General features: G+C 66.2%; 45 protein-coding genes, 1 tRNA gene and 1 pseudogene. 16 read left to right on the forward strand and 31 right to left on the reverse strand.

Annotated elements, in window-relative coordinates; translation table 11 throughout:
- Nucleotides 1-171 precede the first annotated feature (171 nt).
- Complete coding sequence (locus RZR99_RS23605) at nucleotides 172-1083, reverse strand: LysR family transcriptional regulator (RefSeq protein WP_323122192.1); 912 nt, start codon at nucleotides 1081-1083, stop codon at nucleotides 172-174.
- A 140-nt stretch (nucleotides 1084-1223) separates the two neighbouring features.
- Here RZR99_RS23605 and gstA point away from each other — a divergent pair, with 140 nt between their 5' ends.
- Nucleotides 1224-1835, forward strand: a complete 612-nt coding sequence (gene gstA / locus RZR99_RS23610) for a glutathione transferase GstA (protein ID WP_323122193.1) — start codon at nucleotides 1224-1226, stop codon at nucleotides 1833-1835.
- A gap of 21 nt (nucleotides 1836-1856) precedes the next feature.
- Here the strand turns inward: gstA and astE are convergent, their stop codons facing one another.
- The 11 genes and pseudogenes from astE to RZR99_RS23665 all read right to left on the reverse strand — a co-directional run bounded on the left by astE (nucleotide 1857) and on the right by RZR99_RS23665 (nucleotide 13243).
- Nucleotides 1857-2900, reverse strand: a complete 1044-nt coding sequence (astE, locus tag RZR99_RS23615; RefSeq protein ID WP_323122194.1) for a succinylglutamate desuccinylase — start codon at nucleotides 2898-2900, stop codon at nucleotides 1857-1859.
- The gene (gene astB / locus RZR99_RS23620; protein WP_323122195.1) at nucleotides 2884-4224 is read right to left on the reverse strand and encodes an N-succinylarginine dihydrolase; all 1341 of its coding nucleotides are present in this window, start codon (nucleotides 4222-4224) and stop codon (nucleotides 2884-2886) included. The genes astE and astB overlap by 17 nt, the downstream gene beginning before the upstream one ends.
- 13 nt (nucleotides 4225-4237) lie before the next feature.
- Nucleotides 4238-5701: a succinylglutamate-semialdehyde dehydrogenase gene (gene astD / locus RZR99_RS23625; protein WP_323122196.1), complete on the reverse strand. Its 1464-nt coding sequence runs from the start codon at nucleotides 5699-5701 to the stop codon at nucleotides 4238-4240.
- Nucleotides 5702-5704: 3 nt separating this feature from the next.
- On the reverse strand, nucleotides 5705-6736 hold the full coding sequence (gene astA, locus RZR99_RS23630) for an arginine N-succinyltransferase (RefSeq protein ID WP_323122197.1): 1032 nt from the start codon (nucleotides 6734-6736) through the stop codon (nucleotides 5705-5707).
- Nucleotides 6733-7794 (reverse strand): arginine/ornithine succinyltransferase subunit alpha, encoded by a 1062-nt coding sequence (gene aruF / locus RZR99_RS23635; protein WP_323122198.1) that lies wholly within the window; start codon nucleotides 7792-7794, stop codon nucleotides 6733-6735. The genes astA and aruF overlap by 4 nt, the downstream gene beginning before the upstream one ends.
- Nucleotides 7795-7822: 28 nt before the next feature.
- Nucleotides 7823-9058 carry an aspartate aminotransferase family protein gene (locus RZR99_RS23640; protein ID WP_323122199.1) on the reverse strand — a complete coding sequence of 412 codons (1236 nt, stop codon included), beginning with the start codon at nucleotides 9056-9058 and terminating at the stop codon, nucleotides 7823-7825.
- A 744-nt stretch (nucleotides 9059-9802) separates the two neighbouring features.
- A pseudogene (locus RZR99_RS33365) lies at nucleotides 9803-9880 on the reverse strand (ion transporter); the annotation flags it as partial.
- 79 nt (nucleotides 9881-9959) lie between these two features.
- On the reverse strand, nucleotides 9960-11009 hold the full coding sequence (locus tag RZR99_RS23650) for a GlxA family transcriptional regulator (RefSeq protein WP_323122200.1): 1050 nt from the start codon (nucleotides 11007-11009) through the stop codon (nucleotides 9960-9962).
- 18 nt (nucleotides 11010-11027) lie between these two features.
- Nucleotides 11028-11822 (reverse strand): ABC transporter ATP-binding protein, encoded by a 795-nt coding sequence (locus tag RZR99_RS23655; RefSeq protein ID WP_323122201.1) that lies wholly within the window; start codon nucleotides 11820-11822, stop codon nucleotides 11028-11030.
- 21 nt (nucleotides 11823-11843) lie between these two features.
- Complete coding sequence (locus tag RZR99_RS23660) at nucleotides 11844-12557, reverse strand: ABC transporter permease (protein ID WP_323122202.1); 714 nt, start codon at nucleotides 12555-12557, stop codon at nucleotides 11844-11846.
- Nucleotides 12554-13243 carry an ABC transporter permease gene (locus RZR99_RS23665; RefSeq protein ID WP_323122203.1) on the reverse strand — a complete coding sequence of 230 codons (690 nt, stop codon included), beginning with the start codon at nucleotides 13241-13243 and terminating at the stop codon, nucleotides 12554-12556. Before RZR99_RS23665 ends, RZR99_RS23660 begins: the two co-directional genes overlap by 4 nt.
- 425 nt (nucleotides 13244-13668) lie before the next feature.
- On the opposite strand from RZR99_RS23665, the gene RZR99_RS23670 reads away from it, so the two are divergent.
- Both RZR99_RS23670 and RZR99_RS23675 read left to right on the forward strand, forming a co-directional pair.
- Nucleotides 13669-13965 (forward strand): BrnT family toxin, encoded by a 297-nt coding sequence (locus RZR99_RS23670; protein WP_323122204.1) that lies wholly within the window; start codon nucleotides 13669-13671, stop codon nucleotides 13963-13965.
- Nucleotides 13949-14245, forward strand: coding sequence for a BrnA antitoxin family protein (locus RZR99_RS23675; RefSeq protein ID WP_323122205.1), 297 nt, complete (start codon nucleotides 13949-13951; stop codon nucleotides 14243-14245). Before RZR99_RS23670 ends, RZR99_RS23675 begins: the two co-directional genes overlap by 17 nt.
- A 56-nt stretch (nucleotides 14246-14301) precedes the next feature.
- Here RZR99_RS23675 and RZR99_RS23680 read toward each other — a convergent pair whose 3' ends face one another.
- The 5 genes from RZR99_RS23680 to hpnI all read right to left on the reverse strand — a co-directional run bounded on the left by RZR99_RS23680 (nucleotide 14302) and on the right by hpnI (nucleotide 19590).
- Nucleotides 14302-14862: a hypothetical protein gene (locus RZR99_RS23680; RefSeq protein WP_323122206.1), complete on the reverse strand. Its 561-nt coding sequence runs from the start codon at nucleotides 14860-14862 to the stop codon at nucleotides 14302-14304.
- Nucleotides 14863-14949: 87 nt separating this feature from the next.
- A complete protein-coding gene (locus tag RZR99_RS23685; RefSeq protein WP_323122207.1) occupies nucleotides 14950-15990 on the reverse strand; it encodes a lysylphosphatidylglycerol synthase domain-containing protein in 1041 nt (346 codons plus the stop codon).
- Nucleotides 15987-16871 (reverse strand): hopanoid biosynthesis-associated protein HpnK, encoded by an 885-nt coding sequence (hpnK, locus tag RZR99_RS23690; RefSeq protein WP_323122208.1) that lies wholly within the window; start codon nucleotides 16869-16871, stop codon nucleotides 15987-15989. Before hpnK ends, RZR99_RS23685 begins: the two co-directional genes overlap by 4 nt.
- Nucleotides 16872-16874: 3 nt before the next feature.
- A complete protein-coding gene (gene hpnJ, locus RZR99_RS23695) occupies nucleotides 16875-18317 on the reverse strand; it encodes a hopanoid biosynthesis associated radical SAM protein HpnJ (protein WP_323122209.1) in 1443 nt (480 codons plus the stop codon).
- Nucleotides 18318-18414: 97 nt separating this feature from the next.
- Nucleotides 18415-19590 (reverse strand): bacteriohopanetetrol glucosamine biosynthesis glycosyltransferase HpnI, encoded by a 1176-nt coding sequence (hpnI, locus tag RZR99_RS23700; protein ID WP_323122210.1) that lies wholly within the window; start codon nucleotides 19588-19590, stop codon nucleotides 18415-18417.
- A gap of 651 nt (nucleotides 19591-20241) precedes the next feature.
- On the opposite strand from hpnI, the gene RZR99_RS23705 reads away from it, so the two are divergent.
- A complete protein-coding gene (locus tag RZR99_RS23705; protein WP_323122211.1) occupies nucleotides 20242-21243 on the forward strand; it encodes an LLM class flavin-dependent oxidoreductase in 1002 nt (333 codons plus the stop codon).
- 162 nt (nucleotides 21244-21405) lie between these two features.
- Here RZR99_RS23705 and RZR99_RS23710 read toward each other — a convergent pair whose 3' ends face one another.
- Nucleotides 21406-22509: an alpha/beta fold hydrolase gene (locus RZR99_RS23710; protein ID WP_323122212.1), complete on the reverse strand. Its 1104-nt coding sequence runs from the start codon at nucleotides 22507-22509 to the stop codon at nucleotides 21406-21408.
- 177 nt (nucleotides 22510-22686) lie between these two features.
- Between RZR99_RS23710 and pdxY the strand changes: the two genes are divergently transcribed.
- From pdxY to RZR99_RS23735, 5 genes are all read left to right on the forward strand, one after another.
- Entirely contained in the window at nucleotides 22687-23550 is an 864-nt protein-coding gene (gene pdxY, locus RZR99_RS23715) for a pyridoxal kinase PdxY (RefSeq protein ID WP_323122213.1), read from the forward strand.
- Nucleotides 23551-24160: 610 nt separating this feature from the next.
- On the forward strand, nucleotides 24161-26257 hold the full coding sequence (locus tag RZR99_RS23720) for a phosphocholine-specific phospholipase C (RefSeq protein ID WP_323122214.1): 2097 nt from the start codon (nucleotides 24161-24163) through the stop codon (nucleotides 26255-26257).
- 347 nt (nucleotides 26258-26604) lie between these two features.
- Nucleotides 26605-27753, forward strand: coding sequence for a branched-chain amino acid ABC transporter substrate-binding protein (locus tag RZR99_RS23725; protein ID WP_323122215.1), 1149 nt, complete (start codon nucleotides 26605-26607; stop codon nucleotides 27751-27753).
- 108 nt (nucleotides 27754-27861) lie between these two features.
- On the forward strand, nucleotides 27862-29034 hold the full coding sequence (locus tag RZR99_RS23730) for an NAD(P)/FAD-dependent oxidoreductase (RefSeq protein ID WP_323122216.1): 1173 nt from the start codon (nucleotides 27862-27864) through the stop codon (nucleotides 29032-29034).
- 312 nt (nucleotides 29035-29346) lie between these two features.
- Entirely contained in the window at nucleotides 29347-31002 is a 1656-nt protein-coding gene (locus tag RZR99_RS23735) for a methyl-accepting chemotaxis protein (protein WP_323122217.1), read from the forward strand.
- Nucleotides 31003-31020: 18 nt separating this feature from the next.
- Here the strand turns inward: RZR99_RS23735 and RZR99_RS23740 are convergent, their stop codons facing one another.
- On the reverse strand, nucleotides 31021-31875 hold the full coding sequence (locus RZR99_RS23740; RefSeq protein ID WP_407655493.1) for an NAD-dependent epimerase/dehydratase family protein: 855 nt from the start codon (nucleotides 31873-31875) through the stop codon (nucleotides 31021-31023).
- 123 nt (nucleotides 31876-31998) lie between these two features.
- On the reverse strand, nucleotides 31999-32760 hold the full coding sequence (locus tag RZR99_RS23745; protein ID WP_323122218.1) for a FadR/GntR family transcriptional regulator: 762 nt from the start codon (nucleotides 32758-32760) through the stop codon (nucleotides 31999-32001).
- Between the two features lie 267 nt (nucleotides 32761-33027).
- Between RZR99_RS23745 and gudD the strand changes: the two genes are divergently transcribed.
- Nucleotides 33028-34380, forward strand: a complete 1353-nt coding sequence (gene gudD / locus RZR99_RS23750; protein WP_323122219.1) for a glucarate dehydratase — start codon at nucleotides 33028-33030, stop codon at nucleotides 34378-34380.
- Nucleotides 34381-34429: 49 nt separating this feature from the next.
- On the opposite strand, the gene RZR99_RS23755 is transcribed toward gudD, so the two are convergent.
- The 3 genes from RZR99_RS23755 to RZR99_RS23765 form a co-directional block, all read right to left on the reverse strand.
- Nucleotides 34430-34894: a DUF2214 family protein gene (locus RZR99_RS23755; protein WP_323122220.1), complete on the reverse strand. Its 465-nt coding sequence runs from the start codon at nucleotides 34892-34894 to the stop codon at nucleotides 34430-34432.
- A 79-nt stretch (nucleotides 34895-34973) separates the two neighbouring features.
- On the reverse strand, nucleotides 34974-35780 hold the full coding sequence (locus tag RZR99_RS23760) for a hypothetical protein (RefSeq protein ID WP_323122221.1): 807 nt from the start codon (nucleotides 35778-35780) through the stop codon (nucleotides 34974-34976).
- Nucleotides 35781-36014: 234 nt separating this feature from the next.
- Nucleotides 36015-37079 (reverse strand): glycosyltransferase family 4 protein, encoded by a 1065-nt coding sequence (locus RZR99_RS23765; RefSeq protein ID WP_323122222.1) that lies wholly within the window; start codon nucleotides 37077-37079, stop codon nucleotides 36015-36017.
- A 563-nt stretch (nucleotides 37080-37642) separates the two neighbouring features.
- Here RZR99_RS23765 and RZR99_RS23770 point away from each other — a divergent pair.
- A complete protein-coding gene (locus RZR99_RS23770; protein ID WP_323122223.1) occupies nucleotides 37643-39475 on the forward strand; it encodes an ABC transporter ATP-binding protein in 1833 nt (610 codons plus the stop codon).
- 90 nt (nucleotides 39476-39565) lie between these two features.
- Here the strand turns inward: RZR99_RS23770 and otsA are convergent, their stop codons facing one another.
- Nucleotides 39566-40945, reverse strand: coding sequence for an alpha,alpha-trehalose-phosphate synthase (UDP-forming) (gene otsA, locus RZR99_RS23775; protein ID WP_323122224.1), 1380 nt, complete (start codon nucleotides 40943-40945; stop codon nucleotides 39566-39568).
- Nucleotides 40942-41694, reverse strand: coding sequence for a trehalose-phosphatase (gene otsB, locus RZR99_RS23780; protein ID WP_323122225.1), 753 nt, complete (start codon nucleotides 41692-41694; stop codon nucleotides 40942-40944). Before otsB ends, otsA begins: the two co-directional genes overlap by 4 nt.
- Before the next feature lie 280 nt (nucleotides 41695-41974).
- Between otsB and RZR99_RS23785 the strand changes: the two genes are divergently transcribed.
- The 3 genes from RZR99_RS23785 to RZR99_RS23795 are packed head-to-tail and all read left to right on the forward strand — an operon-like array spanning nucleotide 41975 to nucleotide 43980.
- Complete coding sequence (locus RZR99_RS23785) at nucleotides 41975-42640, forward strand: SCO family protein (RefSeq protein WP_323122226.1); 666 nt, start codon at nucleotides 41975-41977, stop codon at nucleotides 42638-42640.
- 25 nt (nucleotides 42641-42665) lie between these two features.
- Entirely contained in the window at nucleotides 42666-43112 is a 447-nt protein-coding gene (locus tag RZR99_RS23790) for a copper chaperone PCu(A)C (RefSeq protein ID WP_323122227.1), read from the forward strand.
- 10 nt (nucleotides 43113-43122) lie between these two features.
- Nucleotides 43123-43980 carry a cytochrome c oxidase assembly protein gene (locus tag RZR99_RS23795; RefSeq protein WP_323122228.1) on the forward strand — a complete coding sequence of 286 codons (858 nt, stop codon included), beginning with the start codon at nucleotides 43123-43125 and terminating at the stop codon, nucleotides 43978-43980.
- 48 nt (nucleotides 43981-44028) lie between these two features.
- Here the strand turns inward: RZR99_RS23795 and RZR99_RS23800 are convergent, their stop codons facing one another.
- On the reverse strand, nucleotides 44029-44529 hold the full coding sequence (locus RZR99_RS23800; RefSeq protein ID WP_323122229.1) for a GNAT family N-acetyltransferase: 501 nt from the start codon (nucleotides 44527-44529) through the stop codon (nucleotides 44029-44031).
- 106 nt (nucleotides 44530-44635) lie between these two features.
- The gene (locus RZR99_RS23805) at nucleotides 44636-45502 is read right to left on the reverse strand and encodes a pirin family protein (protein ID WP_323122230.1); all 867 of its coding nucleotides are present in this window, start codon (nucleotides 45500-45502) and stop codon (nucleotides 44636-44638) included.
- Nucleotides 45503-45631: 129 nt separating this feature from the next.
- Here RZR99_RS23805 and RZR99_RS23810 point away from each other — a divergent pair, with 129 nt between their 5' ends.
- Nucleotides 45632-46537 (forward strand): LysR family transcriptional regulator, encoded by a 906-nt coding sequence (locus RZR99_RS23810; protein ID WP_323122231.1) that lies wholly within the window; start codon nucleotides 45632-45634, stop codon nucleotides 46535-46537.
- Nucleotides 46538-46661: 124 nt separating this feature from the next.
- Nucleotides 46662-47171: a GAF domain-containing protein gene (locus tag RZR99_RS23815; protein WP_323122232.1), complete on the forward strand. Its 510-nt coding sequence runs from the start codon at nucleotides 46662-46664 to the stop codon at nucleotides 47169-47171.
- A gap of 375 nt (nucleotides 47172-47546) precedes the next feature.
- Here RZR99_RS23815 and RZR99_RS23820 read toward each other — a convergent pair.
- The 4 genes from RZR99_RS23820 to RZR99_RS23835 form a co-directional block, all read right to left on the reverse strand.
- A tRNA-Cys gene (locus RZR99_RS23820) sits at nucleotides 47547-47620 on the reverse strand.
- 425 nt (nucleotides 47621-48045) lie between these two features.
- A complete protein-coding gene (locus tag RZR99_RS23825) occupies nucleotides 48046-48855 on the reverse strand; it encodes a helix-turn-helix domain-containing protein (RefSeq protein ID WP_323122233.1) in 810 nt (269 codons plus the stop codon).
- A 60-nt stretch (nucleotides 48856-48915) separates the two neighbouring features.
- On the reverse strand, nucleotides 48916-50676 hold the full coding sequence (locus RZR99_RS23830; protein ID WP_323122234.1) for an AMP-binding protein: 1761 nt from the start codon (nucleotides 50674-50676) through the stop codon (nucleotides 48916-48918).
- Between the two features lie 102 nt (nucleotides 50677-50778).
- Nucleotides 50779-52080 (reverse strand): tannase/feruloyl esterase family alpha/beta hydrolase, encoded by a 1302-nt coding sequence (locus RZR99_RS23835; protein WP_323122235.1) that lies wholly within the window; start codon nucleotides 52078-52080, stop codon nucleotides 50779-50781.
- Between the last annotated feature and the right edge of the window lie 48 nt (nucleotides 52081-52128).

A 52128-nucleotide genomic window follows, 5' to 3' on the forward strand; every position in this document is an offset into this window, starting at 1 on the left:
AGCCGCAAGGCCGCGATTGTACCGCCCCGCGCGCACCTGCACGGTCGAGCGCGGATCCGGGCCGGTTGTTGCGGCGCATGCAACTGTTGCACCGACACACGAGCGGAAACCGCAAGACGATGTCGCAATCCCGCAAGCCGCGAGCCCGCCGCTCTCTCGTTCGGCACGCGCCTAAGCGCCGCCGACATCGTCCGCCAGCGCGCAGGACAACCGCTCGGCCAGCCGCGCGTACACGGCGGACACGTGCGGCAGATGGCGTGCCTCGGGATGCGCCAGCACCCATAGCAGCGATTCGCTCTCGTCGAGCGGCGGCGTGATCTGGCGGATTTCCGGGCGCTCCCGCGCGAGAAACACCGGCAGGATGCCGATCGCAAGACCTGCCGCGACCAGTTCGTACACCGACATCACGCTGTTGACCCGATAGCGCGGCTCGATTTCCGGGTAATGGCGGCGGCGCCACAGCACCGACGGGTGATTCGACAGCGCGATATCCGGCGCGGCCCAGTCGCTACCGCCGAGCGCCGCGCGATCATCCGCCCGCAGCCCGCTCGACGCGGACGCGAACACCGCGATCCGCATCGGCCCGAGCACGCGGCCGATCAGGTGCTCGGGCGGGCGCTTCGTGACGCGCACCGCGATATCCGCATCGCGACGGGTCAGGCTCGCGAGACCGTTGCTCGTATCGAGATCGAAACGCAGCGCCGGATGCCGCTGAGCAAGATCGGCCAGCACCGGCAGCAGCAGGCCCGACAGCACGCTGTCCGTCGTCGTGACATGCACGGCCCCCGCCAGCGACGGCACGCCGCCGTCCCCCGCGGCCGCGCGCGCCGCGTCCAGCTCCGTCTCGATCCGCTCGCCGTGCTGCGCAAGCTGGCGGCCCAGTTCGGTCGGCCGATAGCCGTTGCGCGAGCGCTCGAACAGCCGCTGGCCGAGACCGCGCTCGATACGCTGCACCGCACGGAAAATCGTCGACGCGTCGAGACCGAGGCGGCGGGCCGCCTCCGCCAGCGAACCGGCCCGCACCAGCACCAGCACCGTCTGGGTATCCGCCGCCGTCAGTTCGTATTGCATTTCCGCACGCATCGTTTGGCGCCCTGCCAATTTTCGTCAGAACAAACGGGAGCTATTTTAGCGACGTTGCCTCGCGGCTGCCCGATCCGCCGCCGCGACGCGAACACCCGGGCCATTCGGCCCCGAACCCGAACCCAGGACAACGACACACCATGAAGCTCTATTTCTCTCCCGGCGCCTGTTCGCTCGCGGTACGCATCGCGTTGACGGAAGGCGGCATTCCGTTCGAAGGCGTCAAGGTCGATCTCTCCAGACACCAGCTCACGGCCAGCGGCGACGATTACTACGCGGTGTCGCCGAACGGCTACGTGCCGCTGCTCGAACTCGACGACGGCACACGTCACACCGAATCCGGCGCGCTGCTGCAACGGGTCGGCGACCTCGCTCCCGCGAACGCGCTGATCCCGCCGCACGGTACGGCCGAACGCTATCGGGTGATCGAATGGCTGACCTTCATCGGCACCGAGCTGCATAAGACCTACAGCCCGTGGCTGTGGCACGCGGACGCCGCCGGTTCGACGCGCGAAGCGTGCCTACAGAAGCTCGACAAGCGCTTGCGCGCCGTCGATGCGCATCTCGCGCAGCAGGATTATCTGATGGGCCGCTTCACGGTAGCCGACGCGTATCTGTTCACGGTCGCGAACTGGTCGAACATGCTGAAGCTCCCTCTGTCGCCGTATCCGAATCTGCAGGCGTTCATGCAGCGGGTGGCCGGGCGGCCCAAGGTACGCGAAGCGCTGGCGGCGGAAGGACGGGTTCGCTGAGCCCCGCCGCGCCGGATCGCATCACGCGAGCGCGGCCAGCGTCTCGCGTGTCGTTTCGACGACCATCAGGCCCGCGCGCAGGCCGGGCTTGACGGCCGGATTCGGGAACACGATGCGCTCCTCGTCGTGCCGCACTTCATAGCGGTACGCGCCGTCCCGCGCAAGCAGCGTGCCGCGCGCGAACGGCGTGAAGTTCGGCACGTCCTTCGCGACGAACAGCTCGAGCGCCTCGCTTTGCTTCGTGATCTGGCCGATCACGGTAAACACGCGCGGCGGCACCGCGTCGGCGACAGCCGGCGCACCCGCCACCCGATGCCGCACCGCCCGGTCCGCGCCCGCGAAGCGCGCGAGATCGTTCTCGCCGAACGGCATCACCTTGCCCAGCTCCAGCGTACAGGCCTGCGCGCCGCAGGCCGCCGCGGTGAAATGCGTGAACGTGTGGCCCTTCTCCGTATGCAGCAGCACCGCCGCGATACGCGCGTCGCCGAGCCAGTCGAACATCGCGCGAGAAGGCGCCGCGCCCGTGTGCGGCAGCAGCGCGAATTGCTCGAATACCGACGCGCGGATCGCGGTATGCATGTCGATGTGCCAGCACGCCGGGGCGCCGGCAAAGAATTGTGCCGCGGCCGCTTCAAGCCGCGCGGCGCGCGGCGCTTCGCGGCTTGCGGCCAGTTGCGCGTGACGGCCGCTGAACAGCCGGTTCAGGTCGTCGTCCAAATAGCGTCTGCCCGCGCGCATCGCAGCCGGATTGCCGAACGCAACCAGCAGGCGACACGCCAGCGGCAGCGCGCCGCGCGCAAGATCGCGCACCAGCAGGGACAGCAGTTCGATCGGCGCGGTCTCGTCGCCGTGAATACCCGCCGACACCAGCACGCTCGGCGCCGGCGCGGCGCGCGCGACGGGCTCGAACTGCAACAAGCCTTCGTCGAGCCACGTCCAGCGCACCGCGCCCTGCGCGCACACGCCGGCGCGGGGCTCGGGCACATCGCCGCGCAAGGTCAGCGCGAGCGCATCGTCGAGCCATGCGGCTTCGACGCGGCCGTCCCGGTCAGCGCTGGAAGTCATACAGCGAGCCGAGACCGAGGATCTGCGTCAGTGCGTCGAGCGCGGTGCGCGACTCGAGCAACAGCGCCGGATCGGCAAGATCCGACGGCGCCAGCCGATCGCGGTAGTGCCGGTCGATCCAGCCGTCGAGCGATGCGAACAGCGTGTCGTCGATCCATACGTTCGGCGTCACCGCCGCACGTTCCGCGTCGTTCAGCACGACACGCAGACGCAGACACGCGGGGCCGCCGCCGTTCTTCATGCTCTCGCGCAGATCGAACACCAGCACGTCGCCGATCGGTCCGTTGCCGGCCGCGAGATGGTCGAGGTACGCGGCCACCCGCTCGTTCTCGCGGCACTCCTGCGGCACGACCAGCACCTGCGTGCCGTCGGTGCGGGTCAGCAGCTGGCTGTTGAACAGGTACGACGTGACGGCGTCGGACACGTTCACCGCGTGGTCCGGCACTTCGATGACGTTCAGTTGCGCGCCCAGCGCGCCGAGCGACGCGCTCAGCGTGTCGTAGATCGCCTGCCGGTCGACGAACGCGTGCTCGTGGCAGAACAGCGTATCGCGGTTGCCGACGGCGATCACGTCGTTATGGAACACCCCCGCGTCGATCACGTCGGGATTCTGCTGCGCGTAGACGGTTGCTTCTTCACGCAGGCCGTGACGCTGCGCGACCGCGCGGCTCGCCTCGAAGGTCTGGCGCGCCGGGAAGCGCTTCGGCTCGGGCCCGCGGCGGTATTCGGCGCGGCCGTAGACGAAGAATTCGATACCGGGCTTGCCGTACTCCGCGCAGAAGCGCGTATGGTTCGCCGCGCCTTCGTCGCCGAGCGCGGGCGTGCCCGGCAGCGCCTCGTGCACCGCGAAGCGCGCTTCGTCGGCGAAGATCGCCGACAACGTGCGGCGCGTTGCCTCGTGCTCGATCGCGCGATGCAGCTTGCTGCACAGATTGGCGGGCGTGAAGTGCACGCGGCCGTCGCCGGTATCGGCGGACGGACTCACGGTGGCCGCGTTCGCGGTCCACATCGCGGACGCCGAACTGGCCGCGGCGAGCAGTTCGGGCGCCTGCCGCGCCGCCTTCGCGATCACGTCGGCGTCCTTGCCCGAGAATCCCAGCTCGCGCAGCAGGCGCAGCGACGGCCGCTCCTGCGGCGGCAGCACGCCCTGCACGAAACCGAGATCGGCGAGCTGCTTCATCTTGCGCAGGCCCTGCTTCGCGGCGGCCTTCGGATTCGCGGCCGACTTCTCGTTGTTGAGCGACGCGACATTGCCGAACGACAACCCCGCGTAGTTGTGGGTCGGGCCGACGAGTCCGTCGAAATTGGCTTCTCTTGCGTTCATCGTCGCCTCCTGGTCAGAAATGAAGGCCCGGCGACACGCTCGCGGGCATCTGCAATTGCGCGCTCTCGACCGAGGCCATCGGATACGCGCAGTAATCGGCGGCGTAGTACGCGCTCGGCCGATGGTTGCCCGAGCGCCCCGCGCCGCCGAACGGCGCGGCCGACGATGCGCCGTTGGTCGGCCGGTTCCAGTTGACGATGCCCGCGCGGATGGCGCGCTGGAAATGCGCCCACGCCTCGGCGTCGTCGGCCAGCAGCCCGGCGGACAGTCCGTAGGCGGTGTCGTTCGCGCGCTCGATCGCTTCATCGAAGCTCGCATAGCGGACGATCTGCGCGAGCGGGCCGAAATGCTCCTCGTCGGGCAGGTCGCGCGCCTCCGTCACGTCGAGGATCGCCGCGTTCACGAACCCCAGCTGCGGATCGCGCTGCGCCATCTCGACGATCGGCGTCGCGCCGCGTTCGAGCAGTTGCGCTTGCGCGGCGACGAGCCGCGCGGCCGCGCGCGCCGAGATCACCGCGCCCATGAACGGCTGCGGGTCGGCGTCGTAGACGCCGGCTTCGATCTTCGAGGTCACGTCGGCGAGACGCGCGACGAAACGGTCGCCGTAGGCGCCCCGCGGGACGAGGATCCGGCGCGCGCAGGTGCAGCGCTGCCCGGCCGACAGGAATGCCGACTGGATCGTGTGATGCACGGCGGCGTCGAGATCCTCGACCTCGCCGATCACGAGCGGATTGTTGCCGCCCATCTCGAGCGCGAGCACGATTTCCGGGCGGCCGCCGAACTGCTTGTGCAGCAGCGTGCCGGTGTCGGAGCTGCCGGTGAAGAAGAGGCCATCGATCTGACGATGATTGGCGAGCGCGATACCCGTGTCCTTCTCGCCCTGCACGAGATTCAGCACGCCGTCGGGCAAGCCCGCGTCCCGCCACGTTTCGACCGTCGCGCGCGCGACCGCGGGCGCCAGTTCGGACGGCTTGAACACCACCGCGTTGCCGGCGATCAGCGCCGGCACGATATGGCCGTTCGGCAGATGGCCGGGGAAGTTGTACGGGCCGAACACCGCGACGACGCCGTGCGGTCGGTGCCGCAGCACCGCCACGCCGTCCGCCATCGGCGCGCGCTTCTCGCCGGTGCGCTCGTGATAGGCCTGGATCGAGATGTCGACCTTCGCGGCCATCGACGCGACTTCCGTGCGGGCTTCCCACAGCGGCTTGCCGGTTTCGCGGCCGATGATCGTCGCGATCGCTTCCTTGCGTTCGCCGAGCAGCGCGGCAAAGCGCTTGACGATCGCGCAGCGCGCGTCGAGATCGAGCGCCGACCAGGCGCCGAATGCGCGCCGGGCGCTCGCGACCGCGCGCCCGACGTCGTCCGCCGACGCGCTCGCGCCTTCCCATACGGTTTCGCCGGTGCCCGGATTGCGCGATGCGAACGCGGGACCCGAGCCTGCGATCCAGGCGCCGTCGATAAAGAGTTCTGTCATGACTTATCCCTGTTTGGCTTTGAGCGGCAGCACGCGTACCGGATCGCCTGCCGCGACGTTGAGGGCGGCCGCGTCGGCGGCGCTCAGCGTGAACGTGCCCTGCGCGACGACACCCGTCGCGGTCCCGACGCGGAAATCGGCCAGCAACGTATTCGATACGAGCGATCGCGGGGCGTCGTCGCGCGGATCGGGCATGCCGATGGTTACCGGCACCACCACGCTTTCGCGCACCGTGCGCAGATCGGCGATGTGGCATTCGAGCACCGGGCCTGCGTCGAAGATGTCGACGTGGTTCTGATAGCGGAGCCCTTCCGATTCGAGCATCTTGCGGGCCGGCAGCGTATCGCGATGCGTAAGGCCGACGCAGTCCTGCGCCTCCTGAGGCAGCAGGTCGACGTACACGGGGAAACGCGGCATCAGTTCGGCGAGAAACGACTTGCGGCCGTGCGAACTGAGGTAGTCGGCGGCGTTGAAGTCGATCTGGTAGAAATGCGAGCCGAGCGCGCGCCAGAACGGCGACGTGCCGCTGTCGTCGAAGTGCCCGCGCAGCTCCGCGCAGATGCGTTCCGGGAAGCGTTCGCGGAACTGCGCGATGAACATGAAGCGCGAGCGCGACAGCAAGCCGCCGACGCCGCCCGTCCGGTAGCGCGGGCTCAGGAACAGCGAGCACACTTCCGCGTAGCCCGTCAGGTCGTGCGAGATGTTCAGCAGCGACATCCGGGTCCACAGCCCGAGATCCTGGCTCGCGTGCACGACCGTGCTCACGCGGTAGTTGTAGAACGGCTGCTCGAGACCGACTTCCGTTTCGATGCCGCACACGCCCGCGATGTCGCCGGTGGCGGAATCTTCCATGACGAAGAAGTAGCCCGCTTCGGCGGGCGAGGCGCGCCCTTCCAGCGTGCGGCGGCTGCGTTCGATGCGCGCCGCGAGCGCGTCGCGATCGGGCTTGAAGGTGGTGAGGCCCGGCCCGGTTTCCTGGGCGAGCGAGACGAGCGCATCCACGTCGCCCGTTTTTACGACCCGAACGACGATCATTGCGTGCCTCCCTGAATGGCTGCCGGCTGTCCGCCGGGCTGGTGCAGCGGCACGCAGCGCACCGGATCGCCCGCGACGACGCCGAGCGCGGCACGCACCGCGTCGGACAGCGGCGCGGTGCCGTCATGCGCGGCGGGCAGATCCGCGAGCACGCAGCGGAACGCGTCACCGCGGCCGCTCGACAGCAGGTAGGTATCGGCGCCCTGCTGCTGCTCGGCTTCCCGCACCGTGCGCAGCGTGGTTCGGGTGACGCACGCGGTGCGGTCGACCTGGGCGGTCAGCACCGGGCCGGCGTCGAAGATGTCGACATAGCGGTCCGGCTCGAAGCCTTCCTCGAGATGAATGTCGTAGGCAAGCAGCGCATGCCGGTTCGGTTCGCCGAGCACGCGTTGCGCGGCTTCCGGCAGCAGCGGCACGTACAGCGGATAACGTGGCATCACTTCGGCGATGAAGGTGCGGCTTCTGCCGCCGGATTCGATCTCGACGTCGGCGAAATCGCGGCGGAAGAACTTGCGGCCGACGGCTTCCCAGAACGGCGATGCGCCATCGTCGTCGGTCACGCCGAGCAGCAGCGAGAACACCTCGGGCGTGAAGCGCGCCCGGTTCGCCGCGATGTACATCAGGCGGGCGCGCGAGATCAGGTGCGCGGCGGCATCGCCGCGCAGCGACGGATCGACGTAGAAGCCGGCCAGGCGGCTCTTGCCGGTGAGTTCGTGCGACATCGTGAGCGCGTGGATCTTGCGGTTCACGTGCAGCTCGCGCGACGCGTGGATCAGCGCGTCGTTGCGGAACGCGTAGAACGGCTCGGAATAGCCGGCCGCCGCGACGATGCTGGCGGTGCCGAGCAGTGTGCCGGTGGTGCCGTCCTCGAGTACGAAGAGATAGAACTCCTCGCCGGGGAAGTCGACTTCCGAGCGAAACGAATCCTCGGACAGCGCCACGCGCGCCTCGAGCGCGCCGCGATCGTGCGGCAGCGAGTGCAACACGGGTTGCGCGGTGTGCGCCATGTGCGCGAGGGCATCGAGATCGGCGAGCCTGCCGGGGCGTACGAATAGCATCGTCGTTCCTGTCTGCGAAGCGCGCCGCTCAGCGCGCGGCGGAGGCGGCGCTGGCCGCGAGCACGTGCTCGACCGCCGTTTCGAAGCGGGCGAGGCCTTCGTCGAGCACGTCGTTCGGGATCACCAGCGACGGCACGAAGCGCAGCACGCTGGGGCCGGCCACCAGCATGATGACGCCGTGTTCGGCGGCGGCCGTGACGAAATCCTTCGCGCGTCCGTCGAATGCGTCGACGAGTTCGGCGCCGATCAGCAGGCCCTTGCCGCGCACTTCCTTGAACAGGTTGAAGCGGGCGTTGATGCGGGCGAGCGCGGTTTTCAGGCGTTCGCTGCGTTCCTGCACGCCGTTCAGCAGCGCGGGATCGCTGATCAGTTCGACGACTTTCTCGGCGATGGCCGATGCGAGCGGATTGCCGCCGTAGGTGGTGCCGTGCGTACCGACCTTGAAGTGCGCGGCGAGTTCGCTGGTCGTCAGCATGGCGCCGATCGGGAAGCCGTTGCCGAGCGCTTTCGCGGTCGTGAGGATGTCGGGGGTGACGCCCGTGTCCATGTAGGCGTAGAAGTGGCCGGTGCGGCCCACGCCGGTTTGCACTTCGTCGAAGATCAGCAGGGCGTCGTGTGCGTCGCAGGCTTGGCGGAGGGCTGTCAGGAACGCCGGATCGGCGGGGATCACGCCGCCTTCGCCCTGCACCGGTTCGACGATGACCGCGCAGGTTTGCGGGCCGATGGCCGCCTGGGCGGCGGCGATGTCGTTGTAGGGCAGGTGCTTGATGCCGCCGGGGATCGGGCCGAAGCCTTCCGAGTATTTCGGCTGGCCGCCGACGCTGACCGTGAAGAAGGTACGGCCGTGGAAGGACTGGGTGAACGACACGATCTCGTGCTTGTCGGCGCCGTGGCGGTCGAATGCGACGCGGCGGGCGAGCTTGAGGGCGGCTTCGTTGGCTTCCGCGCCGGAGTTCGCGAAGAATGCGCGGTCCGCGAAGGTCAGATCCTCGAGGCGTTTCGCGAGGCGCAGGACCGGTTCGTTCGTATAGCCGTTGCCGATGTGCCAGAGCTTGCCCCCCTGTTCCTCGAGTACCTTGAGGAGCGCCGGGTGGCCGTGGCCCAGGGCCGTCACGGCGATGCCGCCGGCGAAATCGACGTAATCGCGGCCGGCCGTGTCCCAGACACGCGAGCCCTCGCCGCGATCCGGCACGAACGAGGCGGGAGAAAACACCGGCACCATCACTTCGTCGAAAGTCTGGCGGGTCACGGTCGGGGTCGTCATGGCAGTTCCTTCTTCAAGAGGTAGCAGGTTCAAGTTTAGGTAAGGGCTCAAGGGGTGTCTTGCGGATTTGCGACGCGGTTTGCGGGCTATTTGGGTTTATTTTCGCGGGGCGATGGGGGGAGGTGGGTTTCCTGTGCCGTTTGGGGAGCTTGGTTTGCTGTTCGTTGAGCTTGCTTTCGTGTCGGTCTATCAGCGTCGCCCCTCCCCGGGGCAGGGGTCACTTTTCTTTGTCTTGCCAAAGAAAAGTAACCAAAAGAAAGTCGCTTTTCTGATCCAAGCTTCCGGTGCCCCCGTAAAACGAATTGGCCCAGCACCTAAGTGTCCACCACGTTCAGAACGCGGATAGGCGCGCGCAGGCACCGTGACATCGCACCATGGTACAAAGTGGTATGCCGCCAGTTAGTTCCATCCTCGCAAGCTCGGACGTCGGGTGTCTTGCCTGCTGCTGACGGCATCGCTTGTGACACCTGCATCCATCGCAATGCGTGACCTACCTGCCCCACTTTCCCTGCTCTGCGTTCCGAACAGCGCTTTGTCACCGCACATCGCAAATATCACGTACAGCCTAGTGCTCCAGCGACATACCCATCGTCCGAGCTTGCGAGGATGGAGCTAACTGGCGGCATACCACTCCGCTTCGTGGTGCGATGCCTCAGTGCCTGCGCGCGCCTATCCGCGTTCTGAACGTGGTGGACACTTAGGTGCTGGGCCAGTCAGTGTGATGAGGGCACCTTAAGCTCGGATCAGAAAAGCGCCTTTCTTTTGGTTACTTTTCTTTGGCAAGACAAAGAAAAGTGACCCCTGCCCCGGGGAGGGGCGACGCTAATAGACCGACACGAAAACAAGCTCAACGACCACAACACCAAACACAAGACCCATCGCCCCGCGAAAAAACCACCCTTCATTCCCGCGAAGCGCCCCTCTCCACCATGGCCCCGGCCCGAGGCTCCGCTCCGCCTCCGTGCTGTTTCTCGAGCCACGCTCGCCGATCCTCCCGAGGCGTGACCGCAAACCGTTCCCGATAGGCATTGGAAAAATGCGCAGCGGAAGAAAACCCGCATGCCAGGCTGACCTGCACCACCGACTTGCTGGTCCGCTGCAGCTGGGTCCGCGCCTTCAGCAGTCTGAGATTCAGGTAATACTTCGAAGGCATCGCCCCAAGGTATTGCCTGAACAGCCGCTCGAGCTGCCGTCGCGACACGCCGACCAGTCCGGCGATCTCGTCCGTCGTCAACGGATCCTCGATATTCGCCTCCATCAGCTGCAACGCATCGTTCAACCGCGGATGCCGCTCCCCCGGCGCCGTCACGAACGGTATCCGCTGACGCGCCTCGCCGCTGCGCAACGTCCCCGCACCGAGCGCATCCGCAATCCGCTCGGCCAGCTCCGGGCCGTGCTCTCGCCCGATCACCGCCAGCATGAAATCCACCGTCGCCTGCCCACCCGCGCACGTCGCCCGATCACGATCGATCTCGAAGATCTGCTGCGTGACGATCGATCGCTCGAACTGCTCCGCGAACTGCTGGTACGCCTCCCAGTTCACACTCACCCGATAGCCGGACAACTGCCCCGCCATCGCAAGCCACCACACCCCATGATGAATGCCCGTGACGAGCGGCGTGCGCTGCCCGACCCGCGCGAGACTGGCGAGAAACATCCGGTAGTCCGCGAACTGCTGGAACCGCTCGCTCACGACGATCAGCCAATCACATGCGATCGCATCGTTGAACGCCGCATCCGCCTGCCACTGCGCACCACCCGCCAGCGGCACCGCGCGCCCGTCCCACGAACACACCTGCCAGCGGTACAACAGCCGCCCGTCGATTGCGTTGGCCAGATTGAGCGCATCCACGATCGGCCCCACCCCCGACATCGACACCGGCGGCAACGCAACGATCGCCACCTGCGTCGTACGGGCAGCACTACTGGCTGAACGAGTCACCGACACCACCACCGGCCGGACCGCCCGTTACTTGAGACTGCCGGACAGGAACTGCTGCAGGCGCTCGCTCCTCGGACGCGCCAGCACCTCGAGCGGATCGCCCTCCTCCTCGGTCCGCCCCTGATGCAGAAACATCACATGATTCGATACGTTGCGCGCAAAACCCATCTCGTGCGTGACGACGATCATGGTCCGGCCTTCCTCCGCCAGCTTCTGCATAACCTTCAGCACTTCGCCAACCAACTCTGGATACAGCGCCGACGTCGGCTCGTCGAACAGCATCACGTCAGGATCCATCGCCAGCGCGCGGGCAATCGCCACCCGCTGCTGCTGGCCGCCCGACAGATGCGACGGGTACTGCTTCTCGACCCGCGGCGCCAGCCCGACCTTCTCCAGATAGGTGCGCGCCCGCTCCTCGGCTTCGCGCTTCGACAGCCCGAGCACGTGCACCGGCGCTTCCATCACGTTCTCGAGCACGTTCATGTGCGCCCACAAATTGAAGTGCTGGAACACCATCGCCAACTTCGTGCGGATCCGCTGCAGCTGCTTGTGGTCGGCCACTTCCAGATTGCCGGCCTTGTCCGCCTTGGTGCGGACCGTCTCGCCGTCGACGATGATCTGCCCCGCATTCGGCCGCTCGAGGAAATTGATGCAGCGCAGGAACGTGCTCTTGCCCGACCCGCTCGCGCCGATGATGCTGATGACGTCGCCCGCCTTCGCGCTCAGCGAAACGCCCTTCAACACCTCGTTGTCACCATAGCGCTTGTGGATGTCCTGCGCCGCGAGCTTGCAGGCGGCGCTCATTTGCGTGGTCTCTGCCAACTGGCTCTCCCGGAAGTGAAATCAATGACGGCCGGCCGCGAGATACGCGAGCCAGTGGCGCTCGGCCCGGCGAAAGGCCGCGACGAGTGCGAACGATACAGCAAGATAGATCAGCGCGGCGATGCCGAACGACTCGAACGCCCGGTAGGTCGCCGAATTCGCATCGCGCGCCACCTTGAGAATATCCGGCACGGTCGCGGTGAACGCAACCGTCGTGGCGTGCAGCATCAGGATCACCTCGTTGCTGTACAGCGGCAGCGCGCGACGCAGCGACGAGGGCAGGATCACCCGCCGGTACATGGTGAACGGGCTCATCCCGTAAGCGCGCGCCGCCTCGACTTCGCCGTGCGGAATCGCGCGAATCGCGCCCGCGAAGATCTCGGTCGTGTAGGCGCAGGTGTTCAGCGCGAACGCCAGAATCGCGCAATTGAAGCCGCTCCTGAAAAACGCGTCGAGCAGCGAATGCGAGCGCACGAATTCCAGGCTGTACATCCCCGTATAGATCAGCAGCAGCTGCACGTACAGCGGCGTGCCGCGAAACACGTACGTGTAGAAGCGCACCGGCGTCGACAGCCAGCGCCGCTTCGATACGCGCGCCACCGCGAGCGGCACCGCGCACACGAAGCCGAACGACAGCGACGCGACCAGCAGCCACAGCGTGACGGCCAGCCCCGACATGCGCTGACCGTCCCAGTAGAAGAACGCGCGCCCGAATTCCTGGAGAATCTCGATCATAGTTCCGCGTGCCTCACGCCGATGGAGTAGCGCTTTTCCAGCTGCCGCAACACGAGGTTCGACACCGTCGTGATCGCGAGATAGATGAGCGCCGCGACAAGAATGAAGAAAAACATATTGAAGGTGCTCTTGCCCGCGTCCTGGGCCGCCTTCACGACGTCGGCCAGGCCGATGATCGACACCAGCGCCGTCGCCTTCACCAGCACCTGCCAGTTGTTGCCGATGCCGGGCAATGCGAAGCGCATCATCTGCGGAAACATGATCCGCACGAATACCCGGGCACCGCTCATCCCGTACGCGCTGCCCGCCTCCAGCTGGCCGCGCGGCACCGACAGGAACGCCCCGCGGAACGTCTCGGTGAAATACGCGCCGTAAATGAAACCGAGCGTCAGCACACCCGCCACGAACGGATCGATGTCGATCTGATCCCAATTCAGCAGATCCGTCAGGTGGTTGAGCCAGATCTGGATGCTGTAGAACAGCAGCAGCATCAGCACGAGATCGGGCACCGAACGGATCAGCGTCGTATAGCCGGTCGCGAAGGCCCGCAACACCCGGTTGTGCGACAGCTTCGCGATCGCCCCGAGCAAGCCCAGCACGACCGCCGCCGCCAGCGACAGCACCGACAGCTCGATCGTCTGCACGGTACCCGCCCAGATGACCGGGCCAAAGCCGTAAAGAATCACGCGCGTCTCCGTGAAAGTTGGATGGCGGCGCGCGCCCGACGACGGCACCGGTTTGACGCGGATAGTCGCAGGCGAAAAATATTGGCTCAAACCCGGCCATCGCCGCGTGCTGCGACGCAGCAACCGACTCCCGCATTCGTCCTACCTGCCCACAGCCCTGTTTTAGCGGGAAATACGCTCCTGCCCGACACTGGGCTTGCAACGGTCCGCACGGCTTTTTTGCAAGTTTCGAGTCGCTTTTTCGATAGACCCGCCGCACCTGTCCCCGCCGGTCACGTCGGCCATCCGGTCGACCGGGCGCGCGGCTTCCGAGATCCGACCATGTCGGTTGCCGCACCGGACTCCAGCCGCCGCGGCCTGTCCCGCCCGGATTCGAGGGCGGATGATATTTAGTTTATGCAGCTGCAATAATATCTTGACCACCCATGTTTTCGCATCCACACTTATTCGGCCCGATACTCGAGTTCGATGCGGCCAAGTGCGTCGCCAACGAGGTCAAGCACGGGGTGTCGTTCGCGCTCGCCGCCCGCGTCGACGGGTACCCGGCGCTCATCTGGCTCGATGTGCGCCGAGGCTACGGCGAGGAGCGCTACATCGCGATCGCGCCGATCGGCGCCCGTCTGTATGTGGCCGTGTTCGTCATACGCGGCCGAATCCTGCGCATCATCACGTTGCGCAAAGCGAATACGAGAGAGGTCAAACGATATGCGAAGCAAGCCTAGGTTCGTCGTCCCGACCGCCCGGGAGGAAGCGGCAATCAATCGCGGCATCGCGGCCGATCCGGACACCCGCGAGCTCACCGACGAGGATTTCGCGCAGTTGCGTCCGTTCGCCGCAGTCATCGCGAAAAAAATCGGCCGCCCGAAACTCGAGCGGCCGAAGGAACAGGTCAGCATCCGGTACGACGCCGACGTTCTCGACGCGTTTCGCGCGGGCGGCGCGGGCTGGCAAACGAGGATGAACGACGCGCTGCGCGACTGGCTCAACACGCATCGCCCGTGATTCCGGTCGGCGAACGCCCCGGTCCGGGGTTCGGCTGCCGCGGCGCCGGCCGCTAGCTAGCGCCCCTTCAGGATGTCCGAGCGCGACATCGTGTAGACCAGGCCGTCCGCGCCGAAATGCACGTTGAAATACGCATCCTGATTGACACCGTCCTCGAGCCAGCGCCAGCTCCAGACGATCTCCGGCTTCAGCGGATAGCGCGCGATCTCGCCCGGCTTGCCGAGCAGGCGCCGCACCTCGTCTTCCGTCATGCCGGGCCGGATTTTCGCGAAATTGGCCGCCGTCAGCACCTGCGTCGCGGCAACGAAATGGCCGTCGCTATCGATATCCACCATGTAGGTTTCGTTGCCCATCGGGCCGCGCGGATATTCGAGCCGCCGCGCACCGTCCGCGAACACGCGTTCGGTCTCGGGCTTCCCCATCTGGCTGCGCACTTCGGCCTCGGTCGATACGCCGGGCTTCAAGCCCTTCAGCAGCAGCGGTGCCGGCTTGATCGCGTTGAAGAAATCCTTGAGTCGCTGCACGGTCTGCTCGCTTTGCTGCGGATCGCATGCCGACAACGCGAGCGCGGTGCCGAGAAACGCGACGGGAAGCAGCCTGAAACGGAAAGTCATCATCGGGACACGGCGCGCGATGCGCCTAACAGGGGACACGCCGAAAGCATACCCTGCCCGCGCGAGCCCGCGCAGCGGTACGCGCCGCGGCTACAGGATTTCCTCGGGCGCGGTAACGCGCCTGCGGCCCGCCGCTCCCGCCGCGCGCCGCGCGTGAATCCGGATCCGCCGGCGCGTGCGCGCCAGTTCGACGAGTTGCCACGATCCCAGCGCCAGCGCGCCGAAGAGCACTTCCCGCACCCGCTTCACGAGTGCGAGCGACAGCGCCGCCTCGCGGTCGACGCCGAACATCTGCGCGAGCAGCACGACTGTCGCTTCCTGCACGCCCAGCCCGCCCGGCACCATGAACGCCGCATGCCGCGCCGCCTGCGTCATCGCCTCGATCGCGAGCGCTCCGCCGATCGACACCGGATGCCCCAGCAGCGCAAGCGCCCAGTAGATTTCCAGCGCGCCGACCGCATAGCCGAGCAGTTGCCAGAAGAACGCCCGGCACAAGAGCCCGGTGCGCGACATCAGCGCGTCGAGGTCGGCGTCGAGGCGCCGTCCGTCGACGCCTTGCAACAGACGGTTCGAGTCGCCCAGCACCCGGCCGGCGAAACGCTCGATCGCATGAAAAATTCCGCCGCGCCGTATCAGTGCGAACACGATCACCGGTATCGGCAGCGACAGTACGAGCGCCAGTCCGATCGTCCGCGCGCCGAGGCTTTCCTGCGTCGTCGCAAGCAGCAGCACGAGCCCGAGCGCCGCGAATGCATACTGCACCACCACCGTGACCAGTACCTCGACGATCACCGATGCCGTTACGCGGCTCGCGTCCGGGATGCGCCAGCGCGCGAGCCGGATGCCCACGATCTCGCCGCCCACGCCGACCACCGGCAGCAGACGGTTCACCGCTTCGCGCACGGTCGCGATCCACCACAGGAACAGCAGCGGTGCGCGACGGCCGATCAGCAGCTTCCACGCATAGGCGTCGAGCAGCAGCGGCACCGCGTGAAACGGCACGAGCCAGAACAGCGCGAAACCGGCCTGCCCGATCACGTGCCAGATATCGCCCACGCCTTCGCGCAGCACGAGCACCAGCAGGATCGCGATCCCGAGCGGCCAGCCCAGCCATTTGAGCCATTGGGTCATGACGGCAGCGCGCCCGCACGACGCTTCGCCCCGCCGCCATGGCGCCGCGCGCCGCCGCCGAACACATCGGCGAAGCCGCCGCGCGCGACGCCCGCGGCCTGCAGCGCGGCGGCGACCCGCGGCGACAGCAGTGCGTCCAGCTCGTCCACGGGACGATATGCGCGCATCGACGGCGTAATCGGTCCGTCGCCCGCCTCCGCCGGATGGCAGTAGATCTCGCCGACGCCGGGCGGCAGCGCGGCCAATGCGGCGAGCAGCGCCGCTTCGTCCATGCCGCCCGTCTGCTCGATGCCGACCACGTAATCGTTATGCGCGATGCCCGCCCGGTCGAGCCGGGCTCGCACGAGCGCGATCCAGGGCTTGAGCCAGAACGGCGTCGACGGCTCGTAGGGCAACCGCACCGCCGTCATGCCGAATTCGCGGCCGATCTCGATGATCATCGACAGGACGGTCGGATGCAGGTGGAAGTGCTTGTGCGTATTGACGTGATCGAGCGGCAGCCCGGTCGCGGCGAATGCGGCGAACTGCGCACGGACCTCGCGGCGCAGCTGCGCGCGCACGCGCGGAAGAAAAAAGAACCGGCATCCATCCTTCGCCATCGCGTCGCCGAAGCGTCCGTCCGGTCCGACCAGCGCCGGAATCTCTCGAACCGGCAAGGTGGCGGGCCCGTCCGCGAGCACGAGATGCAGGCCGACCGCGAGCGACGGCAGACGCCGCGCACGCTCGACCGCGTCCCGCGCGGCCGGCGCGCCGACCATCAGGCTGGCGGCCGCGAGCACGCCGTCGCGATGCGCGCGCTCGACCGCGGCATTCACGCGCGGATGCAAGCCGAAATCATCGGCCGTGAAAATCAGCGCGCGTGCTGTCGCATCGGATCCCACGAATCACGCCTCGTGCGCGCGCAGGAAACGGAAGAACTCCACGCCCTCGCGCAGCCGGCGTTTCATCATCTCCCAGCTCGATAGCATCTCGCGGACGATTTCCCAGATCTTCGACGGGCGGAAATAGAACTCGCGGTAGAACTTCTCCAGCTCGTGGTAGATATCCTCGCGCGACAGGTGCGGGTAGCCGATCGCGGCCAGCTGCACGCCCTCCTTGCTGACGAGGTTGATCACCTTGTTCTCCTCGAGCCAGCCGTTCTCGACCGCCTGGTCATACAGACGCGTGCCCGGATACGGCGCGGCGAGCGACACCTGGATCGTGTGCGGGTTGATCTCCTTCGCGTAATCGATCGTCTTCTTGATCGTGTCCTTGGTCTCGCCCGGCAGGCCCAGGATGAAGGTGCCGTGGATCTTGATGCCGAGCTTCCTGCAATCCTCGTTGAAGCGCCGCGCGATGTCGGTGCGCAGGCCCTTCTTGATGTTCAGCAGGATCTGGTCGTCGCCCGATTCGTAGCCGACCAGCAGCAGGCGCAAGCCGTTCTCCTTCATGATCTTGAGCGTCGAGTACGGCACGTTCGCCTTCGCGTTGCACGACCACGTGACGCCGAGCTTGCCGAGGCCGCGGGCGATTTCCTCGACGCGCGGCTTGAAGTCGGTGAAGGTGTCGTCGTCGAACATGATCTCCTTGACTTCCGGCATGTTGTCGCGAATCCACTTCACTTCCTCAAGCACGTTCTCGACCGAGCGTACGCGGTAGCGATGGCCGCCCACGGTCTGCGGCCACAGGCAGAACGTGCACTTCGAGCGGCAGCCGCGGCCCGTATAGATCGACACGTACGGGTAGTTCAGATAGCCGATGAAGTAGTTGTCGATCTTCAGGTCGCGCTTGTAGACGGGCGCGACGAACGGCAGTTCGTCCATGTTCTCGAGGATCGGACGCGCGCCGTTGTGCTCGATCGCGCCGTCCTTCGCACGGTAGCTCAAGCCCAGGATGTCGGCGAACGGCTTGCCGGCGGCGACTTCCTGGCAGGTGAAGTCGAACTCCTCCCGGCACACGAAATCGATCGCTTCGGTGGCCGTCAGCGAATTGTGCGGATCGACCGCGACCTTCGCGCCGACCATGCCGACCAGCATCGACGGCTTCATCTTCTTCAGGTCTTCCGCGAACATCGCATCGGTCGGGAACGACGGCGTGCTGGTGTGAATGATCACGAGCTCGTAGTCCTGCGCGATCTTGAGCGTGTCGTCGACGGAAAGCCCGTCGGCAGGCGCGTCGATGACGCGGCTGTCCGGCACCAGCGCGGCCGGCTGCGCGAGCCAGGTCGGGTACCAGAAGGAACGGATTTCGCGCTTGGCCTGGTAGCGGGAACCCGCACCACCGTCAAAACCGTCATACGACGGGGCCTGCAAGAACAACGTTTTCATGAATGCTCCGGTAGCCTGCATAGGGACTCAACTTCGATGGGATGCCGTGGATCTCGACGCGCGGGCCGCCCGCCGGGCGCCCGCGCATGCCGCCAGTGTGTGCTGTCTTTATGTCGGTTCAGCGTCCGTCGCCGCCCTCCACGATCGTCGCGCGGGCCTCGCCGCCGACGACTCTCATCCGCGCGCCGCGCCACACGACCTGCGTGCCGAACGCGGCGACCAGCCATTCGAGCGCGAGCAGCGTATCCCGCACCGGGATGAGCGGCAGATCGCGCCAGAACGCGCGCATGTTCGCCGCGCCGCGCCGGTGCAGCGCGAGCCGGCCCAGCGCGCCGAGCGCCACCGCCACGGCCGGCACGATACCGGCCGGCGAATCGGACCAGCGCCACGCGAGCCATGCGCCGAACGCGAGCCACGGCGCGGTAAACGTGATGAACAGGAAGGCGAAGCCCGCCGGATTCAGCGAGCGGATCGTCCGCAGCCAGCGGGTCTCGCGCAGCCACAGCGGCACGAACGACGGCTCGGCCACGTCGGTCGTCACGTTCACTTCGGACAGCACGGTCCGCCGCCCGGCCCGGCGCGGCAGCGCCGCCAGCCAGTAATCGTCGGCCAATTCGTCCTTCAGCGCCTTGAGGCCGCCGATCTGTTCGAGCGTGTCCCGGGTCAGCGCGAGCGTCGCGCCGAAGCCGAAGCGGCTCGAACGGCCGAGATGGGCAATCCGCACCGACGGCGCGAACCACGCGTCGACGAACTGCGCGCCGATCCGCGTCCAGAAACCGCCGACGCTGCGGGCATGGTACAGGCACGTGACGACACCGACCGACGGATCGGCGAGCGGCGCGGTCACCCGTTCCAGGTAGTCGGGCTCGACCGCGATGTCGCTGTCGGCGATCACGATCCGGTCATGTTTCGCGCATTCGGCGAGATTGATCAGGTTGCTGACTTTCAGGTTCGTACCATAGACCCGCGCATCGATCACCAGTTCGATGTCGCACTCGGGATAATCGGTCTGCAGCCGTTTCACGACGGCCGCGGCCGGGTCGAGCGCCGAGGCGACGCCGAACAGCAGCTGATGACGCGGATGCCGCTGCTCGCAGAAAGTCGCGAGATTTTCGTACAGATGCGGCTCGCCGCCGCACAGCGGCTTCAGCACGCTGACCGGCTCGAAGCCGTCGCGCGCGTCGGTGCGCGGCACGCGCGGCGCCGGCGCGAACGCCGCACATATCGCGTAGCCGCACGCCGCGCAGGTCGCCGCCAGCAACAGCCATTCGACAATGAACACGGGGACGGTCATGCGCCGCGCCTCCGTGATGCCGGGCGGCGTGGGGGGACAATCACTGGCGCTGTGGCGGGGACGATCTCGGACACGATCCCGACTCCTCTTCCTTGGCGCATCGGACAGGCGCACCGCACCGCAACCGGGCGTGCTGCCAGCTTCCCGCAGACTCTCCGGCTGCTTTCGTCTGGCACGTCGAAAGCGCGGGAACGGGGTCCGTTGGCGCGATATGGGTAGGTCGCGAATTTTAGCAGCGCACGACGCGAAACGCTCACCGCTTAATGGAAACGGATTGATGCGAAAACGAAAATTAAGCGTAGATGCGTTCTATTTCCAAGCAATATGCCCACCGATAACGTAAGCCTGTTGCAGGACAATTGATGTCGAAAACGTAAGGGTTTCTGTGGATTTTTGTGCCGGCGGAGACAGTCGCGCAGAATCTTCAAATATTTCGCCGGATTTCACGCGATTACGATCCATCACGGAACAATCCGGCCGGTCGCGGCCTGCGCCGCTGTGCCGCAGCGTTCGCCCCTGCCGCCTGAAGGGGTATCGGCGGACCGTCAGCGGGATCCGGGGCGCTTTGGCACAATCGTCGCCACCTGTTGCGTACACGCATCACTCGACGCGTGTGCGATTCGCCGCTCCGCTCTTATTCCGGACGTCCCCATGATTCCGTTTTCCGTTCTCGATCTCGCGCCGATCCCGGCAGGCACCGACGCCGCCCAGGCGTTCCGCAACACGCTCGACCTCGCGCAGCACGCCGAAAGCTGGAACTATCGCCGCTACTGGCTCGCCGAGCACCACAACATGCCGGGCATCGCGAGCGCGGCCACGTCGGTCGTGATCGGCCACGTCGCGGGCGGCACCCGCACGATCCGTGTCGGCTCGGGCGGCATCATGCTGCCCAACCATGCGCCGCTGGTGATCGCGGAACAGTTCGGCACGCTGGCGTCGCTGTATCCCGGCCGGATCGACCTGGGCCTCGGCCGCGCGCCCGGCACCGACCAGACCACCTCCCGCGCGCTGCGGCGCGATCTGGTCGGCAGCGCGGATTCGTTCCCGGACGACGTCGTGGAACTGCAGCGCTACTTCGCCGCGCCGGTCGAAGGTCAGCGGGTGCGCGCGGTGCCGGGCGCCGGTCTGGACGTGCCGATCTGGCTGCTCGGTTCGAGCCTGTTCAGCGCGCAGTTGGCCGCGATGCTGGGTCTGCCGTTCGCGTTCGCGTCGCACTTCGCGCCGGACTACCTGATGCGCGCGCTCGACATCTATCGCGCGCAGTTCAGGCCGTCGGCCACGCTGCAGGCGCCGTATGCGATGGTGGGGATCAACGTGTTCGCGGCCGGAACCGACGATGAGGCGCGGCGGCTGTTCACCTCGCTGCAGCAGCAATTCCTGAATCTGCGGCGCGGTACGCCGGGACAACTGCCGCCGCCCGTCGACACGCTGCAGGCCACCGAGCTCGAACTGGCGAATGTCGCGCAAGCGCTGTCGTTCGCGGCAGTCGGTTCGCGCGACACCGTGCGCGAACGGCTGAAGCGCTTGATCGCACAGACCGGCGCGGACGAACTGATCGTCGCCGCGCAGATCTACGATCACGCGGCGCGTTTGCGCTCCTACGAGATTACCGCGCAGGTGCGCGACGAGATCGCCTCGGAAAGCCCGGCGTAAGACTAAACGCAAGAGGCTGGCGGCATCCTGGTGCGGAAGGAAAAAAGGCGCGCCGCAAGCGCTCGGCGCAGGGAGACTTGCCGCGCGATCGCGCACGCCGCAGGCGCGGACCGCGCAGCGGCTGCCGGCGCGCTCGCCGCGTCGGCCGTCCGACGCCGGACGCTACTCGCTCGCGGCGCGCGGATGCGCGGGCTTCAGCGCGGCGAGCCCGTCGAGCAGCGCCTTGTGGAAGGTGGCCGGATCCTGGATCTGCGGCGCATGGCCGAGCGCCGGGAATTCGACGAGCGTCGCGCCCGGAATCGCCATCTGCGCGCGCTTCGCCAGTTCCGGATAGCGCCCGAGCTTCGCGTGCACCTCGGGCGGCGCGACATCCTTGCCGATCGCGGTCGTATCCTTATCGCCGATCAGCAGCAACGTGGGCACCCTGATGTCGCCCAGTTCGTAGACCACCGGCTGCGTGAGGATCATGTCGTAGATCAGCGCGGAATTCCACGCGACGGCGTCCTTGCCCGGCCCGCGATACATGCCGGCCAGCATCTGCACCCAGCGGTCGAACGCGGGCGACCACTCGCCCGCATAGTACGTGCCCTGCTCGTAGCGGCGGATGCTGTCCGCCGTCGTTTTCATTTCCCGCGCATACCAGTAGTCAACCGACAACGGCGGCACGCCGAGCGCCTTCCAGTCCTCCAGGCCGATCGGATTGACGAGCACGAGCTGCTGGGTCGCTTTCGGGTACATCAGCGCATAGCGCACCGCGATCATGCCGCCCGTCGAATGGCCGACGAAGGTCGCCTCCTTCACGCCGATCGATTCCAGCAGCGCGTGCGTGTTGTGCGCCAGCTGTTGGAAGCTGTACTGGTAGCGCGCCGGCTTCGTCGATTTGCAGAAGCCGATCTGGTCGGGCGCGATCACGCGATAGCCGGCCTTCGTCAGCGCGTCGATCGTGCCTTCCCAGGTGCCCGCGCAAAAATTCTTGCCGTGCAGCAGCACGACGGTGCGGCCGTTCGGGTGCTCGGGATGCACATCCAGATAGGCCATCTGCAGCGTTTCGCGCTGCGACGTGAATGCATAGTGACGTACCGCATCCGGATACGCGAATCCTTCCAGTTCCGGACCGTACACCGGGCCCTCGTCGGCCGCGGCGGCGGACGCCGCGCTGGCCTGCGACGCCACCGGCGCGGCGGCGAACGACACGGAAACCGCGGCCAAGGCAACGGCGCATGCGGCGGCGAAGCGCGGGAACCACATCATCGGAATAACGGGCATCGTGGCAGTCGGAAAAGAAGAAAGGGACCAGGCCGGCGCGTGCCGGAACCGGCCGTCATTTTACTTTCCAAAACCTGACAACGGCGTGCAACACTCTATTACCGTATGTTTCCGCGGATGAGAAAAACTCATGTATCGTTCGACGAGACCCTGAACCGCGTGCAGGCGAACACCATCATGAAAAACGTCCTCAGCATTCAATCGCACGTCATCTACGGCCATGCGGGCAACAGCGCCGCGGTGTTTCCGATGCAGCGGCTCGGCGTCAACGTCTGGCCGCTCAATACGGTCCAGCTGTCCAATCATATGCAGTACGGCCATTGGGCCGGCAGCGCGATCGACGCGGCGAAAATGGAACAGCTCGTCGACGGCATCGCCGCGATCGGCGCGCTCAAGCGCTGCGACGCGATCCTGTCGGGTTTTCTCGGCTCCCCCGCGCAGGCGCGCGCCACGGTCGACATCGTGCGCACCGTGAAGGCGATGAACCCGAACGCATGGTATTTCTGCGATCCCGCGATGGGGCAGACAGGCGGCATCCGGCCGGAACCCGGCGTCGAGGAATTCATCGTCAGCGAATTGCCCGAGCTGGCCGACGGCATGGCGCCGAACCACAGCGAGCTGCAGAAGCTCGCCGGACGACGCATCGAAACCGTCGCGGAAGCCGTCGATGCGTGCCGCGCGATCATCCGGCGCGGCCCGCAAATCATCCTCGTGAAACACCTGCACGATCGCAATAGCGCTGCCGATCGTTTCAACATGCTCGCCGTCACCGCGACCGAAGCGTGGATCGGCCAGCGCCCCCTCTATGCGTTCCCCCGCCACCCGGTCGGCGTCGGCGACCTGACGAGCGCGGTGTTCGTCGCGCGGCGCCTGCGCGGCGACACCGTGCGCGCCGCGTTCGAGCACACGCTCGCCGCCGTCCACGCGGTGGTCAAGGCGACCTACGACGCACGCCGCTACGAACTGGAACTCGTCGCGGCGCAGGACGAGATCGCCCGGCCGAGCGAATGGTTCGGCGCATGGGTGTCGGACGCCGAGTGACGCAGCCGCCCGTGCGGGCCGGCCAGCCGTCGCGCGCAAAAAGCCGTCCGCGACGTGGTTCTTTCATCGACTTGAACCGACCGTATCGGGGCCATGCTTCCTCGACGAAGCAGCCGAACCCGCGCGCGTCTTCGTCGAAGCGGGATTCGATTCGATCGAGCCCGGCTTCGGCCAACGGATCAGCGCCGCCGCGCGCGGCCCCGCGCCGGACACATCGACCGCACCCGGCCCTGCCGGCGGCGATGTCGCGCGCCGCTGCGATCGGATCGATCTCGCCGACACATGGAATGACGCGCACGCGCATCTCAGCATGCGCCGCGATCCACGTGGCGACGCGACGCTCGCCGAGAGCCGCGGCCCGCTCTGCCCATCGATACCGGCAGCGTGCCGGTCGATCCGTTAGCGATCCGAAAGCCTTCGCAAACGTTCGCGCGCCTTCATATGAATGACACCGTTTCCCCGATATTCTCCCGGCGACATTGAACGGCGCGGGACGGCGGCATCGACGATGCGCGGGCCCGCGCCGGCACCACAAGAACCCGCATCGCGAGACTCACCCCACCGGCTGCTACAGGGGCAGCCGTCCATCCTCCGCACAGGAAGCTTCACAATGACGACAAAGAATCGCCGCGACTTTCTGCGCCTCGCCGCCGGCACTGCCGGCGGCGCCGCGCTGAACCTGTTTCCTCCCGTGATCCGCGATGCGCTCGCGATCCCCGCGAATCGCCGCACCGGCACCATCCGCGACATCGAGCACATCGTCATCCTGATGCAGGAAAACCGCTCGTTCGATCACTACTTCGGCACGCTGCGCGGCGTGCGCGGTTTCGGCGATCCGCGGCCGCTCACCCTGCCGTCGGGCAAGTCGGTATTCCACCAGCCGGGCGGGCTCGGCGAAGTGCTGCCGTTCCATCCCGGCGCGGATAACCTGGGCATGCAGTTCCTGCAGGATCTGCCGCACGGCTGGCAGGATATGCACGCCGCCTGGGACAAGGGCCGCTACGACCAGTGGGTGCCGAACAAGGGCACCACGACGATGGCCTACCTGCAGCGCAACGACATCCCGTTCCACTATCAGCTCGCCGACGCGTTCACGATCTGCGACGCATACCACTGCTCGATTCCCAGCTCGACCGACCCGAACCGCTACTACATGTGGACGGGCTACGTCGGCAACGACGGCACGGGCGGCGGCCCGGTGCTCGGCAACGAGGAAGCCGGCTACGGCTGGACCACCTATCCCGAGGTGCTGCAGCAGGCGGGCGTGTCGTGGAAGATCTACCAGGACGTCGGCACCGGCCTGAACGCGGCCGGGTCGTGGGGCTGGACCTCGAATCCGTACATCGGCAACTACGGCGACAATTCGCTGCTGTACTTCAACCAGTACCGCAACGCACAGCCGGGCAACCCGCTGTACGACAACGCGCGCACCGGCACCAACATCAGCGCGGGCGGCACGCTGTTCGACGTGCTGCAGCAGGACGTGACGAACGGCACGCTGCCGCAGGTGTCGTGGATCTGCGCGCCGGAAGCCTATTCCGAGCATCCGAACTGGCCGGCGAACTACGGCGCGTGGTACATCGAGCAGGTGCTGAAGGCGCTGACGTCGAATCCGGAAGTCTGGAGCAAGACCGCGCTCTTCATCACCTACGACGAGAACGACGGTTTCTTCGATCACGTGGCGCCGCCGTTCGCGCCGCAATCGCGCGACAACGGCTTGTCGACCGTCGCGACCACCAACGAGATCTTCCCCGGCGACGCGACCCACATGGCGGGCCCGTACGGGCTCGGGCCGCGCGTGCCGATGCTCGTCGTGTCGCCCTGGACCAAGGGCGGCTGGCTGTGCTCGCAGACCTTCGATCACACGTCGCTGCTGCAGTTCATCGAAGCGCGCTTCGGCCATCAGTACGCGATCCCGGCGAGCAACATCTCGCCGTGGCGGCGCACCGTGTGCGGCAACCTGGTCGCCGCGTTCAACTTCGCGAACCCCGACGCCAGCTGGCCGCAGTTGCCCGACACGAGCGGCTACGCGCCGCCCGACCGCAACACGCATCCGAGCTACGTGCCGATCCCGCCGCTCCTGCAATCGGTGCCGAAGCAGGAAGCCGGCCTGCGCCCTGCCCGCGCGCTGCCGTACGAGCTGTTCGTGCATGGCCGCGTCGAGCGTTCGTCGGGCAAGTTCAAGCTGACGTTCGCGAACACCGGCCGCGCCGGCGCCGCGTTCCAGGTCCGGGCGGGCAACCGCATCGACGGTCCGTGGGCCTATACGGTCGAAGCCGGCAAGCGCCTGTCCGACGCATGGAGCACCGCGCTGACCCTGAGCGTCTACGACCTGACCGTGTACGGCCCGAACGGCTATCTGTGCCAGTTCCGCGGCTCGACGCTCGCCGGCACCGGCCGTACCGCGAATCCCGACGTGATCTACGGCTATGACGTCGCGAACGGCAACATCACGCTGCGCCTGTCGAACCGCGGCCACGCGCCTGTGCGACTCACCGTCGCCAACGCGTACGGCACCGGCTACCCGCGCGTGTACGAGCTGAAACCGGGCGAGCGGATCGACGATTACTGGGATCTGCGCGGCAGCCACGGCTGGTACGACCTGACCGTCAGCGACGGCAGCCCGATCGGCTTCCTGCGCCGCTTCGCGGGCCACGTCGAAACCGGCCGGCCGAGCACCAGCGATCCGTTGATCGCCACCGTCTGAAGGCGAAGCGGCCCATCGCGGCCCGCCGGACGCGAGGCGAAACGCGCGCCGTTTCGCCTCGCCGCCCTCTCCGCGACGCGCGGTCCCGCGCGTCCGTTCCGCCCGCGCCTCGCGGCATGCCGCGCAGCGCGGGAATTCCCTCATACCCGTCAGCCCGCGCCGCGACGAAGCTGTGCGGAAATCCGCATCTCAAACGCGGCAAATCGACAAGACCCGGCCAATTTGGCTCTCTATAACTGGGCTACCCACATGCGGACGCGCGCCTCCGCTTGCGTGCAGGCCGCATCCCGCATGCGTGTTCGCCCCGGTCCTTTCGTTTCGTGTATCGCCCCGTCCAAGGAATGAGCATGAATCTTCGTCGCGCCCTGCCCGCTCTCGCCTGTGCCGCCGCACTCGCCGTCGCCATGCCGCCCGCTGCGCGCGCCGCCGACGACACGCCGGTCAGGATCGGCTTCGCCGCGCCGCTCACGGGCGTCAACGCCGGCTACGGCAAGGATCTGCAAAACGGCGTACAGCTCGCGATCGACGACGCCCGCGCGCAGAACCTCCGGATCGCCGGCAAGCCGGCGCGCTTCGATCTGGTCGTCGAGGACGACCAGGCCGATCCGCGCATCGGCGTGCAGGCCGCGCAGAGCCTCGTCGACAAGAAAGTGTCGGTCGTCGTCGGCCACTTCAATTCGGGCACGACGATTCCCGCGTCGGTCGTCTATGACAAGGCGGGCATCCCGGTGCTCGACCCGGCCGCCACCAATCCGATGCTCGCGTCTCGCGGCCTCGCGAACATGTTCATGGTGATCGCCACCGACGCGCAGAACGCGGGCAACGCGGGCCGCTACGCGGTGGACGTGACGAAGGCGCAGCGGATCGCGATCGTCGACGATCGCACCGCGTTCGGCCAGGGCGAAGCCGACGAATTCGACAAGGCGGTGAAGGCGGCCGGCGGCACGATCGTCGCGCGCGAATACACGAGCAACCAGGCGGTCGATTTTCGTGCGCAGATCACCAGCCTGAAGAGCCGCAACATCGACCTGATCTTCTTCGGCGGGCTCGATTCGCTGGCGGCGAACTTCGTCAAGCAGATGCGGCAGCTCGGGCTCGGCGCGCAGCTCGTCGGCGGCGGCGGCGTGCGCGACGCCGCGTTCATCAAGATCGCCGGCGCCGCGGCGGAAGGCGCGATGGCGTGGGAGTACGGCCGCCCGCTCGACCAGTTGCCGCAGGGCAAGGACTTCGAGGCGCGCTACCGGAAGCGCTTCGGCGTCGACGTGCTGTCGTACGCGCCGTTCGGCTACGACGCGACGTGGGCGGCCATCAAGGCGATGCAGGCAGCCGGCTCCACCGATCCGAACGTCTATCGCCCCGCGCTGAAGAAGGTCGACTTCGAAGGCATCACGGGCCGTATCTCGTTCAGCGGCGACGGCTCGCTGAAAAGCGGCATGTCGACGCTGTATCAGGTGAAAAACGGCGCATGGCAGACCATCGTCACGAAGGGAGGCTGACCCGCGCCCGCGCTATCGCCTCGCGCGCGGCGCGCTCGAGGCATGGGCGGCCGTGGTGCGGACCGAATCCCAACCGGCGCGGCATGCGCCTCTCACCCTGGAGTCCTGATGCATTCGAAAGTCGTCATCGTCGGCGGCGGCGTGATCGGCAGCGCGGTCGCCTACTTCCTGCGCGAATCCGATCCCGGCGTGGCCGTCACCGTGATCGAGCGCGATCCGACCTATGCGCGCGCATCGTCCGCGCTGTCGGCCGCGTCGATCCGCCAGCAGTTCTCGACGCCGCTGTCGGTCGAGATGTCCCTGTACGGGATCGATTTCCTGCGCTCGATCGGTGAGCGCCTGGCGGTCGACGGCGAGGCGCCGTCGATCGATCTTCACGAAGGCGGCTACCTGTTCCTCGCGACGCCGGCGGGCGAAGCCACGCTGCGCGCGAACCACACGCTGCAGACGTCGCTCGGCGCGCAGATCCGCTACCTGCCCCGCGAGCCGCTGCACAGCACATTCCCCTGGCTGAACACCGACGATCTCGCGGCCGGCACCTACGGCGAAAGCGGCGAAGGCTGGTTCGACGGCTATGGGCTCGTCCAGGCGCTGCGCCGCAAGGCGCGCGCGCTCGGCGCGCACTACGTGAGCGCCAACGTAACGGGCGTGCGGCTCGACGGCCGGCGAGTCCGGCAGGTACTGACCGCGGACGGCGCCACGCACGACTGCGACGTGATGGTCAACGCCGCGGGCGCGTGGGCTCGGCCGATCGCGCGCATGCTCGGCATCGAGCTGCCGGTGCATGCGCGCCGCCGCAGCATCTTCAACGTCACGTCGCCCGCGACGCTGCCCCGCTGCCCGCTCGTGATCGATCCGAACGGCGTGTACTTCCGGCCCGAAGGCCCGTCGTTCCTGTGCGGCACGTCGCCGTCGCCCGACCGCGACCCGGACGACCTGCCGCTCGACGACGTCGATCACGCACTGTTCGACGACGTGATCTGGCCGACACTCGCGCACCGCGTACCGCAGTTCGAGGCGCTTCGGGTCGTGCGCAGCTGGTCCGGCTATTACGAATACAACGTGTTCGATCACAACGCGATCATCGGCCCGCACCCCGACATCGACAATTGCGTGTTCGCGAACGGCTTCTCCGGCCACGGACTGCAACAGGGACCGGCGACCGGACGAGGCGTCGCCGAGCTGATCCTGCACGGTCGCTTCGAATCGCTCGATCTGTCGCCGCTCGGTTTCGAGCGCGTGATGTCCGGCCGGCCGATCGTCGAACAGAACGTCGTCTAGCCGCTGCAGCGCCGGGCGGCTACGGTCGCCCGCCCCCCCTTGCCCGCCCCCCTTCCGTGTGCAATCCGCCCTCCATCCGCCGGCCGACTGTTTCGTCTGACTTAACACTTCCTGACAATCATCGGTATTCAGAAACAGCCACCGCCGCCGACAACCCGTCCGGAGACAGCAAACCAGCTGCCGTCTCGATGTGACAGATCGTCGGCGTTTCGCACCGGCCCGAAGAGCGCCCGTGTCGACCGTTCCCCTGCATGTCGAACGCCGGACAGTATCCGCACCCCGTTCACCCCGTGCCCAGAGGAATTCGTCAACATGATGCTCAAACCGTTATCCGTCAGGGCGCGCCTCACCGCGTCGTTCGCCCTCCTGATCGCCATCCTCGCGGCGATCGCGATCGCCGCTGCCGGCGCGCTCACGGCCGCGAACCAGCGTTTCGCCGACTATGTCGACGGCGTCGCCGCCCGAGCGGCGCTGGCCCAGAACATCCGCAACGCGGTCGACGAGCGCGCGATCGCGGCGCGCAATCTCGTGCTGGTCACGAAGCCCGCCGATCTGGCGCTCGAAAAAGCCGCGGTGACCCGTGCCCACGCGGACGTCCAGCGCTACCTGCAGCAGCTGAACGCGAAGCTCGCGCAAGCCGGCGATCTCGGCGACGACGCGCGCGGGCTCGCCGCCGAGATCACGCGCGTCGAAACCGCCTACGGGCCGGTCGCGCTCGCGATCGTCGATCTGGCGCTGGCCGGCCAGCGCGAGGCCGCGATCGCGAAGATGAACGACGACTGCCGGCCGCTGCTGGCCGCGCTGGTCAAGGCAACCAACGACTATTCGACGTACACGCAGCGGCGCGGCGAGCAGATCGTCCAGGCAGCCGCCGAAACGCTCGCGCTGCAGCGGATCGCGCTGCTGATCGGCTGCGCGCTCGCGCTGTGCCTGGCCATGCTGGCCGGCTGGCTGCTCACGCGCAGCCTGCTGCGCGAGCTGGGCGCCGAGCCCGCCGCATTGAGCGCGGCGACCCGCCGCGTGGCGGCGGGCGACCTGAGCCCGATTACCGACGCCGACGCCGCGCCGGCCGGCAGCGTGCTCGCGTCGATGGGCGCGATGCAGCACAGCCTCGTCGACCTGATCGGCCAGGTCCGAGTCGCGGCCAGCCATATCCGCACGGGCTCCGAGGAGATCGCGGCGGGCAATCTCGACCTGTCGTCGCGGACCGAAGAGCAGGCGTCGTCGCTGCAGCAGACCACCGCGAGCATGGAGGAACTGACGTCGACCGTCCGGCAGAATGCCGATCACGCGCATCTGGCCAGCCAGCTTGCCACGCAGGCCTCCGACGTCGCACGCCGGGGGCACACCGTCGTCGATCAGGTACTCGCATCGATGGGCGACATCAGCGACAGCTCGAACCGGATCGCCGAGATCACCGGCCTGATCGAAGGCATCGCGTTCCAGACCAACATTCTCGCGCTCAATGCGGCGGTCGAGGCCGCGCGCGCCGGCGAGGAAGGCCGAGGTTTCGCGGTGGTCGCGGGCGAGGTGCGCAGCCTCGCGCAGCGGTCGTCGAATGCCGCCAAGGAAATCAAGGATCTGATCGCGACCTCGGTCGACCGGATCCGCAACGGCGCCACGCTCGCGGGCGAAGCCGGCCGCACCATGACCGACGTCACGCAGGCGGTCGCGCGCGTGACGGACATCATGGGGGAGATCGCCGCCGCATCGGATCAGCAGCGGCTCGGCATCGAACAGGTGAATCAGGCACTCGCGCAGATGGACACCGTCACCCAGCAGAACGCGGCGCTCGTCGAACAGGCGACGGCCGCGTCCAAATCGCTCGAAACGCAGGGGCGGCAACTGGGCGAAGCGGTCGCGTCGTTCAGCCTCGCCGACGCGACGGGCGAGCCGGCCACGGTCGACACACGGACGATTGCCCCGCGTGCGACGCCCGGGGCGGCCCCCGCGTGGGAAGTATTCTGAGCGTCGCCGAGCTCGAATCTAGCCGCGCCGCGGCTCGCCCATCGGCTCGCCGAGCACGAACGCGCCGCCCTGAAACCGCTGCGCCGGATCGTCGACGCGCGTATCCGGCCCCGCAGCCGGAAACAGCCCTTCGAACGGCGCCGAGCTGTCCTGAGGGCGAAAGCCGAGAAACGCGGCCTGCGCGTTGTCGATCCATTTCGTGCGGTTGTCCGACACGCCGTACACGATCGCGTGCCCGACCCGGTTGGTGAACAGCGAGCAGCGCACCAGCTCGATGAGGTCCCGGTAGCTGAGGAACGTGACCAGCATCCGCGGATTCTTCGGCGCCTCGAACGACGAGCCGATCCGCAGGCAGACGGTTTCGAGTCCGAATCGATCGTAGTAGTAGCGCGACAGCGCTTCGCCGAAGCATTTCGTCACGCCGTACAGCGAATCCGGGCGCAACGCGGCGTCGATGCCGACCACCTCCGTCACCGGATGAAAACCGACCACGTGGTTCGAACTCGCGTAGACGATCCGCCGCACGCCGGACTGGTGCGCGGCCGCATACAGGTTGTAGGTGCCGACGATGTTGGCGTCGAGCAGCGCATCGAACGGCGCGTCGATCGAGATGCCGCCGAGGTGCACGATCGCGTCGACCCCTTCGACCAGCGCGTTCACCGCGCCGCGGTCGGCCAGATCGGCTTGCACGACGTGCTCGTGCGGCGCCCCGTCGGCCAGCGGCGCGAGATCCGTCACCCGCACTTCGTCCGCCCAGTCGGCGAGCGCGCCGCGCACCTGGCGGCCGAGATTACCCGCCGCGCCGGTCAGCAGCAGGCGGCGGAACGGCTTGGTGGAGGTGGAAGACGAGGTCGGCGAAGCAGTCACGGTCACGGCGGATACCTCTCGAAATGGATGGCGCGCTGCGCGCAATGCCGCCATCTTATACGACGACTGACATTTCGTGCTACTCGGCCGCACTCTGCGCGGCGCGGCCGCCCGCGCGGCCCGGCGGTCTCAGTCCGCGGCCGTCTCGCGCCCCGCCTCCGCCGCTTCGTGCGCGCGGCGCAGCCGTTCGCGGCTATTGGTCAGATGGGTGCGCATCGCGGCGCGCGCCGCTTCCGGATCGTGTCGCGCGATCGCCTCGTAGATGTCCTCGTGCTCGTGGTTGAGCCGCGCGACATAGCGCTCCAGGTCGTCGCCCGCGAAGCGCGCGGAATTCACGCGCGTACGCGGAATGATCGATGTGCCGAGCTGGGTCATGATATCGACGAAATAGCGGTTGCCGGTGGCTTGCGCGATCTGCAGATGGAACTGGAAGTCGAGTTGCGCGGTGTCGCGGCCGCTGCCCGCGCTGGCGCCGATCGCGTCGAGCGCGCGGCGCAGCGCCGTGAGATCCGTGTCATTGGCCCGTTGCGCGGCGAGGCTCGCGCATTCGCTCTCGAGGCTGATGCGCAGCTCGAGCACCGCCAGCACGTCGCGCAGCGTCGTGATCGTGGTCGGATCGATGCCGAGCGCGCGGCGCCGTTCCGGCTCGAGCACAAAACTGCCGATCCCATGCCGAGTTTCGACGAGACCGCTCGCCTGCAAGCGTGAAATCGCCTCGCGCACGACCGTGCGGCTCACCCCCTGCGCGGCCATCACCTCGGTCTCGGTCGGCAGCTTGTCGCCGGGACGCAGCGTCCCGCCCTCGATTTGCGCGGTCAGCGCGTCGACAACGTCTTGCGCAAGGCTGCGCGTGCGGCGGCGCGGCGCGACAGGAAGCGTGGGCACGGACATGAGGCCAGATTCCTTGAGTGAAATTTAAGGGTTTACGCGGGCTTTGAGACGATGAAGCTATTTCATTATACTGCGTTACTAGTCGTCCGATGACCGATGACTAACGGGTGCAGGCCTGCCCTCTTGCCGCATCGGCAAAGTTGGCACCACGGCAGGCTGACCGGCTTGACGCTCCGTGCACATCGGTTGTCGAATGATCGCATCTCCTGCCGCGCACGGCAAAGCCTTGGCCCGCGCGGCGCCGCTCACTTCTTTCGCCGCCCGCCCATGAACGCCGCTCCCGCCACGCCGCCTCACGACACGCCACGCATCGTCAACCTTCGGGCGATTCCCGTCGCCGGGCGCGACAGCATGCTGCTCAACCTGAGCGGTGCGCACGGCCCCTTCTTCACGCGCAACCTGCTGATCCTGACCGACAGCGCGGGGCGCACCGGCGTCGGCGAGGTGCCGGGCGGCGAAAGCATCCGCCAGACCCTCGACGATGCACGCGCGATCGTCGTCGGCGCGGCGCTCGGCAATTACCAGGCGGTGCTGAACGATGTCCGCCGCCGCTTCGCCGACCGCGATGCGGGCGGCCGTGGACTGCAAACCTTCGACCTGCGCACGACGATCCACGCGGTCACCGCGCTCGAGGCGGCACTGCTCGACCTGCTCGGCCAGCATCTCGGCGTGCCGGTCGCGGCGCTGCTCGGCGAGGGCCAGCAGCGCGAGCGCGTCGAGATGCTGGGCTACCTGTTCTATGTCGGCGACCGCCGCAAGACCCCGCTCCCCTATCGCGACGGGACGGCGGCGACCGACGACTGGACCCGCCTGCGCGACGAACCGGCCCTTACGCCCGACGCCGTCGTGCGGCTCGCCGAGGCCGCGCACGCGCGCTACGGTTTCAACGATTTCAAGCTGAAGGGCGGCGTGTTTTCCGGCGAACAGGAAATCGACGCAGTCACCGCGCTTGCGGAACGCTTTCCCCAGGCGCGCGTGACACTCGATCCAAACGGCGCATGGTCGTTGCGCGACGCCATCCGGCTGTGTCGCGACCAGCATCACGTGCTCGCCTACGCCGAGGATCCGTGCGGGGCCGAACAGGGCTACTCGGGCCGCGAGGTGATGGCGGAATTCCGCCGCGCGACCGGCCTGCCCACCGCCACCAACATGATCGCGACCGACTGGCGGCAGATGGGTCACGCGATCCAGTTGCAGGCGGTCGACATTCCGCTCGCCGACCCGCATTTCTGGACGATGCAGGGCTCGGTGCGAGTCGCGCAGATGTGCCGCGACTGGGGGCTCACGTGGGGTTCGCACTCGAACAATCACTTCGACGTGTCGCTCGCGATGTTTACGCATGTCGCGGCGGCTGCCCCCGGCCAGGTCACGGCAATCGATACGCACTGGATCTGGCAGGACGGCGAACGCCTGACGCGCGCCCCGCTGGTCATCGAAGGCGGGATGGTGGAGGTGCCGAAGCGCGGGGGCCTCGGCGTCGAGCTGGATCTGGACGCGGTAGCGGCCGCGCACGCGTTGTACACGCGGCACGGGCTCGGCGCCCGCGACGACGCTGCGGCAATGCAGTCTCTGATCCCGGGCTGGACGTTCGACAACAAGCGCCCGTCCATGGTGCGCTGACGCACAGCGCGCCACGGGCCGGTACCGGCCCGTGGCGACGCCCGCCGGCTCAGCCCGGCAACCCGATGCCGCGCGCCATGCCGGCGGCGGCGAATACCATCAAGATCATCAGCACTGCCTGCAGATGGCCGGTGCGTGCGTATCCGCGCGCGCGGGCGAGATCGGGCGCAACGCCGCGCTTCAGCGCGATGCGCCAGCGGATCAGGCCGACCATCGGCCCCAGTTCGAGCAGCAGGATCAGGAGAAACACACCCATTTTCAGATGGAACAGGGGCGCGTGCAGGTAGTAGGCGCCGCCTTTCTCGAAGCCGCCGAATGCGCGAGCGAGGCCCGTCAGGATCAGGACCAGCGCGGACAGCCCCCACATCGCGTCGCTCCGGAACACGCCTGACAGATCGGCGGCCTGCGGGCTCGCCACCACGCGCCGCAGCGCGCGGTGGCGTCCGGCGATCCCCGCCAGCGCAAACCCGAACGCGCTCAGATGCACGGCCGCCAGCAACCACCGGATCATCATTGCGTCTCCTCGCGCTTCCAGCGCGCCGCGCAATGCCGCGCGGCATGTCGACTTACCCCGGTGCCGCGAACGAACCCGCTCAGACCGTCTGCTTGAGCGACGCGTCGAGCGCGCGCGCCGCCACGCGGTCGCCTTCGGTGACGAGCGGCGCACGCATCACGATCTGGCGGTTATGCCCGACCGCGGCGGGCGAATCCCACAGCAGTTCGAGCTTCGGCCGCGCGAACAGACCTCGCCGGCCTGCCGCCGCGGGCTGCGCGACCGCCTCGCCGGCCGCGCCGGACTCGGCCGGCGCCATCCCGCTCGGCCAGCGCACCGACAGTTCCCGTGCATCGTACTGGCCGACCTTGCGGCTTTCCATCCAGACGATGACCGTGCGTGTGAGCGCGTCGAGCGACACGGCGTACCGGCCGATCGCGAACCGGCGGGCGGCGATATTGGTGCGCCACAGCGGCCTCGGCCGGCACACCCAGATGATCGCCGCATACAGGGCCGGCGCGGCGATCAGCCAGCCGTTGGTGGCCATCACCGCATGCAGCGCGCGGCGCCAGCCGGCCGCCCACACGAATGCGCCGACCGACCACACGGCGAACAGGAAGCACAGCAGCGCGAAAAAGCGCAGCGCCTGGCGCAGCCACTGCGGCAACGGATGAGACGGCCGCTCGACGCGCGCCTGCGCGCCGGGCAGGAACAGCAGCAGGAAAATGAGAACGACGTTGATGCAGGCCCAGGGCGACGACACCATCGCCGACAGCGACGCGTGGTACCCCATCAGCGACATCGAAAAGAGCCAGCGGGCAAGCAGCACGAGACCGATGGCGCGCAACGCGAAAATGACGCCGGCGCCGGGGGCCGGATTCGCGCGCGTGGTTTTCGTTCTCGCCAAAACTGCTCTCCTCTTGATAGCCCGCCGGGGCCGGATTTTACGGCACGGCCATTATAGGGACATTACCGTTCGCGCTGATGAATCTACGTTATAAATCACGGGTTTGCAGCGTCGCGCACACCTGCGGCGCGGCGTGAATACAACAGGTGGCGCCGAATCGCGCCGCCCAAAAGCACGACGCCCCGCACGGCAAACCCGTGCGGGGCGTCGGTCCGGCACAGCCGGGCTTGGCGCTCAGCCTGCGTTGACTTCGCGCAGTACCGTGCGGCGCTTCTGGCGCAGCAGCTCTTCGTAACCCTTGATGTAGTTCTGCGCCATCACCTTCGACGAGAAACGCGACTCGAACGCGCCGCGAACCTTCTCGCGCGGCAGCGTATGCAGGCGCTTCACGGCGGCCACGGCCGACAGTTCGTCCTCGACGACAAAGCCCGACACGCCATTGTCGATCACTTCCGGCACCGAGCCGCGCTTGAACGCGATCACCGGCGTGCCACACGCCATCGCCTCGATCATCACCAGGCCGAAGGGCTCCGGCCAGTCGATCGGGAACAGCAGCGCATGCGCGTTGCCGAGGAATTCGGCCTTCTCGGACTCGCTGATTTCGCCGATGTACTCGACGTGGGGCAGCGCGAACAGCGGCTTGATCTGCTCTTCGTAATACGCGCGGTCGGCCTTGTCCAGCTTGGCCGCGATCTTGATCGGCATGCCGGCTTGCGCGGCGATGCGGATCGCGGTGTCGACGCGCTTCTCCGGCGAAATGCGGCCGAGGAAGGCGAGGTAGCTCGGCTTCACGTCCGGCAGCGGCTTCAGCAGATTTTCCGGCAAGCCGTGATAGACGGTCGACAGCCAGTTGGCCTGCTGCAGCGGCGAGCGCTGGTTGTCGGAGATCGACACCACCGGTACGTCGTTGAACGTGTTGAAGATCGGCTGCAGTTCCGGGAGATCGAGGCGGCCGTGCAGCGTCGTCAGATGCGGCACCGGCTGGCGCGAAAACAGCGAGAACGGGTAATAGTCGATATGGAAATGCAGCACGTCGAATTCGTCCGCGCGGCGGCGCACTTCCTCGAGCAGCAGCATGTGCGGCGCCATCGTGTCGCGGATCGTCGGATCGAGGCGCAGCGCCTGCGGCCAGACGGCTTCGAGTTTCGCGGAAGTTTGCGAATCGCCGCTCGCGAAGAGCGTGACGTCATGCCCCATTTCGACCAGCGCCTCGGTCAGATAGGACACCACCCGTTCGGTACCGCCGTACAACTTCGGGGGAACCGCCTCGTGCAGCGGAGCGATTTGAGCGATTCGCATCTGCGTAACTCCTAAAAAATCGGCAAAAAGTGAAGCAGTAGGTTGGAAGCCCTGCCCGGCCGGCGCGGCCGCAATGGCGCGTGAACGTCAGACGAAATAACCGGTTCGCGGGGCAGACACATGGGTCAGCGGCACATCTGGCTTAGAACGCTTCACGCCGCGCCCCGTTGACAGGATCCCGTAAAAATTCCATGAGCCAACCCGGGGCCCATTATCGGGGAAATGCTGCGCTGCAACGCACAACATTTCAAAGTCTTTACTTTGTTACAAAGATGCAACACTTTGCAACCCTTTAATTTTAAAGACAGATTTAGAGTAAAAAGCCATTCAGGCCGGCCTCGTACCCGGTCGCGTTGCGATCGCTCCCCGTTATCGACGGTGCAAGCGGATGCCCCCATCGCGGAATGGGAAATTTTATCTCAAAATCGACCACGGGCCGCGACATCGAACATATCGGCGCGGCATCGCGCGCCGGCTTGTTTACAATGCCGGCTTTCGCCCGCGTCGCGGCAAGCTTGCGCCGACGCGCGGCGTTCAACCACCGGTTCACCACACGCACAATTTTGGAAGCTCTCACCCCTGCCCAGCGCAACGCCTATAACGCGAAGCTCTCGAGCTACGCGAGCCGCCCGCTCGCCTTCCTGTTCCGCTACATCCGGCTGCATCCCGCCGCGCACGTGATCGTGCTCGCAAGCGTGCTGGCAGCCGTCGGCTGCGCGCTCGGCTCGCAGTATGCGATCAAGCACCTGATCGACGTGCTCGCCGCCGGCCGCCATCACCCCGGCCCGCTGTGGGGCGCGTTCGCGCTCCTCGTCGGGCTGATCGCCGCCGACAATCTGCTGTGGCGCGTCGGCGGCTGGGTCGCCGCGCACACCTTCGTCGCGGTGACGGGCGACCTGCGGCGCGACCTGTTCCAGTACCTGAGCGGCCATTCGCCGACCTACTACGCGGAAAAACAGCCCGGCACGCTCGCGAGCCGGATCACCGCGACGTCGAATGCCGTGTACACCGCCGAGAACACGATGGCGTGGAACGTGCTGCCGCCCTGCATCGCGGTGATCGGCGCGATCCTGATGATCATCGTCGTCAACCCGCTGATGGCGCTCGGCCTCCTCAGTTGCTCGGCCGTGCTCGCCGTCGTGCTGTTCAAGCTCGCCGGGCGCGGCTCGGTGCGCCATCACACCTTCGCGTCGAGGGCCGCTGCCGTCGACGGCGAGCTGGTCGACGTGATCGGCAACATGGGGCTGGTGCGCGCGTTCGGCATGACCGTGCGCGAACAGAAGCGCTTCGGCGCGACCGTCAAGGCCGAGATGGACGCGCGCCAGCAAAGCCTGCTGTATCTCGAGAAGCTGCGCCTTCTGCACGCCGTGATCACCGCGATGCTGTCGGCGGGCCTGCTCGGCTGGGCGCTGTGGCTGTGGGATCAAGGCAAGGCGACATCGGGCGACATCGTGCTCGTCAGCTCGCTCGGCTTCACGATCCTGCACGGCACCCGCGACCTCGCGGTCGCGCTCGTCGACGTCACGCAGCACATCGCGCGCCTGTCCGAAGCCGTGAAGACGCTGCTCGAACCGCACGGGATGCCCGATCGATCGGACGCCGTGCCGCTCGCGCCGAGCGGCGGCCGCGTCGATTTCGAGGGCGTCAAGTTCGCGTATCCGAACCGCCGGCCGATCCTCGATCATTTCGATCTCCATATCGAGCCGGGCCAGCGGGTCGGTCTGATCGGCAAATCGGGCGCGGGCAAGTCGACCGTACTCGCGCTGCTGCAGCGCTTCTACGATATCCACCAGGGCGCGATCCGGATCGACGGCCAGGATCTCGCGTCGATCACGCAGGACAGCCTGCGCCAGTCGATCGCGCTCGTGCCGCAGGATATCTCGCTGTTCCACCGCTCGATCTACGAGAACATCGCCTACGGCCGTCCCGAGGCGACTCGCGACGAAGTGCTCGCCGCCGCGCGCGACGCGCGCTGCAGCGAATTCATCGAGGCGATGCCGGAAGGTTTCGAGACGATCGTCGGCGACCGCGGCGTGAAGCTGTCGGGCGGCCAGCGGCAGCGGATCGCGATCGCGCGCGCGATCCTCAAGAATGCGCCGATCCTGCTGCTCGACGAAGCGACCTCCGCGCTCGACAGCGCATCGGAGGAAGCGATCCAGGCCGCGCTCGACCGCCTGATGGTGGGCCGCACGGTGATCGCGATCGCGCACCGGCTGTCGACGCTGCGCAATTTCGACCGGATCATCGTGATGAGCACCGGCAAGGTGATCGACGACGGCAGCCCCGACCTGCTGCGCAATCGGCCGGGCCTGTATCACGACCTGCTCGCGAAACAGCACGGCCGGCACCTGCCTCCGCCGGGCGGCGACGGGCACACGGGCGAACGCGTCGCGTAACCGCCCGGTCGCCCGCCGACATGAAAAAGCCGCGCAGCAGGACGCTTCGCGGCTTCTTCTTTTTCGCGCGGCCCGCACGGGGCCGCCATGCTATCGAACGTTCAAGTCGCGCAGGAAGTGGTCGCGCCACACCGACACGTTGTTCTCGCGCAGTTGCGCGATCATGTCCGCATGCCGCGCGCGTCGCTCCGCCAGCGGCATCGACAACGCCTGCGCCAGAGCGTCGGCCATCCCCCCGATATCGATCGGATTGACGATCAGCGCGCCCGTCAGTTCCTGCGCCGCGCCCGCGAAGCGCGACAGCACCAACACGCCCGGATCGTCCGGGTTCTGCGCCGACACGTACTCCTTCGCGACCAGATTCATGCCGTCGCGCAGCGGCGTCACGTAGCCGACGCGCGCCAGCCGGTACAACGCGGCCAGCACCTGGCGCTCGTAGTGCCGGTGGATGTACAGGATCGGCGCCCAGTCGAGCTCGGCGAAGCGGCCGTTGATGCGCCCCGACTCCCCTTCGAGCTGCAAGCGGATGTCCTGGTACGCGCGCAGGTCGGCGCGCGTCGACGGCGCGATCTGCAGGAACGACACGTGATTGCGGTACGACGCCTCCTGCTCCAGCAGCTTCTCGAACGCGCGAAAGCGCTCGACCAGCCCCTTCGAGTAGTCGAGCCGATCGACGCTCATCACGAGTTGCCGCCCGCGCAGCGACGCCGCCAGCGTACGCACCGCCTTGCCGTTCTCGCCCGCTTGCGCGAGCGCGGCGATTTCGTCCGGATAGACGCCGATCGGGTAAGCGGCCGCGCGCAGCGTGCGGCCGAATGCGCGCACGGTGACGGGACGCGTGGCGCCTTCGACGGTACCGCCCGCCTCGTGCTCGATATAGTCGCAAAACGCACGCAGGTCGGGTTCGGTCTGAAATCCCAGCAGATCGAACGAACACAGCGCCTCGACCAGTGCGCGATGCGGCGGCACGTTGACCAGCACCTGCGCCGCCGGAAACGGAATATGCAGAAAGAAACCGATCCGGTTCTTCACGCCGGCGGCCCGCAGCGCATGCGCGAACGGAATCAGATGATAGTCGTGCACCCAGATCACGTCGTCGTCCCGCAACTGCGGCACGAGCTGCTGCGCGAGCCACATGTTCACGCGGCTATAGCCTTCGAACTCGTGGCGGTCATACTGGATCAGATCGGTACGGTAGTGGAACGCGGGCCACAGCGTCGCATTCGAGAAGCCCCGGTAGTACTGGTCGTAATCGCGCCGCGACAGCCCGATCGTCGCGAAGGTCACGGGGCCGCGCTCCTCCAGGCGGATCTGCGGCGCGCCCGACGCGACCACGTCGCCGCTCCAGCCGAACCACATGCCGCCCGTTTCCTTCAGCGCGTCGAACACGCCGATCGCAAGCCCGCCTGCCGCCGGCTCCCCTTCGGAGATCGGCGCCACCCGGTTCGAGACGATGATGAGGCGGCTCATGCGCGCGCGCGTCCGGCCGCCAGCCATTGCTCAAGCAACGCGTGGAACGCCCCGACCGACTCGACGCGGCAGCGCGCCATCGTCTCGCCGCCGCCCACCTTGATCGACAGGCCGCCCGCCGCATTCACCACCGCGAAGGCCTTCTCGTCGGTGAGGTCGTCGCCGGCGAACACCGGCACGCGTCCGGCGAACGGCGGCTCGTTCAGGAAAGCCGCGACCGCACGCCCCTTGTCGACGCCTTTCGGCTTGATCTCGAACACCATCTTGCCGGGCTGCAGCACATACGCGTCGGGATAGTCGGCGACGAGCCGTTCGGCCGCCCGGCGCGCGGCGAGCTCGTGCTCGGGCGCGTTGCGGTAGTGCAGCGCGACCGCCGCGCCCTTGATCTCGAGCAGCATGCCGGGATGCCGGTCGACGAGCGCAGCCAGCTCCCGCTCGATGCGCAGCAGCCGCGCGTCGTTGAAGCCGATCCGCTGCGTGTCGCCGTTCGCGTCGCGGCGCTCCGCGCCGTGCAGGCCCGCGACCGGCAAATCGGGCCGCTTGAGGAAAGCGTCGATGCTGTCGATCGCGCGACCCGACACGATCGCCACCGCGCCGTGCGACAGTTGCCGCAATGCGTCGATCAGCGCCGGCACCGCGGGCGAAACCTGGATGCTGTCGGGGGTGGGCGCGAGGTCGACAAGCGTGCCGTCGAAATCGAAAAAGAAAGCGGTGTCGGTCAGGGAGAGGGAAGCCGGGACGGATTGCATCGATTCGCTGATGAGGATGACCGCTGGCGGGCGTCGCCCACCGGGAGAATGTGCGCATCTTACCGCGCCTCGGGCTATTCATGGGCAAAAGGCGATAGCGCGACCTCGCGCGCCGCCACCTCGCTCCGATGCGACATTTTGCCCCGGTTTCGGGCGTTGAACGGGTTTCGAAAGGACGATCCCGCGTAAATTGCGCTACAGTCGCAACCGCCAAACGCGCCAGACGGCGGCCGCGCGCCGTCCGTCCCGCGCACTTCGCCTTCTTCCACCGAGCCCTTGGATGCCGCTTCAGCCCACTGCGCCGGGCGCGCCGGACGGATCGACCGCCCCCGCCCGCCCCCGATCCCGTACCGCCCGCGTCGTCCGGCTGGCGGGCACCTGTCTACTGGCTGCGACGCTGAGCGCCTGCTCGCAGCGCGACGCGCCGTGGGGACTCGCGAACGTCACGGGCCACCTGCCCGATCTCGGCTTCTCGCTGACGGGCGAGGACGGCAAGCCGATCGACGCGGCCGCGTTCAAGGGGCGCATCGCACTGGTCTATTTCGGCTATACCCACTGCCCGGACGTCTGCCCCGAAACCATGGCGCGGCTCATGCAGGTGCTCGCGAAGCTCGGCGCCGACGCGCAGAATGTGCGCATCCTGTTCGTATCGGTGGACCCCGCGCGCGACACGCCCGAGGCGATGCGCTCGTATGTCGCCGCGTTCGACGCGCAGCACGCGTACGGGTTGACCGGCACCGAGCGCCAGATCGAATCGCTTGCGAAACGCTATCGGGTCGCGTATCAAATGGAAAAACGCGATCCGAGCGGCGGCTACGAAGTCACGCACAGCTCGGCCGTCTACGTATTCGACGCGCAGGGCCACGCGCGCCTGCTCGCCACCGACCAGGATTCCCCCGACGTGATCGCCGCCGATCTGCGCCGGATCATCGCCAACCGTTCCTGAACCGGAACTCACCGAACCCAACGCCATGTCGATGAAACTAAAAACCTTCGCCGCCCTCGCCGCCCTGTCCCTCAGCCTGCACGCCTACGCAGGCGGCGCCGATTCGATCAGCGCGCAGAACGCCTGGGTGCGCTGGCTGCCGAACAAGCTGCCGGCCGCCGGCTACGTGACGCTCGTCAACACGAGCGACAAGCCGATCGATCTCGTCGACGTCGACAGCCCCGACTACGGGATGGCGATGCTGCACCAGACCGTGTCGAACGGCTCGACGCAGCAGATGGTGATGGTCGACAAGCTGACGATCCCCGCGCGCGGCAAGGTCGACATCGCGCCGGGCGGCTACCACTTCATGCTCGAGGACGCGAAGCACGCGATCAAGCCGGGCGACACCGTGCATCTGCGCCTCACATTCTCCGACGGCGAAAAGCTCGAAACGCCGTTCTCGGTGAAATCGCCGGCCCAGACCAAGTAACGCCCGCACGATGGATCTTCTGTATTGGCTCGAACCCTGGGAGCCGTCGCCGACCGTGGTGATCGCGGTGCTGATCGCCGCCGTGCTGTTCGCGCGCGGCGTGCGCAAGGCGAAAGTCTCGCTGCCTCGGCAGATCTCGTTCTGGTTCGGGTTGACCGCGCTCTACGTGGCGCTGCATACGCGGCTCGATTATTTCTTCGAGCACGAGTTCTTCATGCATCGCGCACAGCATCTGGTGCTGCATCACCTGGGGCCGTTCTTCATCGCGCTGTCGTATCCGGGCGCGGCGATGCGCGCCGGGATCCCGTTCGGCTGGCGGCGCCGCTTCGTGCAGCCAGCGCTGGCGCTGAAGCCCGTGCGCGTCGTGCTGGACGTGGTGTTCAATCCGGTGGTCGCGGTGGTGCTGTTCGTCGGACTGATCTATTTCTGGCTGCTGTCGCCGATCCATTTCATCGCGATGCTCGACTGGCGGCTGTACCGTGTGATGAACTGGAGCATGGTAATCGACGGCCTGCTGTTCTGGTGGCTCGTCGTCGATCCCCGTCCCGCTCCGCCCGCGCGGCTCGCGCCCGGGCGCCGGATCCTGGTGGCGGTGGCCGCGATCCCGCCGCAGATCGCGCTCGGCGCGCTGATCTTCTTCACGCCGCACGAGCTGTATCCGGTCTATTCGATTTGCGGACGCGCGTTCACATGGCTCAGCCCGCTGCGCGATCAGCAGATCGGCGGGCTGCTGCTCTGGATTCCGGGGTCGATGATGAGCGTGATCGGTGCGCTGATCGCGCTGCGCCATTGGATGCGCCTGTCGGCGCGCGGCCGCCTGCGCGACGAACGGAGCCTGCATGCGCAGGCGCCCGTCGCGCAGCGCTGATCCGCCGAGAACGCCCCCGGTCGCCGGACGAAGGCGACTCGGGACGTATCAGGCCGATCGCATCCAGACGTGCGGAATGCCGTCCTCGTCGTGAATATCCGAACTCGGCGCAAAACCGAATGCGCCGTAGAACGTCTGCAGATGCGCTTGCGCGTGCAGGCTGATCGGCGTGTCCGGCCACTGCGCGCGAATCCGCTTGAGCGCCTCGTCGAGCATCACGTTGCCGAGCCCCATTCCGCGAAACGCCTGGGTCGTCAATACGCGGCCGATGCGGATATCCGGATCCGCCGCATCCGGCAGCAACACCCGCAGATAGCACGCGAGCCGGCCCGCGTCATCGTACGCGCCGAGATGCCATGCGTCGGCGTCCGCGCCGTCGATATCGCGATACACGCAGTTCTGCTCGACCACGAACACGTCGCTGCGCGCCGACAGCAGCTGATAGACCTCGCCCGCCGACAGCTTCGCAAACGGCTTCCAGCGCCATTCCAGCGGCGGCGCCGAGCGGGACGGGGGAACGGACGGGACAGCGGCGGCGGACGCATTCATGACGGGATTCCTGTGCTGGCGCCGCACGGATCGCGACGCGAAGCCGAACATTATGCCTCGAAGCACCCCGATAAAAAACGGCCCCGCACCAGGCGGGGCCGCTGCCTCAGGCATTCAATCGCCCGAATCGGCCGCTGTTGAAATCGTCGACCGCCTGACGGATTTCCGCTTCGCTGTTCATCACGAACGGACCGTAACCGACGATGGGTTCGTCGATCGGCGCTCCACTCAACAACAGCAGCGTCGCATCGCTGTTGGCCTCGATCTCGACGTCGCGTCCGTCGCGCGCCAACTGCACGAGCTGCGCTTCCCGGGCCACCTCGACGCCATTCACGAGCACCGTACCGCGCAACACGACAAGCGCGAGCGTCCGGCCTTCCGCGACGTCGAAACGGGCACGCCCGCCCTGGTTCAGACGCACATCCCACACATCCATCGGCGTGTGCGTGCGCGCCGGACCGCGCGCTCCGTCGAACTCGCCCGCGATCACCCGCACCCGCCCCGCGTCATCCGGCAGCGCGACGGACGGAATGCTGTCGTTCAGCAGCGTCTGATAACCCGGCTCGGTCAGCTTGTCCTTCGCCGGCAGATTCACCCAGAGCTGAACCATTTCAAGCGTCCCGCCCGTCTTCGTGAAGTTTTCCGAATGGAATTCCTCGTGAACGATGCCGCCCGCCGCCGTCATCCACTGCACGTCGCCCGGGCCGATATGACCACCCGCCCCCGTGGAGTCGCGATGATCGACCTCGCCCTGGTAGACGATGGTGACCGTCTCGAAACCGCGATGCGGATGCGAACCGACACCGCGCCGGCGCCGGGACGGCTCGAACTGCGCCGGCCCCGCGTAGTCGAGCAGCAGGAACGGGCTCAGATGCGCGCCGTGACTGTCGTAGCTGAACATCGAACGCACCGGGAAACCGTCGCCGACCCAGTGCGAACGGGGGGCGCTGTACACACCAACGATCTTCTTCATGCTGCTCTCCTGGTCTGTCTGCCACCGAGGCAAGGGCTTCGGTCCATGGATAGAAGAATATAATTAGAACGATGTCGGCGGTAGTCTGCGATAATTACACTCAGCGTTCCATTTAATGAACGATGAATCATGCGAGATCTGAACGACCTCTATTACTTCGTGCAGGTGGTCGACCACGGCGGCTTCGCGCCGGCCGGGCGGGCGCTCAACATGCCGAAATCGAAGCTGAGCCGCCGGATCGCGCTGCTCGAGGAGCGCGTCGGCATGCGGCTGATCCAGCGCTCGACGCGCCGTTTCGCCGTGACGGACGTCGGCCAGACCTATTACGCGCATTGCCGCGCGATGCTCGTCGAGGCGGACGCCGCCGACGAAGCGATCGCGCTGCTGCATGCGGAGCCGCGCGGCATCGTGCGGATGACGTGCCCGGTCGCGCTGCTCGATGCGCTGGTGGGCGAGATGATCGCGGCGTTCATGGCGCAGTGCCCGCTCGTCGAAATCCATCTGGAGGAAACCAACCGGCGCGTGGATGTGGTCGGCGAGGGAATCGACATCGCGATTCGGGTGCGGCCGCCGCCGCTGGAGGACAGCGATCTGGTGCTGCGCGCGCTCGCCGAACGCGGCCAATGCCTGGTCGCGAGTCCGGGACTGCTCGGGCAGACCGGTGCGCCGCGGGTGCCCGCGGATCTCGCCGGGCTACCGAGCCTCGCGCTCGGCACGCCGCAGAGCGAGCACGCGTGGAACCTGCTGGGCCCGGACGGTGCGCAGGCACTGATCCACCATCAGCCGCGGCTCGTGACGCGCGGGATGCTCGCGCTGCGCGCGGCGGCCGTAGCAGGCGTCGGCATCGCCCAGTTGCCGACGATGATGGTGCGCGAACAGATCGCCCGCGGCGAGTTGCAACAGGTGATGCCCGGCTGGGCGCCACGGCGGGATATCGTTCATGCCGTGTTTGCGTCACGCCGCGGTCTGCTGCCTTCCGTGCGCGCACTGCTCGATTTTCTCGCGCAGCGTTTCGCAACGCTGCCGCCCGACTGAATCCAGACGCCGTCTGGGGGTGCTCCGCGCTGCCCGTGGAATTCCCTTAGACTGCTGGCGATCCGCTGCGATACAGCGCCGCACGTCGCTGGTCGCTCATTCCCGTTCATCTCCGGTGCTTGCCATGTTCGCGCTCTCTGAAGGTCTTCCGTCGTCCAAACCCGCTCTCTACGCCGAACTTGCCGCGCAGGCGCGCTCGCTGATCGAGACGGAGGCGGATCTTGTCGCCAATGCGGCGAATTTTTCGTCGCTGGTGTACCACTCGCTCGAGGGGCTCAACTGGGCGGGATTCTATTTCCATGACGGCACGGAACTGGTGGTCGGGCCGTTCCAGGGGAAACCCGCCTGCGTGCGGATTCCGCTCGGCAAGGGCGTGTGCGGCACCGCTGCACAGACGCGCAGCACGCAGGTCGTACGCGACGTGCATGCGTTCCCCGGACACATCGCCTGCGATTCGGCGTCGCAGTCGGAAGTCGTCGTCCCGCTCGTCGCACGCGACGGCTCGCTGGTTGGGGTATGGGACGTCGATAGCCCGCTCGTCGGTCGGTTCGACGAAGAGGATGCCAAGGGGATGGAGGCGCTGTGCCGGGTATTTGTCGAATTCGCGTGGGAAAAGCGGGCGGCCGGGAAGTGATGGGGGGTAAGCCGACTCTGTCCACTACCCGTACTTCCTCGGCCGATTTGCGTCGAATGTCCGCCGAGGCGAGCCGCCTCTCGCATGGCCCTTACCCGTTGGGAGTCTGAAGTGTTTTTATATCGCGACCACCCAGAATGCGAGCGCCTTTCCCCTCAATCCCAAAACTGCGTTCGTTGTCGGCTTCTGCCATGACGCCACCGAGGTCGCGACAAACTAGTGCAACGGTTTGATTGGAATCGGCCGGCTTGGAATCCCTGATTCATACGCTACCGACGCGATCACCGAGCCGACCGGCGAAATCCGCTAACGCATTCCCGCCGCCACGCGTTCGAAACAGAAAAAAGAAAAGCCCCGACAAGTCGGGGCTTTTTCTGGAGGCGCGAGCCGGAGTCGAACCGGCCTAAACGGCTTTGCAGGCCGCTGCATAACCGCTTTGCTATCGCGCCGTAAGCGGACTGCCAAACCGTCGCGAAACGCTACTGCAACGATCCACAGATTTGATCTCAAGGCCATCGACCCTGGCAAACAAAAAGGGAAGCTCGGCTTCCCCTTGTTTTGGAGCGGGAGACGAGTCTCCCAACCTAATTCCAACTAGTTGATTCTAAAGGATTTTTCTGCTTCCCCGCCGAATCAATGGACTGAATTATGGACTACTGCGCCGCCCTTGGCAATACCTTTGTAAAAAAATACGCAAGGAACGTGCCGGATGCCTATTTTTTAGGCGATCAAGGGGAGTCCCTGTTTGCCCCACGGTAGCGCTCCAGAGTGTCGACTCCCATCCCCGTCAGCGGAAGATACGTCCCTGCCCTCTATCGACGCGAGACTCACCGCCTGATTGGCTACAAAATTCCGCCGCAGGTCACTGCCCTACTCACGCCATTCCATGGCAAACGGAGCGAAAGCCGTTGCGCCGCAACAGCGACGGGGCAAAGCCGAGAAAGTTGCTAAACGTTCTCGTCATATGCGATGCATCGCTAAAGCCCGTAGCCAGTGCTAACTCCGCCAGTGCCATATCGGTGTCCAGCAGATTCATCGCATAGCGATAACGCTGCCAGATCGCATAGGAGCGCAGAGGCAACCCGACCATCTCGACAAACAGATGCGACAGGCGGTCTCTTGACAACTCGACGGCTCGCGACAGTTCTGAAAGCGTGGGACGTGAGCAAGTCAAGTTACTGGAACCGAGATGATTCAGCACACGCTCTATACGCGGATCAACGGCCCTCGTTTCCAAGCGTCCCAAGCTAATGGCTCTGACCATCTCAAGCACGAACGCCGGCAAATCAACGCCGACGTACCCTGACTCATACACTCTCCGCATGTCGTCCCGCATGCCGAAATAGTGCCGTTCCGTGAGACGGACAAGTTGGCGGCCATCCAGCCACTGACACAGGGGCAAGTACATCGAATGGCCGGGCTCGATATTCACGCTTATCAAATCGCACCCCCTCGCATCGAGTTCACGCGGACAGTTCGGGCCGACCACGACCACATTACAGCCAATGACCTCGTTTGGTTCTATGGCGAGTTGGAACGCCGCTTCATTACACGAAACCAGTATCGTCACAGCCGGGCGCCGCGTGGGCCCCGACGCCACCGCACCAGTCGTCACGAGAAGAGCCCGTGGCAAGAAAGCGAAATTCAGAGACTCCGCAATCACCTTCTCTGACAACGCCCCCATTTTCCTCTCCTATCTTGCAGCACTTCGCGGAACCCAAGCTCTCCGAGGCTGGCAGAACGACTACGACGACACTCCGTCATACAGATTTGAAGTCTCTTCGGTGTCACCCCCCTGATTCGCGATCATCCATTCCCGCATGACGAATTTCTGCGCCTTTCCCGTCACGGTCATGGGCAGGGTCTCGACAAAGCGAACATAGCGCGGAACCTTGTAGTGTGCGATCCGACCACGGCAGAATTGACGCACCTCTTCACCCGTCATCCTCTCCCCCGAACGCAGCACCACCCACGCACATACCTCCTCGCCGTACTTCGGATCTGGCACACCGAACACCTGGGCGCTCTGGATTTTGGGGTGCTGGAACAGGAACTCCTCAATCTCCCGCGGGTAGATGTTCTCGCCCCCCCGAATCAGCATGTCCTTCAGCCGCCCCACGACGTTGCAATATCCATCTTTATCCAATGTCGCGAGATCTCCGGTGCGCATCCAGCCATCGACGATCACCTCTGCGGTCTTTGCCTTGTCGCCCCAATAGCCGTGCATCACGGAGTATCCTTTTGTATACAATTCGCCTTTAGTACCGACAGGGACTATCCGTCCGTCCGAATCGACGATCTTCGCCTCAAGATGCGGTTGAATGCGTCCCACGGTCGTTGTACGCTTTTCCAGTGAATCGGTGGTCGAACTTTGGAACGAGACCGGACTGGTTTCCGTCATCCCATATGCAATCGTCACCTCCGTCATGTGCATTCGTGAGACGACCTGCTTCATCGTCTCGATCGGGCATGGAGAGCCCGCCATGATTCCAGTACGTAGTGAACTAAGATCAAAACGATCGAACTCGGGATGGTCGAGTTCAGCGATAAACATCGTCGGTACACCGTGCAGAGCGGTGCAGCGCTCGTCGGCGACAGTCGCCAGCGTTGCGGCCGGATCAAACGATTCGCCCGGAAACACCATCTTCGCGCCGGCCGACACGCATGCCAGTACCGCAATCACCATGCCGAAGCAGTGATATAGCGGTACCGGGATACAAAGCGCATCCTGCTCGCTGAGTTTCATCACGCTCGCAATCGAGCGCGCGTTGTTGACGACATTATGGTGCGTCAGCGTTGCGCCCTTCGGACTACCGGTGGTGCCACTCGTAAACTGGATGTTGATCGGCTCATACTGCGAGATCGCGACGCCAAGCGCATCGACAAGCACACCCAGCGGTTCTGGCTCCGACCGCAAATGAGCAAATGCGCGAACATCCGCAAAACGCAGCATGCCGCGTGGAACCGTCTCACCCATCGAAATTGCCATTTTCAAGCTGGGTACACGCGGCGCATGCAACTCGCCCGGTACGCACTCTGCCAGGCCAGGCGCCATTTCCTGCAGAATCTCAATATAAGATGATGACTTGAAGCGCTCTGCCGTGATCAGCACCTTGCAACCGACCTTCTGAAGCGCATACTCAAGTTCAGTGAGACGGTAGGCCGGATTCACGTTGACGAGCACAGCCCCGATCCGTGCCGTCGCGAATTGCGTCAACAACCACTCGAGACGATTCGGCGACCAGATACCGACCCGGTCCCCCTTCTCGATGCCGAGGCTGATCATACCGGCGGCCAAACAGTCGACTTCGTGATCGAACGCCTTCCAGGTCAATCGGACTCCCTGCTCTCGGAATACCACTGCGTCACGATCGGGAAAACGCAGTGCAGTATCACGCAGGAGTTGACCAACCGTTGCTTCGCTCAAGGGAAAATCGGTAGGGCCTCGCACGTACGAAAGCCCGTTCTGCGGTGCAAGCATCGCACCGGCGAAAGTTGTACTCATTGACGTGTGTCCAATAAACACTTATTCGCTGTGGAGCCCCAAGCTTATCTTGCGATAGCTGAGGCTCCACAACCACACCCCACGATCATCCAGGATCCGCCGTCACCCCTTGGCGCACGAGAAACTGGAGGCAACATTGGGATCGCCCCCAAGGTACTCCGGCCAAGTCGGATACTGGCACAGTGGCCTGGACCGAGGGGCACCGCCATCCTGCACGATCGGATTGACAGGCGCAGTGCCGTTCTCAACCCATTGCTGCAACGCGGCCAAGCCGTCCCATTGCCCAGTGAAGCTCAAACCAACTGCATGCGCCATCCCCGGAACTTCGTAGTAGCGAAGTCCTCCGTTTGTCAACGCGGCGGGCACAGTCTGGAGCACGCGGTTGTAGTAGCGCCGGGTTCCTTCCAATGGCACAACCGAATCGGCCATCCCCTGTACCAGTATGACTTTCCCGCCTCGTTGGAAGAACGGGCTCAGATTCGGATCATCCTTGTTCAGGATTCCTTCCAATTCGTGAACGCGCGCAGTGTAACTTCCTAGGGAATAAGTGTTTAACCCAAGGAAATCGTAGAAGGGATTGCCCGCGACCATAAATCGGGCGTAGTCAGCCCCAAACCAACTATCTGCAGGCATTGCCGCGCGCAGAACAGGATTGAGATTGGTTAAATAGGATGGAGGCAACGTTCCCAACCCCAGAACATACGAGCCCACAGCAGCAATCAAGCCCCCCAACGAATTGGAGTAGACTCCACCGCCGAGATCCGAACCCCACTCCATACCCGGCGCGTCAGTGTCGCCTCGAATGGTAGCCTGCGCAAATGGTGTCGGGCTAGCCATTGTCACGACGCTATTGATCTGAGCATCCGACAGGCAGGACGACCCCAGATCGAGGCCACCAGTACAGCGCAGGGGGCGACCGCCCGCAGTGAGTGCAGTCTTCGGATTGAAAGCTGTTCGGCACGCATCCACGTTGCTCACGATGCCGTCCTTTACTCCGTCAAGGCCGTCGCACGCCGCCAGCACGCTGTCGCGCAGCAACATCCGCTTCTCGGGGGAAAGGTAGCCATCCGGTGCAGCGAGTGCTTGCGTCCACTTCAGGTGCGCCCGAAATTTGTTGGCAAGTGAAATCGCTGGATACCAGGCAACCACCCCATCCCAGTCCTGAGGCCAGGTTTGAATCAGCGCCATCATTTCCTGGCCGCCTTTTGATCCGCCCATCGCATACCAGCGCACCGGGTTCGCCCCATACGCCATACCGATCAGTTGCCCAACCACATCCCGTGTTTTCTTTAGATAATCACCGCCATAGTTGTGCAGTGCTTCGCTGTTTAACGCGAAACTACCGTCAATGGGAAGCGCTTGGTGCCCAGAATCACTGTTGATGTCCGTACAGAACTGACCCACTAGAGCTGTAAATTTTCATCGAATTTTGACCCACGTGATTGAATGACC

The organism is Burkholderia alba (assembly GCF_034721475.1).
GTDB classification, from domain to species: domain Bacteria; phylum Pseudomonadota; class Gammaproteobacteria; order Burkholderiales; family Burkholderiaceae; genus Burkholderia; species Burkholderia alba.

Bases quoted from the DNA above. Each gene is read 5' to 3' on its own strand.
- gstA (WP_323122193.1), top strand. From the start codon at position 1,224: ATGAAGCTCTATTTCTCTCCCGGCGCCTGTTCGCTCGCGGTACGCATC.
- RZR99_RS23725 (WP_323122215.1), top strand. From the start codon at position 26,605: ATGAATCTTCGTCGCGCCCTGCCCGCTCTCGCCTGTGCCGCCGCACTC.
- RZR99_RS23800 (WP_323122229.1), bottom strand. From the start codon at position 44,529: ATGAATGCGTCCGCCGCCGCTGTCCCGTCCGTTCCCCCGTCCCGCTCG.
- RZR99_RS23710 (WP_323122212.1), bottom strand. From the start codon at position 22,509: ATGCCCGTTATTCCGATGATGTGGTTCCCGCGCTTCGCCGCCGCATGC.
- astB (WP_323122195.1), bottom strand. From the start codon at position 4,224: ATGAACGCAAGAGAAGCCAATTTCGACGGACTCGTCGGCCCGACCCAC.
- RZR99_RS23735 (WP_323122217.1), top strand. From the start codon at position 29,347: ATGATGCTCAAACCGTTATCCGTCAGGGCGCGCCTCACCGCGTCGTTC.
- RZR99_RS23720 (WP_323122214.1), top strand. From the start codon at position 24,161: ATGACGACAAAGAATCGCCGCGACTTTCTGCGCCTCGCCGCCGGCACT.
- RZR99_RS23640 (WP_323122199.1), bottom strand. From the start codon at position 9,058: ATGACGACCCCGACCGTGACCCGCCAGACTTTCGACGAAGTGATGGTG.
- RZR99_RS23790 (WP_323122227.1), top strand. From the start codon at position 42,666: ATGTCGATGAAACTAAAAACCTTCGCCGCCCTCGCCGCCCTGTCCCTC.
- astE (WP_323122194.1), bottom strand. From the start codon at position 2,900: ATGACTTCCAGCGCTGACCGGGACGGCCGCGTCGAAGCCGCATGGCTC.
- astA (WP_323122197.1), bottom strand. From the start codon at position 6,736: ATGATCGTCGTTCGGGTCGTAAAAACGGGCGACGTGGATGCGCTCGTC.
- RZR99_RS23705 (WP_323122211.1), top strand. From the start codon at position 20,242: ATGATTCCGTTTTCCGTTCTCGATCTCGCGCCGATCCCGGCAGGCACC.
- RZR99_RS23660 (WP_323122202.1), bottom strand. From the start codon at position 12,557: ATGATCGAGATTCTCCAGGAATTCGGGCGCGCGTTCTTCTACTGGGAC.
- RZR99_RS23810 (WP_323122231.1), top strand. From the start codon at position 45,632: ATGCGAGATCTGAACGACCTCTATTACTTCGTGCAGGTGGTCGACCAC.
- astD (WP_323122196.1), bottom strand. From the start codon at position 5,701: ATGACAGAACTCTTTATCGACGGCGCCTGGATCGCAGGCTCGGGTCCC.
- otsA (WP_323122224.1), bottom strand. From the start codon at position 40,945: ATGAGCCGCCTCATCATCGTCTCGAACCGGGTGGCGCCGATCTCCGAA.
- RZR99_RS23730 (WP_323122216.1), top strand. From the start codon at position 27,862: ATGCATTCGAAAGTCGTCATCGTCGGCGGCGGCGTGATCGGCAGCGCG.
- RZR99_RS23670 (WP_323122204.1), top strand. From the start codon at position 13,669: ATGTTTTCGCATCCACACTTATTCGGCCCGATACTCGAGTTCGATGCG.
- pdxY (WP_323122213.1), top strand. From the start codon at position 22,687: ATGAAAAACGTCCTCAGCATTCAATCGCACGTCATCTACGGCCATGCG.
- RZR99_RS23675 (WP_323122205.1), top strand. From the start codon at position 13,949: ATGCGAAGCAAGCCTAGGTTCGTCGTCCCGACCGCCCGGGAGGAAGCG.
- RZR99_RS23745 (WP_323122218.1), bottom strand. From the start codon at position 32,760: ATGTCCGTGCCCACGCTTCCTGTCGCGCCGCGCCGCCGCACGCGCAGC.
- hpnI (WP_323122210.1), bottom strand. From the start codon at position 19,590: ATGACCGTCCCCGTGTTCATTGTCGAATGGCTGTTGCTGGCGGCGACC.
- RZR99_RS23785 (WP_323122226.1), top strand. From the start codon at position 41,975: ATGCCGCTTCAGCCCACTGCGCCGGGCGCGCCGGACGGATCGACCGCC.
- RZR99_RS23830 (WP_323122234.1), bottom strand. From the start codon at position 50,676: ATGAGTACAACTTTCGCCGGTGCGATGCTTGCACCGCAGAACGGGCTT.
- RZR99_RS23825 (WP_323122233.1), bottom strand. From the start codon at position 48,855: ATGGGGGCGTTGTCAGAGAAGGTGATTGCGGAGTCTCTGAATTTCGCT.
- hpnJ (WP_323122209.1), bottom strand. From the start codon at position 18,317: ATGCAGGCTACCGGAGCATTCATGAAAACGTTGTTCTTGCAGGCCCCG.
- otsB (WP_323122225.1), bottom strand. From the start codon at position 41,694: ATGCAATCCGTCCCGGCTTCCCTCTCCCTGACCGACACCGCTTTCTTT.
- RZR99_RS23795 (WP_323122228.1), top strand. From the start codon at position 43,123: ATGGATCTTCTGTATTGGCTCGAACCCTGGGAGCCGTCGCCGACCGTG.
- RZR99_RS23605 (WP_323122192.1), bottom strand. From the start codon at position 1,083: ATGCGTGCGGAAATGCAATACGAACTGACGGCGGCGGATACCCAGACG.
- RZR99_RS23685 (WP_323122207.1), bottom strand. From the start codon at position 15,990: ATGACCCAATGGCTCAAATGGCTGGGCTGGCCGCTCGGGATCGCGATC.
- RZR99_RS23765 (WP_323122222.1), bottom strand. From the start codon at position 37,079: ATGCGAATCGCTCAAATCGCTCCGCTGCACGAGGCGGTTCCCCCGAAG.
- RZR99_RS23680 (WP_323122206.1), bottom strand. From the start codon at position 14,862: ATGATGACTTTCCGTTTCAGGCTGCTTCCCGTCGCGTTTCTCGGCACC.
- gudD (WP_323122219.1), top strand. From the start codon at position 33,028: ATGAACGCCGCTCCCGCCACGCCGCCTCACGACACGCCACGCATCGTC.
- RZR99_RS23805 (WP_323122230.1), bottom strand. From the start codon at position 45,502: ATGAAGAAGATCGTTGGTGTGTACAGCGCCCCCCGTTCGCACTGGGTC.
- aruF (WP_323122198.1), bottom strand. From the start codon at position 7,794: ATGCTATTCGTACGCCCCGGCAGGCTCGCCGATCTCGATGCCCTCGCG.
- RZR99_RS23755 (WP_323122220.1), bottom strand. From the start codon at position 34,894: ATGATGATCCGGTGGTTGCTGGCGGCCGTGCATCTGAGCGCGTTCGGG.
- RZR99_RS23815 (WP_323122232.1), top strand. From the start codon at position 46,662: ATGTTCGCGCTCTCTGAAGGTCTTCCGTCGTCCAAACCCGCTCTCTAC.